This window comes from Hymenobacter terrestris (assembly GCF_013377905.1).
In the GTDB taxonomy this organism is placed as follows: domain Bacteria; phylum Bacteroidota; class Bacteroidia; order Cytophagales; family Hymenobacteraceae; genus Hymenobacter; species Hymenobacter terrestris.
Map to the genome: position 1 here is coordinate 1 of NZ_JABKAV010000028.1, position 43,672 is coordinate 43,672.

Here is a 43,672-nt window from a genome sequence, read left to right on the forward strand (position 1 = left end):
GGAAAAACGCCCCGCCCCTACAACGTGTCGCTAGACAACTTCACAACTTGAGTTAAGAACAAGCTACCAAACAAGAAGAGCGCGCCAATTGGCGCGCTCTTCTTGTTTGGTAGCTTGTTTCAAAAACATCAGCCCGTTGTGCGAAGCTGTTTTCAGACAGCTATAAAGGGGTTAAGCGGATACCTTCACGTCGTAACGGTCGAGCATCATCACCTTATCCCAGGCCTTCACGAAGGCTTTCACGAAGCGCTTCTGGCCATCGCTGCCGGCATATACTTCCGCCACGGCGCGCAGTTGGCTGTTGGCACCGAACACGAGGTCGGAGCGCGTGGCTGTGAAGCGCTGCTTGCCGGTTTTGCGGTCATTGAGCGAAAAGGTCATGCCCTGCTCATCCGTTTTCTGCCACTCGAAATCCATGCTGGTAAGCACCGTGAAGAAGTCGTTGGTGAGCACGCCCACGCGGTCGGTGAAGATGCCATGCGCCGAGTTGTCGTGGTTGGCGTTCATGGCCTTCAGGCCGCCCATCAGCGCCACCCACTCGGGCGAGGTGAGCGAGAGCAGCTGGGCTTTGTCGAGGAACATCACTTCCGGGGCCACGTCCTGCGAAATGGCTTCAAACTCAGGGTCGAGGTAGTTGCGGAAGCCATCGGCCACCGGCTTCAGCCACGTAAACATCTCGATATCGGTGAGTTCCTGCGTGGTGTCGCGGCGGCCCGGCGTGAACGGAACGGCCGTGGTAAAGCCCGCATCGGCGGCGGCTTTCTCAAGCGCGGCGCAACCGCCTAGTACTATCAGGTCGGCCAGCGACACTTTCTTGTTGCCCGTCTGCTCACCGTTGAATTCTTCCATCAGCTTGCGCAGCGCCGCCACTACCGGCACCGTGCGCTGGTTGATAGCCCAGTCTTTCTGTGGTAACAGCGCGAGGCGGCCACCGTTGGCACCGCCGCGCTTGTCGCTGCTACGGTGCGTAACGGCCGATGAAAAGGCGGTGTACACCAAATCAGAAACCGAAATATCGGTTGCCATAATCGACTCCTTGAGGGCCGTGATATCGGCCGCGTCAATTAACTCGTAGTCGGCCAGCGGGATAGGGTCCTGCCAGAGCAGGTCGTTCTCGTTGCGCTTCTCGGGACCGAGGTACCGCTCGCGCGGGCCCATGTCGCGGTGGGTCAGCTTGTACCAGGCCTTGGAAAACGCCTGGGTAAATGCGTCGAAGTCGCCGAGGAATTTCTCGCAGACCTTGCGGTATTCGGGGTCTTCCTTCAAGGCAATGTCGCTGGTCATCATCATCAGCGCATTCATTTTGCCGGGGATGTGCGCGTCGGGCGTTTTGGGGGCGTTCTTGTCTACCGGGGTCCATTGCAGGGCGCCGGCCGGACTCTTGGTCTGCTCCCAATCAAACTTGAAGAGGTTGACGAGGTAGTCGTTATCCCACTGGGTGGGGTTGGGCGTCCAGCTGCCCTCAATACCGTTGGTCATGGTGTTCTCGGCGTTGCCGGAGCCCTTGGGGTTGTGCCAGCCAAAGCCCATGGCCTCCATCGGCGCAATCTCGGGCGGCATCCCGATTTCCGAGGCCGGTACCATGCCGTGGCTCTTGCCGAAAGCGTGGCCGCCGGCAATCAGGGCCACGGTTTCCTCGTTGTTCATGGCCATCCGCGTAAACGTCACGCGGATGTCGCGCGCCGAGCCCATGGGGTCGCCGTTGGCGTAGGGGCCTTCGGGGTTCACATAGATAAGGGCTTGGTGAGAGGCCGCCAGCGGGTTTTCGAGGTCGTAGTCTGGGTCGCCATTCTGGCCGCGCCAGCGCTTATCCCGGCTCACCATGCTGTCGGGCGAGTCGGCGTTCTTAAGGTCTCGTTCTACCTCGGGGCCCCAGTACGTGCTGTTGTCCACTTCCCAGGCATCCTGGCGGCCGCCGGCAAAGCCGTAGGTGGGGAAACCCATGATTTCCAAGGCGCAGTTGCCGGTCAGCACAATCAAATCGGCCCAGGAAAGGGCGCTGCCGTACTTCTGCTTGATGGGCCAGATAAGCCGGCGCGACTTATCGGTGTTGCCGTTGTCCCACCAGCTGTCGACGGGCGCAAAGCGCTGCAGCGCCTCGCCGGCCCCGCCGCGTCCGTCGGCAATGCGGTAGGTACCGGCCGAGTGCCAAGCCATCCGGATCATCTGCGGGCCGTAGTTATTGTAGTCCGAGGGCCACCAAGCCACCGAAGTAGTCAGAAAGGTCTTGATTTCCTGCTTCAGCGCCTCCAGGTCAATCGTGTTAAATGCTTCAGCGTAGTTGAAATCCTCGCCCAGCGGATTGGCCTGCGGGCCGTTCTGGTGCAGCTGCTCTACTTTCAGCCGGTTAGGGTACCAGTCGGACAGCGCGGGCGGCGTGCCTACTGCGCCGCCAATGCTGTCGCCACCGAAGGGGCATTTGCCGGTCATTTCAAACGAGTCGGTGTTGGTTTTGTCGTAGGCTATATGGAGCATAGAGGGGTGTTGTTGGAAGGCCGATTTGGGGCCGGCCGCGGTCGGCGCGGCCTAACTGCTGAGCTGCTATAACTGTTGGAAGCTGCGTAATGTTGTGCTTTACTGAGGCCGGTAGACAGAGACGTGGACCTTGGCAAGGACCAGTTGGCGCTTCGAGGAGAATCGATTTTGTGCGTCGGTGCCCACCGACGGACGGGGGCCAGCGTTACCCCGCCGCGTATCTTTCGGCAGAAAGAAGAATGCCCACAACATCTGGCTCCGAATAACACGTATTGAAGAAGAAGATTTGCTCTTTGTATGCCTACAAAAACGAAACACCTTGGCTGGCTGGTTGTCGGCTTAATGGGGCTGTTGCTGCTGGCCGGGGCGGCCTTTGCTGGCCTGAGTCCGCAGTTCGGCGGCACGCCCACCAAGGCCGAAAAAGCCCGCTACGCCCGCAGCGGCCACTACACGAAGGGCGAGTTTCAGAACCAGATTCCGACGGAGCTAATGACCGGCAGCAGCATGGCCGAGGTGATGTGGGAGTTCGTGTTCAAGAAAACGCTCGGCAAAAACCCGCCCGGCCCGCTGCCCATGCGCCTGCTCGATTCGCTTAGCATAGCGCGCAAAGCGCCCGAAATGCTGCGCGTCACGTGGTTCGGGCACTCGGCCAGCCTGCTTGAAATAGGAGGGCAGAACATTCTCTTCGACCCCATGCTGGGCCAAGATATGGGGCCGCTGAGCTGGGTGACGCCCAAGCGCTACAACCCCCGGGTGCCCATTTTCGCCGCGCAGTTGCCGCCCATCACGGCCGTGCTTATCTCTCACGACCACTACGACCACCTCGACTACGAAACCATTCGGCAGCTGCGCACTAAAACTCGCCTGTTCATAGTACCGCTGGGCATTGCCGCCCACCTGCGCGCCTGGGGCGTCGACACGGCCCGTATCCGCGAGCTGGACTGGAACGACTCGGTCCAGGTGGCGGGCCTAATCATCGTCAGCACCCCGGCCCGGCACTTCTCGGGCCGCGGGCTTACCAATCGCAACTCCACTTCCTGGAGCAGCTGGGTGGTGAAGTCGGCCACCCGCCGCGCCTTTTACAGCGGCGACGGGGGCTACGGCCCGCACTTTGCTGCCATCGGCCGCCGGCACGGCCCCTTCGATGTGGGCCTGATGGAGTGCGGGCAGTACGACCCGCACTGGGCCGACATCCATATGGTGCCCGAGCAGAGCGTGCAGGCCGCCCGCGACGTGCGTGCCGCCGTGATGCTGCCCGTGCATTGGGGCGCTTTCACCGAGGCTAACCACCCTTGGGACGAGCCGGTAAAGCGCGCTACGGCCGAAGCCGCCCGCCTCGGCCAACCCATCACCACGCCCGAGCTAGGCCAGCCCGTTACGTTTGATGGCCGCGCGCTGCCGCAGGCGCGGTGGTGGGAGGCTGTGAAATAGCGAGTAGCTGAACGTCATTCTGAGCAGCGCGAAGAATCTCGCATGTTAGAGTGAATCTGCCGTTGAATCTACTAATACAATGTCAGCACACGAGATTCTTCACGCTGTTCAAAACGACGTCCTTTTTCACTCAGTCACTACCCCAATTCCTTGCGCAGCACCTGTAGCACCAGCGGCGCGGCTTGCAGCGGCACGCCGAAGCGGGTATCGGTGGGGAAGGCTACGGTTTCGGCGGTGCGCTGGTAGCCCAGGCGCTCGTACCAGGCTAGCAGCTCGTGGCGCACCGAAATAACGGTCATGCGTACGGCCGTGCAACCCAGGGCGCGGGCGTGGTTTTCGGCGGCTTGCACCAGCTGCCGGCCGATGCCACCGGCTTGCAGGGTAGGCTCGACGGAAAGCATGCCCAGGTACAACTCGGCGCCCTGCTGCTGCAGAAACACGCTGCCCACCAGCTCATTGTCGGTGGCGCGGTGGGCCAATAGGAACTGCGCGTTGGGCTTTTCGAGCTGGTCGCATAGGTCGGCTTCGTCGGTGCGCTGGCCGGCGAGCAGGGCCGCTTCGGTGGTCCAGCCCTGCGCCGAGGCTTCGCCCCGGTAGGCGCGGTTGACGAGGCGGTTGAGGGCCGGCACATCGGCTGGCGTGGCGGGGGAGAAGCGGAGCATAGGGCGTGAGAGAAAATGCAACGGCTGATGTGGCGGGAGCTTTGTTTAAAGACGAAAGTAAACAGGCCGGCGAAACAAGCGGGCCGGATAAAGCCCACGCCTCCACCACTGACAGTTTTCCACCTCAGCCTGCTCCACCGCGCCTTTCGTAACTTCGCCCCAGCACCCACCCTCCGCTCATGACCTTCGAAACCGTTCCCGCCCCGGAAATCGATTTGACTGCCCCAGCTGCCTCCCAGGCCTCGCCCGAACTGCTGCGCCGCGCCTACCGCCTGCTGCGCACCAGCGACGAGCTGGCCCGCCTCTACGAGGAAAACAAGGCCGTAACGGCTAAATACGTGCACGCCACGGCCCGCGGCCACGAAGCCATCCAGCTGGCCGCCGCCGCCTGCCTCGGCCCCCACGACTACGCCGCGCCCTACTACCGCGACGACTCGATGCTGCTCGGTATCGGCCTGCAACCCTACGAGCTCATGCTCCAGCTTATGGCCAAGCGCGACGACCCGTTTTCGGGTGGCCGTACCTATTACTCGCACCCCTCGCTGCGTCGGGCCGGCTTCCCCACCATTCCCCACCAGAGCTCGGCTACCGGCATGCAGGCCATTCCGGCCACCGGCGTGGCTCAGGGCATCAAGTACCTGGAAAGCCAGAACGTGGGAATGCTACAGGCTGACCCGGGTGACTTCTACGAAAACGGCCAGCCGGCGCCCGGCCTGTATAGCTCGGTGCCGACGAATGAGCACAGTGATAAACCCATGGTAATCTGCTCGATTGGCGACGGAGCCATGACCGAAGGCGAGGTGAGCGAGGCTATGCAGATGGCTGTGCTGCACCAGCTGCCCATCATCTTTTTGGTCCAGGACAACGACTGGGGCATCTCGGCTACCGGCCGCGAGATGCGCACGATGACCGCCTACGAATTTGCCGCCGGCTTCAAAGGCCTGCACCGTCTGCAAACCGACGGAGCCGATTTCCTGGCTAGTCATGCTACTATGCAGGAGGCCGCCGACTATGTGCGGCAGCGCCGCGGCCCGGTGCTCGTGCACGCCAAATGTCCGCTGCTGGGCCACCACACCAGCGGCGTGCGCCGCGAGTGGTACCGCGGCGACGACCTGGCCCAGCACACCCTGAACGACCCGCTGCCCCGTTTCCACGAGCAAATGCTGGCCTTGGGCTTTACCGAAACCGAGCTGCAGCAGCTGGCCGACGAAGCCCGCGCCACCGTGCAGGCCGACTACGAGCGCGCCCTGGCTGCCCCTAATCCCGACCCGGCTACCTTTGCCGACCACGAGTTTGCCCCACCGGCCGTAACCGAGGAAACCGGTGAGCGCGCCCCCGCCGGCGCCGAAAAGGCCCTGATGGTGGATGCCGCCCTGCACGCCGTGGACGATATTCTGCGTGAGTTCCCGGAGGCCCTGTTCTATGGTCAGGATGTGGGTGGCGAGCTGGGCGGCGTGTTCCGCGAGGCGGCGCTGCTGGCCAAAAAGTACGGCGACGCCCGGGTGTTCAACACGCCCATTCAGGAGGCTTATATTATTGGTAGCACGGCCGGCATGAGCGCCGTGGGGGCCAAGCCCATCGTCGAAATCCAGTTTGCCGACTACATCTGGCCCGGCCTAAACCAGCTGGTCGAGGAACTCAGCAAATCTTGTTACCTGAGCAACGGGCAGTTTCCGGTGCAGAGCCTGATACGGGTGCCCATCGGGGCCTACGGTGGGGGCGGACCCTACCATTCGGGCTCCATCGAAAGCACGCTGCTCACTATCCGGGGCATTAAAGTGGTGTACCCGAGCAACGCGGCCGACATGAAGGGCCTGCTACGCGCCGCCTTCCTCGACCCTAACCCCGTGGTGCTGCTCGAACACAAGGGCCTGTACTGGAGCAAGGTACCCGGCACCGAGGAAGCCAAAACCATTGAGCCCGCCGCCGGCTACGTTATTCCGCTCGGCAAGGCCAACGTCTTCCAGGTCGCCGACGCGCAGAAGCTCGAAAATGGCGAAACCTGCGTGGTCATCACCTACGGCATGGGCGTGCACTGGGCCCGCACGGCCAGCCGGCAGTTTCCCGGCCAAGTTGAAATCCTTGATTTGCGCACCCTGAATCCCCTCGATTGGGAGGCCGTGCAGGCGGCCGTGCGCCGCCACGGCAAGGCCCTGGTGCTCACCGAGGAGCCGCTCATGAACTCGTTTGCCGAGAGCCTGGCCGGCCGCATCCAGCGCCACTGCTTCCGCCAGCTCGATGCGCCGGTGTTCACCCTTGGGGCCGCTAATCTGCCCGCCATTGCCCTCAACGTGGAGCTGGAAAAGCAGATGCTGCCCAACCCCGACAAAGTAGCCACCGCGCTGGCCGAGTTGCTGGGATATTAGGCCGGACAGGAGCTGGGTTTGATATGCTGAAGGCCTAAGGCATCCATGTCAGACCCTGAATTCCTAGCCTGATCAATCATCGAAAAGGCCCGTCATCCTGCTACAGGATGACGGGCCTTTTGCTACGCACGAAGCATTTCTATCTATCTGAGCGTCAGACTTAGTGCTTCACCAGCTTCAGCACCTGCGTGGTGTTGTGGCCACCAATGCGAAGCAGATACACGCCTTTTGCCAGTTGCTGGGTGGGCAGCACCTGTTGCTGGCCGCCGTTGGCCGACCATTCGGCCACTTTACGACCTTCGGCGCTCAGTACCTCTACGCTATAAGCGCCGGTGGGCAGGGCCTCCAGGTCGAGAGTAACGTTAGCGCTGGTGGGGTTGGGGAACAGGCGTACTGCCGTCGCGCTGCCCTTACCATCAAAGCGTACCGTCTTCACATCCGAGTGGGCTACCGTACCGTCGAGGTCGAGCTGGAGCAGGCGGTAGTAGCGCAGGCCGGCCTGGGCTCCGGCATTCTTATCGGTGATTTGGTAGTCGAGGCGCTGGGTGCTGGTGCCGCGGGCCGGCAGCGTGGCCACCGGCACAAAGCTGCTGCCATCATCCGAGCGTTCTACCACAAAGCTGGCGCTGTTCACTTCCTGGGCCGTCGTCCAACTCACGAGGGCGTCGCGGCCCACTGCCTGGGCCTTGAAGTCGATTAATGTAACGGGCAGGGGTACCGCTTTAGCGCCGGAGCGGAAGATGGCCTCGGTGCCAGCTCCGCCCACCAGCGGAGCCGTGGAAGGCGAACCACCATAAGCCGGGTCGAACAGATCCACGAGGCCGTTGAAGTTGTCGTCGTGGTAATTCGGGCTGTCCATGTCAAGGAAGTTTGGGGTCTTATCCCCGTCACTGTCCCGCAGGAAAGCCGAATTCAGCACTTGATTGGGACTGCCAATGGCGTAATAGGCGGCCTTGCCGGGGTTAGCCAGCGCAAAGGCTCTTGCCTTGGCTACCAGCTCCTCGCCGGCTGTGCCGTTCTGGTTGTCGTCGAAGCCTTCGGTCCAGTCGGCCGTTTGCTGATGGATGGGCAATGAGCCCTTGCCGGCATTGTCGCCGTCGGAATCAAAATCGAACATATCTGCGACAGCACTTCCGCCCGAATTAACCGGTGTGCCCATAGCCGTACCGCCCGCGTTGGGGTCGTACGCGTCACGAATACCATTGCGATTAGTGTCGGTGTTGAAATTCACCTGCGCCTTACGGGCAGTGAAAGCGGCTGTCGTCTGGGCTTCTATCTCGTCGGTAATTCCGTCGTTATCGGAGTCGATATCGAGGAAGTTGAAGTTGCGACTGGTTTGCGAGCCATTCACCCGCTGGTCGGTGTCGTTATCGGCTAGGGTGTAGCGGCTGGTACTAGACTGCGTGGGGGTCAGCTGCTGGTTGCTGCCATTGCCCGTTACGCTATAATCAACAGAAACTTCGGCCGCGTCGGGTAGCCCGTTGGGGCCCACACCCGCCGAGAGACCTGCCGCATTGCCCGTGCCCGTCGAAGCCGTGGTGCTGTAGCGGCTCAAATTTGGATCGTAGAAGCTTTGGAAGGTATAAGTGCCGACCTGGTTGCCCGTAACAGTTTTGGCGTAGGTACTCGTCGGGTTCACGTTGCCGTTGGCCTCGAAGGCATCGGGCAGGCCGTCGCCGTCCGAGTCGAGGTCGAAATGGTTAGGAATACCATCAAGGTCGGCATCGAAAATATCATTCACTCCATCGTTGTTTGCATCCTGGAAAGCTCCGAGTACTGGGTGCACATAGGCCGCATCGAGGTAGCGAGTGGGCGGGTTAGGTAGCAGGGAAGTCGCCGCTGTTATAAAGCCCGGGTCGATGGCTGAGGCCGCTACCACCGCATTTGTAGAGGTGTTGAGCGGACTGAGTGCTTCCACTACGTCCAGAATACCGTCATTATCGTCGTCAATGTCCACATTGTCTGGCACTCCGTCGCCATCGTTGTCGCAAACGCTGGTGTAGATGAACGAGGTAGCGCCATTGAAGGCGGAGAAACCGTAGGTCCAGGTGTTCACCGTGTATTGGTCGCCATCGTCGTTGGTGGCGCCCCATTTATGGACTCCCTCACTGAGCGCATTGCCGGAGCGCTGGCCCGCCAGTTCCGTCTGTGGGGCCGGGAACCGGGCGGCTGGTAGGTTCGAGTCGTCCCAGTACAGCAGGTCGTACACAGTGCCGTTGGCCGGGCGTACGTTGCGCACCCGGAATCCGTCGGGGTTGCCCTCGGCATCATACACCGGAAAGTTGAACGCTGCGCCGTTGCTGGTAAACTGGAAGTTGATGACCTGGCCAGTCGGGGCTACGTCCTGGTTGTTGCCGTTGCGGCCATTCCAGACCACCGTATTGCTGGTGCCCGCGCCCACGCTCTGGGTCAGCAGCACGTCGGTCGAGTTGAGCTGGTAGCCGGCCGTGCCGTTCAGGTCGATGAGAATGTCGAACTGGCCCGCTTCGGCCGAACTAGTTGTGAAGGCCACCTGCGTTTTGCCGCTGTTGCAAAAGGGCTGGGGCGTTACGCTTACTGTCGGAATGGGCGCACTGGGCCAGATGGTTTCGTCGGGGTTGTTGACGAAGTTCGGATACTGGGCGTAAGCAGTGTTGGTGAGCTGGCTTTTGCGGCGGGTTGGAAAATCGTTGGCCGAGCCGACGGGACTTGATCCGAAGGCATTGGTAACGTAGAAGAATACCAGCGGCCGCATGCCGGCCAGTTCTACCTCCTTCACGTAGTACTGCCCCGGGTTCTGAATGCTTTCTACCAGCGGAAATAGTTTGAACGTGGCCGAAAGACGGTTGAGGAAACTGTTGGTGCCGGTCGATGTACCGGCCGTAAAGGCCCAGAAACGGCTGAACAGGCGGCCCGGCTTTTCCTGCCCATCTGTGCCCACAACGGTAAAATCCCAGAAGTCATACTCGGAGCGCCGCTCGCCCGTGAAGGCCGTGCCGGCGCTGTTCCGCAAATCGTTGAAACCTGCTTGGCTGCCGGCGTCAGTGAATTCGCCCGTCTGAGTAAATTCCACAAAGAAATCCTGCGTGCTACCCGTATTGTTGGTGTAGCTGAGGGCGCGGTAGCCTGTGGGCAATATGATGTTTGGACCCTGCTGGGCTTGTAGTGCCGTGGCAATTACGCCGTCTTGGTTTTCATTGAGCAGGGCTTGGCCGGTACTGGTTTGGTCGCGGGCCAATGTAGTCTGCTTCACAATAGTGCCCTCGCCGGTTCCATACCGAACTGTCAGGACGAGGTCAGCAAACGTACCGCCCGCGTACACCCCCCGATGCACGCCGTAGTACAGTGTTTCGCCCGGTTTCAGGCGCACATACATCCGGTAGTCTTCGGTGAAGAGTAGCGCCGTTGTGCCCCAGGAGCGAGGCTTCAGGAAGCCCAGCGACACGTTCTCACCCCCAATGGCATCATGGGTCAGGAAGCCGGCGCGGGTGTTGGCCGGGTCCGTCAGGGCCACCGTTGGGTTGGAGTTGGGCGTCAGCTGTTTCGAGCCTTCGGCCCGCGTCATACTAGCCGGTAAGCACAGCAGCAAGCCTGCCGCCAAATGGAGTAATGGTTGTTTCATCAGCAAGAAATGGAAAGGAGGCAGGGGGAGGGGTATTCCGGGATGTTGCCTAAATGGGCAGCCTTGGAACGGCGGGCCGAAGCCGGGGCAACGAGCAAGCTGCAGACAGGTCAGGAATGGTATTAAACCTGTGCAACTAAACTCGGCGAGAGTTGGCGTATACTCGCCAAATGTACTGATTCAGTCGACAAAAACTATTATTTGCCGGATATAAGTTGGTTTATGCTCGTTAGTGTACAGAATATTAGCTTGGTCAAATAGAGTGAATTTTACGTATTTTTGTATTTTAAATATATTTGCTCCAGTCTATGCATGAAAAAAGCCCCGCCAAGCGGGGCTTTTATACGATATGGCTATTAGAGGAGCTAGGAAATTAAAAGGGGTAGCCGATGCCCAGGTTGAAGGCGGTCTGGTCTTCACGGAAGCTTAAGTTGCGGATGGCCCACTTATTACCGGGGGCACTGGGGTCGTATACTTTGGTGGCAATGTCGAGGCGCATAATCAGGAAACTCAAATCGAAGCGGAAGCCGAAGCCCGAGCCCACGGCGAACTGCTGATAGAACTTGTTGAAGCGGAACTGGGCCCCCGGGCGCGGGTCAGGGCGCAGAGTCCAGACGTTGCCAAAATCAGTAAATACGGCCCCCTTGATGAAGTTGTAGAGCGGAAAACGGTACTCAATGTTGCCTTCAAGCAGCAGCTCGCCGGGCTGCTCCAGGTTGAAGTCGCGTACCCGCTGGCCATCCACAATCAGGGGTTGGGTCGGATTATTCGGGTCGAACTTATACTGCGTGAATGAGCCCGCGCCCAGCCGGCGTGGCTTCCAGGCCCGCACACTGGAGCTGCCACCCGCAAACAGGTACTTGTCGTACGGTATCAGAAACGAGGTGCTGGTATTCTGGCTGCCGTCGCGGCCAATGGTGGTCAGCTGGGTCTTGCTCAAGGCTGCCACGGCCCCGCCGGCCAGCCGGTACACCAGATACGAGTCGGAGGTGAGCTTGTAATAGCGGCGGTAGTCGGCCGTAAACTTGGTGAAATCGTAGATTTTGAGGTCGCTCTGGCGCAGGTTACGCGTATCGGTAAGCAGCGGTTGCTGCTGAAACAGTCCCCGACCGAGGCCGCCTACTTCGGCAAACAGGCGCAGGTAGCGCGCGTCGCGGGTTTGGTTGAAGTCGTTGGAGTTGTAGAGGGACGTGACGTTGAGGCTGGGAATGAGCAGGTTGTCGAAGCTGCGGAACAGGGGAGAACCCTGCCGGATAAGCAGGTTCTGCAGTATCGAGTCGAACCGGGCGCTGATGTTGGAGGTGCGAATAATGCTCAGGTCGATGGGCGTGAGCACGTACTGGTGGAAGGCCGAGCGCTGCCAGATGTAGTCGAAAGTTGCCTCGGCGTTGGTGCGCGTGTAGTCGGGCCGATCAACGTAAGTATACGAGGCATTGATGCGGGTGCGCGGGTTGAACTCGCCCAGCCGCGGCCCCACCCGCCAGGGCACCAGAAACCGCGGCAGCACCAGGTTCACATTGCCCCCGATCTGGGTCGTCAACTCGGAGCGCAGCTCTTCCTGAGTGTCGCTGCCTTGGGTGCCCGTGATGTCATACTGCCCTTCGAAGCCGGCCCGCACCCCAAATTCCAGGATTTCGGCACCACCAAATACATTACGGATTTTCAGGCGCACATTACCGAACGGCCCCACTTCCTGGGCTACGTAGGTGCCGCCAAACTCCACCGTTTCCTGAAACCGCTTGGCCGGCGCCGCACTAACGGTGGCGTCGAGCAGGCCTTGGGTCGAGTCGGCCGGAGCCTCGGCGCCGCGCACCCGCCGGTAGGTAATGGTAGTAAAGCGGAACATATCCAGGCTGCCAAGCTGGCGCTGGGTACGCTGGGTTTTAAGCAGGCTGTACGGCTCGTTGGGCCGCAGCGTCAGCTTGCGGTCGAGGGCCCGGGGGCTGATGCGGTGGCGGTAGGCCAGGTAGTTAACTGAGTCGCGCACGAGCGTGTCACGGTTCTGGCCGAAGCGTACGATACCCGCGTCGCTGATGAAATCGACGTGCCGCAGCGTGTAGCGCCGATGCTGCCCGCGGGGCGGGGCGTCTACGAGCGTGCGCAGGCGCACGGTGGTGGGCCGGAAGCTGGTGTCGGCCTCGAAGGTGATATACTGCTGCCGGAAATCGTAGTATCCCTGGTTTTTGAGCAGCGTTTCCAGCCGTACCCGCTCGGCCCCAATCACCTCCTCGTCGTACTGGTCGCCCTCGCGCAGCAAGCTTTGGGGCCGGGCCGTCCGCACCCGTTGGGCCACAGCCGAGTCGGCTACCTCATCATCGAGCCGCGAATAATGAAAAGCGGGTCCTTCCTCAATGGTGTAGGTGACCGTTACGCGCTGCGAGTCGGTGGAGTAGGGCGGCTGCAGCGCCAGCAGCCGCAGCGGCGTAAACCGGCGCGTGGGCACAGTGTCGGAAACCGTAATGGAGTTGCGGAAAAAGCCTTTCGACTTCAGATAGACCCCCAGTTGCTGCACCGAGGCGGCCGTGAGCGACGAATCGTACACCACCGGCGGCTCGCCCAGGCGCATAACGGCGTTGCCCTTGTCGAGGGCCAGCTGGTAGCGGCGCTCCTTCTGCTCGCGCCGGCGCAGCAGCTTGCCTACCTGGGCCGAGTCGGTGCCGGCTTCGGTAATCTGGCGGGCGTAGTCGGCCTGGGTATCGGCCAGCTTGCGGGCAATGCGCTCGGGGTTATAAAACGAGCGGCCAAACTGGTAGATGGTTACCTTTGGCAGCGGAAAGCTGCTGTTGGGCTGCTGCTGCACCAGGGCCGCCAGCCGCTCGGGGTCGGCTTTATCGGTCCCCCGGATGTTGACGTCGCTCAGCAGCCGCTGGCCGGGCTTCAGCAGCCGCAGCGGCGAACAGCCCACCAGCCCGCTACCGGCCAGCAGCAGGCCCGCCAAGGCAAGCCGCCGTAGCCGGGGCAGTTCAAATCGTTTCAAATTTCGCCCCAACAGGGCCTCAGAAAGTGCCAATGGTTTCAAAAGCAGTAGCGAAATACGTGCACGCGCTGCACCTGAAGAAGTACCGCACCCGCCACGATGCCTTCCTGGTGGAAGGCGGCAAGAGCGTGCGCGAGCTGCTAAGTTCCGGGATTCTGATCGAACGGCTGATAACGACGCCCGAATTTGCCGATAAAATTGCTGCCGAGCTGCCCACCGGGGTTCCGCTCGACCTGGTTTCGGCCGACGAGCTGACCCGGCTCAGCTCCCTGAGCACCAACAACACGGCCCTGGCCGTGGCCCGCCTGCCCGCCGAAAACGCCCTGCAGCCGGACCCCAACCAGCTACTGCTGGCCCTCGACGACGTACGTGACCCCGGCAACGTGGGCACCCTCATCCGGCTGGCCGACTGGTACGGGCTGGCTGGGGTGGTATGCTCCGAAACCTGCGCCGACCCCTGGGCCCCCAAAACGGTGGTGGCCACTATGGGCTCGTTTACCCGCGTGCCCATCTGGCAGCGCGACCTGCCCGCCTGGCTGGCTACGCTGCCCGCCGGCCTGCCCGTGTACGGTGCCGACCTGCACGGTGACAATGTGCACCGCCTCACGCTGCAGCCCAGCGGCGTGCTCATCATGGGCTCCGAAAGCCACGGCCTCACGCCGCCCGTCGAAGCCTGCCTCACCCAACGCCTGCACATCCCCGGACGCGGCCAAGCCGAGAGCTTAAACGTGGCCGTATCAGCCGCCATTCTGCTGGATAATTTTTTCCGGAATCTTTGATTGGCCGAACCAAAGAGCAAAAAAGCGGCAGTAGAAAGGCTCGTTGAACGACTCTCAAAGGAGGACGTTCAACGAGCCTTTTTACTGTCGCTTTTCGTTTTCTAATTCAGCAGCGTAAACCCGAAGCTGATGGTCTGGGCCTGGGGGCCGCGGTTGCTCTGGAAGAGGTTGTTGAGATTGTACTTGGCGAATAGGTCGATGCCACGGACGCCGATAGTGCCCTGCAGGCCATACTGGAAGTCTTCGAGGTTGTAGCTGCCGCGGTCCTTATCTTTCTTGGTGTTGCCGTCCTCCTCGTACTTGAGCTTGGTGTGCGAGCCCAGGCGGTAGCCTACAAACCCGCCGGCTCCCACGCGGAATGAGTCGCGGCCCTTATCATCGCGGAAGCTGAGCACGGCCATCAGGGGCAGGTTGATGGTGGAAACGGCCAGCTTGCTCTTCTCATAGTTGCGGCCGGCTTCGGTGGGCAGCTCCAGGGTCGTTGCGCCGTTCTGGTTCACGAAGCGGCGGTTGTTATCGAGCATGTAGTTATTGAAGGCCAGCTCGGGGCCGGTGCGCAGGTACAGCGGCGAGCCCTTGGCACCTATTCTAATATCGTAGAGCCAGTTGAAGCTGATGTAGCGCGAGCCCCAGGGGCGCAGGTCGAGGGGGGAGCCGCTCATATCCTGTTGCTTATTGGTCAGCGCGTTCAGGCCCAAGTCGATAGTAAAGCTGGAACTCACGGCGCGGTTGGCCCGCTCCTCGGCTTTGGCCTTGCGCTCAGCCGTCCGGATCGAGTCGGATTTAGCCGACGAGCCCACCCGCACCGACACCCGGTCGTTGCCGTCGGTGCTGTTTTCCTCCACCGTTACGCCAAACACGCGGCCCACGCTTACGTCTACCCGCTCGCCTTTTTTGGCGGGCTGGCCCGGACCCTGATCGTTGTGCATCGTGATGCGGATTTGCTCGGGCACCTGCTTGCCGGGCTGGTCTTTGGCGGGGTAGAACTCCATCGTTACCTGTGCGGAGGAGGAGTTTTTGCTGGCTTTCTCGGCCTGGGCAATGTAGGTGTCGAGCAGCAGCATGAGCGAATCGAGCTTGTAGTTGCGCAGTTCGCGCAGCTGAGCCCGGTCTTTTACATAGAGCGTCATCGTAGCCTGGTTGGGCAGGCGCACCACAATGGTGTCGTCGTTTAGGGCACGGGCCGAGCCGGTGGTCGAAACCAGGGCCAGCAGCATCGTCAGGAGCGGAAGCAGGAGGAAGCGTTTCATAAGAGAGGCGCTAAAAAGGAAGAGAGAGAATTACAGTTGAATGGTTTTGGTGAGCGTGCGGCTGCCCAGGCGGGCCTGCACGGTTACCGTTTCGGGCAGGCCGGCGGCGGTCAGGCTCACTGGCTCGCCCTTCACCACGTTGCGCACCTGCCGGAGCACGGCCAGCACGCCACGGCGGCGGGCGGGTTGCGGCAACTCCGGAGCTTCATAAGCGGGCCGGACATCCACTTCAATCGGGCCGGTGAGGGCTACCGTGGCAGTGGATAGGGCGGCGGGCCGTTTCAGCGCTGGGGCCAACGTAGGTTTGGGCAGATCGGGCGCGGTGGCGGCCAGGGCCGTTACCGGGGCTGGCTCGTTTGCCGGCAGTCCCAAAGCAACCGTCGCCGAACTGGTCGGGGGCCGGCGGTCGGTAGTCGGGCCGGGTTGTACACCCCCGGGCCGGCTTGCCGCAACGCGAACCGTAGTGGCCACTAAGGCGGCCGGCCCGGAGGCCGTAACGGTGGCGGTTGCTTCTGAGGGGCCAGATGGGGTCGCGGCTTCAGCCGTTGCCCGGGCCGCATTATTTATTTCAGCGGCAGCCAGAAGTTCTTGTTCATCAGCCGAATTATTGTTCGAAGCGGCAGCATTAGCCACATCTGTTGCGCGTCCGGCTGGCACGCGGGCGGGTGCAGTGGCCGCCAGCTCGGGCCGGCCGGCCGGGGCTAAGCCGCCAGTCAGCAGCCAGCCGGCAGCGCCCAGCAACACAAGCAGCGCCACCGAAGCCGCCGCCAGCCACATGGCGGGGCGGCGGCGCTTGGCGGGCTGAATTTCGGCCTCGATTTCGGCCCACACGAAGGTGGGTGGCGTGGGGGCGTGGCCCGCCAGCCGCTCGCGAAACAGCTTATCAATATCTTCCGGTTGCATACAGTTCTTTCGGTGAGGAGGTGGTAGTAGGGGCGGCGGGGCGGGCCTCCCTATTGGCCACCGCGAGGCGGCGCTGGAGCATGCCCCGGGCCTTACTGAGCTGCGACTTACTGGTGCCTTCCGAAATACCGAGCAGCTCGCCGATTTCGGGGTGGGAGTATCCCTCTAGGGCGTACAGGTTGAACACGGTGCGGTAACCGGCGGGCAAACCCGCCAGCAGGGCCAGCATATCATCGGCGCTAAGCTGGCTTTCGGCCGTAGCGGCCACGGCCGGCACGTCGTAGGTCAGATCATCGATGGCCATGTGTAGCGGCTCCTTACGGCGCAGCATCCCAAGGGCTTCGTTCACAACAATGCGCCGAATCCAGCCCTCGAACGAGCCCTCGTGCCGATACTGGTCGAGGGCCCGGAACACCTTGGTAAACCCCACAATCAGGGCCTCCTCGGCATCCTCGCGCCTTCGCAGGTAGCGCAGGCATACCGACAGCATCAGGCCCGAAAACTGCTCGTAGAGCTGTTTCTGGGCCCGGCTACTGCCTTGGCGGCAGGCGGCTATTAACTCGGTTTCCGTCACGGGAGCAGCAGCGTAAAGTTCAGGTCAAAAGCAAGTGGTTTGGGGCGTCAGATGCAAGGTAGCACGCAAGGGTTGCCTGGAGGAGAAGGAAATTTTCAGGTCTAGGGGAAAAGGCATAGAATGGCCGTAGCATAGAACGGCTGTAGCGCGAAGCTCCAGCTTCGCGTACCGTTGAACGAAACCGTGTATTACAACATTCAGTAACGACACGCGAAGCAGAAGCTTCGCGCTACAGCTGTTCCAAAAGCAAAAGCCGCTGAACATCGGCACTGGGCCCGTTCAACGGCTTCAACTTTCTTCTCCAGGAAAAATACGGCGTTAGGCTGCGGTTTCCGGCTGGCTCACCGAGGTGACCTCGTCATCCGCCTTCCGCCCAAACCCCCAGTACAGGGCCGGCATGCCTAGCAGGTTGAGCACCGTAGACGTGACCACGCCGCCCAAGATCACCACCGACATGGGGTGCTCGATTTCCGAGCCCGGCTCGTTGCCGGCCAGGATGATGGGCAGTAGCGCCAGCACCGAGGTCAGGGCCGTCATGATGATGGGCGAAATCCGCTCCAGCGACCCGCGAATGATGAGCTCCTTGCCGAAGGGCATGCCCTCCTCGCGCTCCAGGTGCTGGTAGTGGCTCACCAGCATAATACTGTTGCGGGCCGCCACGCCCAGCACCGTAATAAAGCCCACAATGGAGCCCAGCGATAGTACGCCGCCCGTCAGGAACGCCGCCAGCAGACAGCCCGACACGGCGAAAAATAAGCTCAGAATGCCCAGCGTGGCCAGCCGCACGGTGCCGAAATCGGTGTAAAGGACCAGGAAAATGCCCACTAGCGAGAGGCACACCAGCAGGGCCATGCGGTTCTGCGAGGCCTGCCGCTCGGCGTATTCGCCCAGAATTTCGGGGTGGTAGCCGGCCCCGAAAGCCACGCCGTCCACCTGCGTCTGCACGTCGCGGGCGACGGAGCCCAGGTCGCGGCCGAGCACATTCAGCGTCACGTCGATGCGGCGGGAAGAGGCTTCGCGGGTGATTTCGTTGGGCGTGGGCACAATGCGCACGTCGGCCACCTCTTTGAGCGGCACGGCTCCGCCGCCGGGCAGGCCCACCAGCAGCTCGCGCACGGCCCCAAAGTCGGAGCGCACGGCGGGCTGGCCCCACACGGCCACGTCAAAAATCTTCTGCTCCTGATAGATTTCACCCACCTTGCGGCCCTTCACCAGCGTGCTGATGGCCTGCAGCACGGTGCCCGGACTCAGGCCAAACCGGGCCGCCGCCTCGGGCTTAATCTTCACCTGAATCTGGGGCACCAGGGTTTGCTGCTGCACTTTCAAATCCACCACGCCCTCCACGCCTTCCAGCTTGCTGCCCACTTCCTTGGCCTTGGTGTAGAGCTGGTCGAGGTCGGGGCCGAAAATGCGCACCACGATGGTGGCCGAGGTGCCGGTGAGCACTTCTTTTATTCGCTCGCGCAGGTAGGTCAGCAGGTCGCGGTAGAGGCCGGGGTAGCCGTCCACCACGGTCTGGATTTTGGCCACCGTGGCCTCGTAGTCCACCTTGGGGTCCACGGAAATCCAGAGCTCCGTGAAGTTTGGGCCCACCACCTCATCGGCCACTTCGGCCCGGCCGATGTGCGCCCCGAAGTTGCGCACGCCCGGGATGGCGCGCAGCTCCTTGCTGGCCCGGATGGTGATGCGCGACATGGCCTGCAGCGAGGTGCCGGGCTTCTCCACCCAGTGCATCAGAAAGTCGTATTCCTTGAAATTGGGCAGGAATTCCTGGCCGAAAAACGGCACCAGCAGCATCGATACCACCGCCACCGTGGTCAGCGACCAGGCCACGCGCTTGGGGCGGGCCAGCAGGCTAGGCAACAGCCGGGCGTAGTGACGCTTGAGCCAGGCCACCACCGGCGCATCTTTCGCTTCTTTTTCGGCGGCCTTGGGCAGCAGCAGGAGCGCCAGCGCGGGCGTGAGCGTGAGGGCCACAAACAGCGAGGCCAGAATGGCTAGCACGTAAGCAAAGGCCAGCGGCTGGAAAAAAGCCCCCGACAGCCCCGGCAGCAGGAAAATGGGCAGCAGCACCAACGCCACGATAACCGAGCCGTAAATCACGGCCGAGCGCACTTCCATCGAGGCTTCATACACCACCGCAAACGCGGTTTTAGGCGAGCCCGCTGCCTTGTTCAGCCGCAGCCGGCGCATGATGTTTTCTACGTCGATAATAGCGTCGTCCACCACTTCGCCCAGGGCAATGATGAGGCCGGCCAGCACCATGGTATCGATGGTTTTGCCGGAGTAGCGCAACGCCAGCGCCGCCGCAATCAGCGACGTAGGCAGCGCCAGGGCACTAATCAGGGCCGTGCGCCACTCGTAGAGGAAAAACAGCAGCACCAGCACCACCAGCACGCAGCCGATGAGCAGCGACTTGTTCAGGTTGCTCAGCGACATCTCAATAAAGGTCGCGGGCCGGAAGATGGTCGAGTCGATTTCCAGCCCTTTCAGGCCGGGGCGCATGGCCTCCAGGGCCGCTTCCACCTGGCGCGTCACCTCCAGGGTGTTGGCGCCGGGCTGTTTTTCCACGATGAGCAGCAGGCCGGGCACGTCGTTAATCACGGCGTCGCCGATGGGGGCGGGGAATCCCTCCACTACCTGCGCCACTTCGCCCAGCTTCAAACTCACGCCGTTGCGGAAAGTAACGGGCATCTGGGCCAAATCGGCCGCACTCTGGATGGCCGAGCTTTGCGACACGGCCAGGCGCTGGTTGGGTGAGTCGATGAAGCCGCCGCCGGCCAACGTGGTGGCGTCGGCCGCGGCCTTCTCCACTTCGGCCAGCGTGAGGCCCAGCGTGCGCAGCTGCTCGGGGTTCACCAGCACCTGCAGCTGCCGGTCGCGCTGGCCCCAGATGGCCACGTTGGCCACGCCGGGCACGGCCATCAGCCGCGGCCGAATGCTCCAGCGGGCCAGCGTGGTCATTTCCACCTGCGTAAGGCTGTCGGAGGTAATGCCGATTTTCAGCACCCGGCTCGTCGACGAGAGCGGCGAGAGCATCACCGGGGGGCGGGCCACGCCGGGCAGCGTGGGGGCCACCCGCGCCAGCCGCTCCTGCACCGCCTGCCGGGCGTTGTTAATATCGACGCCCTGCGGGAAGTACAGCACCACCGACGACAAGCCCAGCACCGATTTGGAGCGGATTTTCTTCACGTCGGGCGTGCCGTTCAGCGCGTTTTCCAGCGGCACGCTCACCAGCGCTTCCACCTCGGCCGTGCTCAGGCCCGGCGCTTCGGTCTGCACCTCCACATAGGGCGGCGCAAACTCCGGAAATACGTCCAGCGGCGTATTGCGCACCACCTGCAGGCCCGCCACGAGCATCACCCCAAACAGGATGACGACCACCAGCCGCAGCCGCAAAGCTGATTCAATTATCCACTTCATTCGATAGTGTTTAAGGACTTTTTTTTGTTAGCACGTCATGCTCATCAGGCGTCTGCTTAACTGAAGCATCTCGCCCGCAAAACCTCACCCCCGGCCCCTCTCCCGCGGAGAGGGGAGCCTGACAATTTGGAGCCGCGCATAGCCGGTGCCCCCTCTCCGCGGGAGAGGGGGTCAGGGGGTGAGGTTACCCGGGCGAGATGCTTCGCTGCGCTCTGCATGACGTTCTTTTTGTCTTGGGTTTTCAAACCGATACTTTAATGCGCGCCGCCAAATTCAGTTCCGAATAGCTCCGCTGCGCCGTCGGTCACGACTTCGGCGCCGGCTTTTACGCCCCGCGAAATGACGATTTGGTCGCCCACGGCCCGCTGCACCTCCACCCGCTGGCGGGTGTACTGCAGGGGTTTGGTGCGCACGTACACCCACTGCCCCCCCGTGGCATCGTAGAGCAGGGCCGCTGCCGGAATGGTAAGGGCCGGGGTGCTGGCCGAAGTGCCGGTGCCGCTGGCGGCGCTGGTCAGGTTCACGTCCACGGCCACCCGCTCGCCGGGGCGGAAGGCTTCGTCGGCGTTGTCGATTTCGTAGAACACGTCGGCCGTGCCCGTGCCGGCGGTGGCGCCGAGCAGGGGCGCTTCCACGGGCTTGCCCTGGCGCGGGGTCCCGCCGTCGAGTGGGCGCACGGTTACCGCCTGGTCCTTGCCCAGACGCCGCAGGTCGCCCACGAACAGCGGCACGCGCACCCATACCTTGTTGAGCGCGGCCAACTCTACCAGCACCGTGTTGGCCGTCACCAGCGAGCCATCGGTGACGGTGACGCGCTGCACCACTCCGCTGAGGGGTGCCTTGATGGGCAGGGCCTGCCCCACGCCGGCGCTGCCGTTGGCCGCGGCTTGGCGGGCGCGGGCATCGGCCAGATTTTGCTGAGCCAGCGCCACGTCGGCGCGGGCGTCGTCGCGGGCCCGCACGCTGCCGGCGCGGTCGGCCAGCAGGGCCTCGGCCCGGCTCAGGCGGGCCTGGGTCACCTGTAGCTGGGTGCGGGCCTGGGCCGTGCCCTGGCTGAGAGTCAGCAAGTCGCGTTCGGCCGGCAGCGGCACCAGGCTGTACAGCGTCTGGCCCTCGCGCACGCGCTGGCCGGCCGTGATGCTGGCCCCGCCGCGCAGCGTGCCCTGCACGGGTGCCAAAATGGTCACGGCCTGGCCGGGCACGGCCTGAATCTCGCCGCCCACTTCCCGCGTGGCCTGCACGTTGTCGGTTTTGATGGCCACGGTTTTGATGCCCAGGCGCTTTTCCGCGTCGGCGGTGATGGTGACGGTGGTCAGCTCCGATTCCTTGACCGGGTTTTCTACTTCGGAAGCGACGATGGCCTTGGGCTTCTCATCTTTGCCGCAGGCGGCTGCACCAGCGAGCAGGCCGGTCAGCGCCAGGCAGCGGGATGCCGCCAGCAGGGGGGATGCAAACGTGGGGAAATACATAGGAGAAAGAAGACTAGGGATTAGAACCGGCCGCCCACGGCATAGCGCAGCCGGGCTAGGGCGCGGCGCTGGTCGGCGCGGGCGTCGGCGGCGCGCTGCTGGGCGTCGAGCAGTTGGCGGGTGGTTTCGGCCACCTGCACGTAGGGGAAGTCGCCGTTAATGAAGGCGTTGGTGGAGCGGCGCAGCGCGTCGGTGAGGGTGGGCAGGTAGCTGCGCTCCCACAGGGCCACGCTCTGGGTGGCCTGCTCGTACTGGGCGTAGGCTTCGCGCACGTCGAGGTTCACGGCCTGGCGCAGGGCTAGGTACTGCCAGGAGGCCTGCTCCAGTTCGGCTTTCACCCGCGAGATGCGGCCTTGGTTGCGGTTAAAAATGGGCAGGCCGATGGCCGCGCCGGGGGCCAGGCTCACCGGCTTGGGGTCGTTGAGGCGGGCATTGAGCGAGAGTACGAACGAAAACACCCGGCTCCGTTCCCACTTCAGCCGCTTGCCGATGCCCTCGATGCCGATGCGGGCGGCCCACAAATCGGGCCGGGCGGCGTAGGCCGAGTCCAGCAGCGTGCGCAGCGGCGGCACGGCTACCGCCGAGGCGGGTGCGGCCGTGAACTGCAGCGAATCGGCATTCACCGAATCCAGGCCCAGGGTGGCCAGCAGGCGCAGGCGGGCCACCTGGGCGTCGCGGCGGGCGCGATAAAAGTCGTCCACGGCGCGGAGGGAGTCGGCGCTGGGGGCCACGGTTTCCAGCTCGCTGGCCTCGCCCACCCGGTAGCGGGCCCGCATGATGCGCGCCACCTCGGCTCGCATCACAATGCCCTCGCGGGCGATGCGCAGCCGCTCATCGGCCAGGGTGATATCGGTGTAGGAAACCTGGGCGTCGCGGCTCACCAGCAGGCCCCGACTCACCAGGCTTTCGGCCACGCGCTGGGTTTCGAGCTGGGCGGCCCCCACCCGGCCCGGGCGTTGCCAGAGCAGGTCGGAAGCGAAGTTCAAGGCCAGGAACACGGGCGAGGTGCCGTAGGCCGTCACGCCCGTGAGGACGGGGTTGGCCAGCAGGCCCGCATCCTGCAAATCAGCTTGGGCCAGGGCCAGCGTGCTCAGGTCGGCCTGAAAGGCGGGGTTGCGGGTGAGGGCCAGGGTCACGGTTTCATCCTCGCTCAGGCCGTCCTGCAGGTTGGGCAGCGCTGGGGCCGGGGTAGCGGCGGTGCGGGCGGCACCCAGCTCGTAGCCGCTGCGCGCCTTGAGACGGCTGGCTACCTGGTCGCGGTTGTAGATTGACTTGGTGCTCACGCAGCCGGCCAGTAGCAGGGGCAGGACCAGCATCCCAACAACGGCCCGCCGGACGCAGAGTAAAGAAGTAAGCACACTGAAGGAAATTTCCGGCACAACAGGGTAAATAAGGTACAGCAACGGCGCCGACGACACGCATCGCCACATAAGGAAGCGGAAGCCACTCGCGCTACCAGGGCTTTGGAGCCTGGCGAGTGTCAGCACCACAAAGCTCCGGCTCAATTCTGAAGTTATCCTGTAGTCGCGTAGGGGCGGGGCTTGTCCCCGCCCACCATTGCAACGAGCCTCGTGGGGCTTCAGACAACTATTCAATGCATCGTGCGAACGGCGGGGGGGGACAAGCCCCGCCCCTACATCGTTTCTACTTAGCTCAAATAGCTTTTAAAACACTACGCGCAACGTGTGCAGGGCCTGCTCGGCGTCGTGTTCGTACCGTACTTCAAACCCGTAAAACGTGGCGATGCTTTGCACAATGGACAGCCCCAGGCCGGGGGAGTCCGAGGCGGCATTTTGCTTTCGGAACCGCTCAAAAAACTGCTCAGGGTTCTGCGTAAGCACCAGTGCCGGCCCCGTGTTGGTAATGGCCAGTTCGGTGGCACTCAGCTGCACCCGCAACAAGCCGCCTGGCTGGTTGTGCCGAATGGCATTGTGGAGCAGGTTGCTCACCAGCGAATCGGCCAGGGCCGGGTGCAGCGGCAGGGTTCCGGCGGTGGTTAGGCTCACCTCCAGCCGTAGCTGCTTGTCCTCAATAAATCCTTCCAGTTGCCGCAGCTTCTCGCGCAGGAGTTCGGCCAGCGACACCGGCACGGCGGCGGCAAACTGCTGGTTCTCAATTTTACTGAGCAGCGTGAGGCCCTGGTGCAGGCGGGCCAGGCGCTGCACGGCGGCGTAGAGGTCGGCCACGAGCGGGCCAGCCGGCGCGGGCAGGTCGGGCAGCTGCAGCAGCTGCTCCAGCTTGGCCTGCATAATGGCCAGCGGCGTGCGGGTTTCGTGGGCCGCATTTTCGGTGAACTCTTTGAGCATGGCGTAATCGGCCGCCACCCGTTCGCTCAGGTGCGTGAGCGTGTGGTTGAGTTGGGTGAACTCCTCAATGCGGGTAGGCGGCAGCTGCAGCACCTGGTGCTGGCGCACGTCGTAGCCCCGCAGTTGGTGCAGCGTGTGCTCAAAAGGGGCCCACAGGCGACGCGCCAGCCAGCGGTTGAGCAGTACCATACTCAGCAGCAGTGCCCCCAACACCCCCAGCAGCAGCCACATAATCAGGCGGCGCACGTCGGCCGTTTCCAGCAGCGACTTGCTCAAGGACACCCACTGCGTCTGCCCGTTCAGCTGCAGCCGAAACGTGAGCTGGCGGTAGGGTTCCAGCTCGTTTTCCAGCGGTTCCAGCAGCAGCACATCGCGCAGCACCTCGGGTTGGGGCGTGGTGCTTAGCTGCATTCGGCCCTCAAAGGGCGTACCCGGTAGCTGGCCCGTGCGCTGCACCTCCCGCCGCAGGTAGTCGCGCTGCTGAAACAGGCGCTCCTCCACCTCGCCCTGCAACGCCCACAGCACCCCAACGTACAGCAGCCCGCTCCCTAGGCTGAAGAGCAGGCCGGCCAGCAGCACGTAGTAGCGGTTGGTAGCAGCCAGCAGCTTCATTCGGCGCTGAATTTGTAGCCCACCCCGTACACGGAGCGGATGTAGTCGGCGGCACCCTTTTCCTGCAGCTTGCGGCGCAGGTTTTTGAGGTGGGTATAGAGAAAGTCGAAGGAGTCGGCCGCATCGGCCGCGTCGCCCCACACGTGCTCGGCAATGGATTCCTTGGTGAGCACCCGGCCCGGATGCGTGAGCAGGTACAGCAGCAGGTCGTATTCCTTGCGGGTCAGTATCACCGGCTCGCCGTGCACCAGCACCTGGGCCTGGTCGGGCAGCACCGTCAACTCCTGAAACAGCAGCTGACGCTGCCCCTGGAACTGCCGCCGCCGGATGATGGCCTTCAGCCGGGCACTCAGCTCCGAGAGGTGAAACGGCTTAGCCAGGTAGTCATCGGCCCCCAGCTCCAGGCCCAGCACCTTGTCGTCGAGCGCGCCCCGGGCCGAGATGATGAGCACGCCGGCAGCGGAGTTGTCAGCCTTGAGCGTGCGCAGCACATCCAGCCCGTTGCCATCGGGCAGGGTCAGGTCCAGCAGTACGCAGTCGTATTGGTAGAGCTTGATTTTCTCGTGGGCCTGCCCGTAGCTCACTGCCGCTTCCACTACATAGCCGTCCTGGCGCAGGTATTCTACCAGTGAGGAGCGCAGGGCCGGCTCGTCTTCAACAATCAGCAGCTTCACAGGAATGTAAGGTTTGAACAGCCGAAAGGTAGCCGGCAATTCTGAAGACATTCTGCCGCCCCGCTCAGCCGCCGAACCTAGTACTGCCCCACGCTCAGCATGACCAGCGTGCAGGCTTCTTCGGTTTCGATGCCGCGCTGCTGTGCCAGCTTTTCCAGCTCGGGGTTTTCGGTGCCGGGGTTGAAGATGATGCGCTTCGGGTTGAGGTCGAGGATGTAGTCGTACCAGCCGGGCTGATTTTGGGGGCCTACGTAGAGCGTCACCGTGTCTACACCCTCGGCGGCGGGCCGGTCGTTGCGGATATCGAGGCCGGCCACCTGGCCCTTGCGGATGCCCACCGGCACCACTTCGTGGCCGTGCTGCTTGAGTTGGTGGATGGCCCGGTAGGCGTAGCGGGCGGGGTTGTCGGTAGCGCCGAGAACGAGGGTCTTTTTCATAAGAAGTAGGATATTGAATGATGGAGAACGGGCGGAGTTGAAAGCCCAAATTGGTGAGCAATGCGCACAAATGAGCCCAGATATACGTAAAGAGGGCCGTAAAGTAGTACGGGGTGCTGCCTTTCATGCATTCAACAGCCGCCACCCGCCCAACTGTTCCGCGCCCACCTGTGCTCCACGCTAAAGCCCGCCCTACAAGTAGTTGAGCGGGCTTCATGGGGCAGGACTAGGGAGAATTACCGCTGGTGAAGGCCGGCAAACGCCGAATCCAACGGCTCGCGCGGAGCCCGTTGGGCCTAGCCCGCGTTTTTGCGCAGGCACACGCTGTTGGCTACCCCGGCATAAGGCCCGAAATTGGGGGTGCGCTGGTAGCCGCTGCTTTCGTAGAGCCGGATGGCCTCGGGCTGGCTTTGGCCGGTTTCGAGCACGTAGCCCGCGTAGGCCAGCTCGCTCGCCCACTGCTCCAGCTCCGCCAGCACCGCCCGCGCCGCGCCTAAGCCGCGAAACGCGGGCTGCACAAATATGCGCTTGATTTCTACCAAATCGGGCGCGTATTCCTTGAACGCCCCGCAAGCCACCGGCTCGTCGTGCTGGTAGGCCACCACGGCGTGGCGCAGGTGAGCCATGGCGGCACGGTTGAGCTGGGCATAAAAGGCGTGCTCGGCGCCGTCGCGCACGGCCAAGTCCGCATCGAGCAGGCGGACCAGCCGCAAGAAATCGAGGTTGTCGGAGTCAGTACGGAGCAGGCGAAGCATCATAAAAGTGGATTATAGGGATTGTAGGGGCGAACGTCCGCAAGTTGAGGGTATGGCCGTTATGCCCCCACAACGGCCCGCACGGCTTCGGCGCACCGCTCGCCATCCATGGCCGCCGACACGATGCCGCCGGCGTAGCCCGCACCCTCGCCGCAGGGAAACAGGCCGCGCAGGGTGGGGTGCTCCAGCGTGTCCCGGTCGCGGGGGATGCGCACGGGCGAGGAGGTGCGGCTTTCCACGCCCACAATCTGGGCTACGTTGGTGGCGTAGCCGGGGATTTTGCGGCCGAAGTTGGCAAAGCCCTGGCGCAGCCGCTCGGCCAACGCCGCGCCCAGCACCTCATCCATGGGCACCGATACGAGGCCGGGCTGGTAGCTGGTTTCCAGCAACTGGGTTGATGTTCTCTTCTTCAGAAAGTCGCCCAGCAACTGGGCTGGCGCCTTCTGGGAATTGCCGGCCAACTGGCAGGCGCGTTGCTCGATCTGCTGCTGCAGGTGCAGGCCGGCCAGCGGGCCGTGCTGGCGCAGGTCCATGTCGGTCAGCTCCACGGCAGCCACGATGCCCGAGTTGGCGAAGCGCGAGTCGCGGCGGCTAGGGCTCATGCCGTTCACCACTACCTCGCCGGGAGCCGTGGCGGCCGGTACAATAAAGCCGCCCGGACACATGCAGAACGAAAACACGCCCCGCTGCTCGTTATCTACCTGGGTTTGATGCACCAGTGCATACGAAGCGGCCGGCAGTGGGCCGCGGTCGGGGCGGCGGTACTGGGCCTGGTCGATGAGCTGCTGGGGATGCTCGACGCGCACGCCCAGCGCAAACGGCTTGGCCTCGATGAGCACATTGCGGCGGTGCAGTAGCTCGTAGATGTCTCGGGCCGAGTGGCCGGTGGCCAGAATCACGGCGTCGGCCGTGAGCTCCTCGCCGGTGGCCGTTACCACGCCGCGCAGGCGGTTGTCGGTGATGAGCAGGTCATCGACCCGCGTTTCAAACAGCACCTGCCCGCCCGCTTCCCGCACCGAATCGCGCAGGGCGGCTACCACGGCCGGCAGCTTGTTGGTGCCGATGTGGGGGTGGGCATCGACCAGAATATCGGGCGTGGCACCGTGCTGCACCAGCAGGCGCAGGATGCGCTGCACATCGCCGCGCTTGGTGGCCCGGGTGTACAGCTTGCCATCGGAGTAGGTGCCGGCCCCGCCTTCGCCGAAGCAATAGTTGGAATCAGGATTCACAAGGTGCTCCTTGTTGATGGCGGCCAAATCGCGGCGGCGGGTGCGCACATCCTTGCCGCGTTCCACCACGATGGGCCGTATGCCCAGCTCGATGGCCCGCAGCGCCGCGAACAGTCCGGCCGGTCCGGCGCCCACAATCAGCACCGTGCGCTGGGCCTGGCTCACGTTGGGGTAGCTGAACCAGGGCCCGAACAGCTCGGCGGGCGGGCGCTGGCGGTAAATGTCGGCCCGCAGGCGCACCAGCGGCTGGCGGCCCCGGGCATCAACCGAGCGTTTGCGCAGGTGCACGAAATCGGCCTGGCCGGGGCGCAGGCCGGCGGCGGCCAGCAGGGCTTCGTAGCGGGCCAGCTCGTCGTAGGCCTGTTCGGGGGGGAGCAGCAGCTCAATTTCCTGAGCGGCGGAAGGAAGGGTAGCGGGCATAAGGCGGGGGAAAGGGAGTTATCCTTTTACGCCCGCAAAGATACGCGCCGCGGCCGGCCTACGCTACCGGCTCCGGTTGTAATTCAGGCGGCAGAATGACTACCGGGCGCTTGTCCTCATCAATGGCCACGAAGGTGAACAGGCCCGACACGGCGCGGTGGCGGTCTTCGGAGTACATCTGCTCCACAAATAATTCCACCCGCACCTTGAGGCTGGTGCGGCCCACATGCTCGACCCGGCCAATGAGCTCGACCAGCGTGCCGCCGGGGATGGGGTGGGTGAAATCGACTTTATCGGAGGAAACCGTGACCATTTTCAGGCGCGAAAAACGGGTGGCCGTGATAAAGGCTACTTCGTCCATCATATGCAGTGTGGTGCCGCCGAACAGGGTGTCGTAATGGTTGGTGGTGTTGGGGAAAACCGCTTTGAAGATGCGAGTTTCGGCGCGGCTGATTTTTTCGGCAAGCGTGAGCATAAGCAGGAAGGGGAAGAAAGGGTGGTGGAAAAAATCCTGCCCGGCCCGTTTTTCGGTGGGCCCCTGCTCCCCGGTTTTCCCTGCCGAATACTGCGCGCCCGGCCACGCCGGAGCCGGCTGCCCGGCAGCCGGTTATGGAATGGACCACCGGCCCGCCGCAGTATGCAACAAGGCCCCCAGGTCGCGGGGTGGCCTTATCATCATAAGCGGCGGGCAGGTTTCCTGACTCGGGCCTGCCTCCCCGCCCATCTCACCCGCCGAAGCAGGCAATGGGCAACGTGGGGGAGGCAGCGGCAGCGCCGAAGCAGCCGGCCCTCACAGTAGCGCGTCTGTCCGGGAGTTGCACCCGGTTCCCTTTTAAGGCCCCGCCCGAAAGCGCAGGCCACCAGCCACTCATCTGACCTGAAAAACAGACCGAGAACGGGGCGAAGGTAGGCGGAAATCTGCTGGCCAATACCGGCCGGCACTTGTGCCCAAGCAACATATCATTAAACTTAGGGTATACTTATTGCTGCAAGCAAACCCGCCGGCCAGTGATGCCGGCACCCCGCGCTTTATTCTGCTACCTCCTATGCCCGCCATCTGTACGCCTCCCGGGCGAATTTTTCTGGCTCCTTTGCTGCTCCCGCTGCTGGGACTCGCTCTTGGTCTTACTTCCTGCTCGGAACCCGACTCGACGGCCGCGGCCGATAAAGCGGCCCGACCCAGTCCCGCCGCCACCGTATCGGCCACTGTGGCTAGCGGGGCCACGTTCAGTATTCGCTACAGCCGTCCCTCGGCCCACGAGCGCAAAGTAATGGGTGGGCTGGTGCCCTACGGCCAGGTATGGCGCACGGGCGCCAACGAGGCTACCACTTTCACTGTCGATAAGCCCGTGCGGGTGCAGGGCCGCCCATTGCCGGCTGGTAAGTATGCCCTGTTCACCATTCCGCAGGAAAAGGAATGGACTATCGTTTTCAACAACCAGCCCAACCAGTGGGGGGCCTACGAGTACAACGCCAGTCGCGACACGCTACGCGTACCCGCCCCGGTTTCGGTCCTGAACAGCCGCCTCGAACAGTTCACCATCACGGCCGATAAAACTGGTGAGGTGAGTCTGGGCTGGGAAAATACTCGCGCCACGTTCAAAGTGGAGTAACAGCTAGAGAAGCTAAAACTAACGATGTTTAGGAATTTAAAACAACGTCATGCTGAGCTTGCCGAAGCATCTCTACCGCTTCGTTGAACGACTGTAGCGAAGCGGTAGAGATACTTCGACAAGCTCGGCATGACGTTCTTTTCTACCCTAAAACCTACTTCTGCATCAATCACTACTCGCCGCCCAGTACGCTTTCCACCCAGCCCTTGCCCCAGTCGGCTAGTTCGGTTTGGGTCCAGAGCTGGGGGTAGAAGATGCGGCGCTGGAACTTGGGAGGCAGGTACTGCTGCCAGTTGGTGCCGCCGGTAGCCGCAATGGCGTCGGGGTTACGCTCCAGGTAGCGTACGGCCGATTTGTAGTGCATCAGGGGCCAGTTCACGTTCACGTTCACATCGAGCTGGCGCAGCTGGTGTAGCAGGCGCGGATGCTGCTGGCCCTCGGGGCCGGTGGGCAGGCGCTGCACTACGGCCCAGAGGTTGCGCTGGGCATACTGGCGGGCAAAGTCGTTGAGCTGAGCCGTGTATTTCTTCTCAAATTCGGTGAGCGTAAGCGCCTTTGCCCCGGTTTCGACTACTGTCGCGCCCGATTTCCAGTAGATGCAGCCCAGCAGCTCGTCGTGGGCGGCGGCCTCGCCCAGCAGGCGGCGGCGCTCCTCGGGCACGAGGTTGCTCAGGGCGGTGCTGGCCAACTCAATCATGCGGTACTGTACGCTCTGGAAGCCTGAGGCCGGCATAAGGGCCAGCCGGAACTCCAGAAACTGCTGCTTGTCCATGCCGTCCACCATCACGTCGAACGAGTCGATCAGGTTCTCGAAGTAGCGGTTGACGCGGCCCACGCGCAGCACCACTTCCTTCACGGTGGGCGCCTGCAGGTCGCCGAGCTGCTCGTATTCGCAGAGGCAGAGCTTGAAATACAGCTCCGTAATCTGGTGGTACATGATGAAAATCCGCTCATCGGGAATTTCGGTGCGTGGGCGCTGCAAACTCAGCAGGGTTTCGAGCTGAATGTAGTCCCAGTAGCCGAGGTAGCGGGTGTGGTAGTACCCTTCGAGGTAGGCGGCCAGATCCTGGTCGTCAGCATCGAAGCGCTGCTTAAGGCGCTGCAGCTGCTCCAGCACGGCGGGCGAGAAGTCGGTGGGAGTGGGGGCGGGTTTTTCCATAGGCAGGAGCAAAGGTAGGAATTCGGGGCAGGCAGGAGGAAGGGGTGTCATTGCTTCTTCCCCCTCACTTCCCCCAAAATCCTACCTTTACCCCATGGCAGAGAAATCGAGCATTTTTGATATGATTGGGCCGGTGATGATCGGGCCCAGCTCCTCGCATACGGCCGGCGTGGTGCGCATTGCGCGGGCCGCCATCCGCATACTGGGCAGCAGCCCCACGCACGCCGTCATCACGTTCTACAACTCGTTTGCCCGCACCTACGAGGGCCACGGCTCCGACCGCGCCATTGTGGCCGGGCTGCTGGGCATGAACACCGACGATGTGCGCATCCGCGAGGCCTTCGACCACGCCAAAGAGGCCGGTCTCAGCTACACGTTCCAGGGCGTGGGCAATGCCTCCACCATGCACCCCAACACCATAAGGCTGCAGCTGCGCGACGAGCGCACCGGCGGCGCGGTGGAGGTAGTGGGCCAGAGCCGGGGCGGGGGCGTTATCCGCATTGTGGAGGTCGATGGCTTTCCGGCCGACTTCTCGGGCTCGTTGCACACGCTCATTATTGATGCCGACGACGAGGTGGGCTCCATTGCCTTCATTGCCTCGGTCATCTCGCGCGACGACTGCAACATTGCCACCATGTCGGTTTCGCGGCGGGGCAGGCACGAAACGGCCCGCCAGTTCATCGAAATCGACTCCGACCTGCGCCCTATCACGCTCGACTACCTGCGCCAGCTGCGCTGGGTACACCGCCTGATCGACATCCCGGCGCTGGATTAAATTAGGAGTTATTAGCTGACTACTAACGGCTCAAAATGGGGTGTTGGTTGATTGGTTGAAGCAATATAGCGGGTAATCAATACCTTTGGTCCAACGGCTTCGGGCTGCGGCCACGGGGGCCGGGCGGGGTTTTTCGCTTTCGTCTTTTAGCTACTTTTATCCATATGAAGCGCTTTTACTGCCTGCTGCTGAGTGCCGCCGCTATGGCCCCGCTGGCGGCCCTGGCCCAAACCACGCCCCCCGCGCAGCCGCCCGCCGGTGCGCTGGCAGCTACCGCACCCACAGGCCCCTGGAGCCTGCCGGCCGCCGTGGAGTATGCCCTGACCCATAACCTGAACGTGCGCCAGAGCCAGCTGCAGGCCCAGAACATTGATGTGGCCCTGCTGCAGAGCCGCGCCGCAATGCTGCCCTCGGCCAACCTCAACGGCAGCCAGGCCTGGAACTACGGTACAACCATCAACCCGCTGACTAACGTTTTCCAGAGCCAGACCACGCGCAACAATAACTTCTCGGCCGTATCGCAGATAACGCTCTTCTCGGGCTTCCAGCTGCGCAACGCCGTCCGCCGCAACACGCTCGATTACCAGGCCGCCCTCAGCGACGTGGAGCAGGCCCGCAACGACTTGTCGCTCAACGTAGCTTCGGCCTATCTGCAGATGCTGCTGGCCCAGGAACTGGTGCGCACCAATGAGGTGCGTGCGGCCAGTACCCAGCTGCAGGTGGAGCAGAGCCAGAAGCTGCTGAAAGCCGGTGCGGTGGCCGAAAGCAACGTGCTCGACAGCCGCGCCCAGCTTTCCACCGACCAGCTTAACGTCATCACGGCCCAGAACCAGCTGGCCATTGCCAAAATTCAGCTGGCCCAGCTGCTCAATCTGGATGAGGCCGCCAGCCAGGCGCTCACCATTGAAACGCCCGAGCTGGCCGACCCCACCGAGGGCGCACTAGCCGATGTGGCTCCGGCCGAGGTGTTTGGCACCGCCCAAACCCGCCAGCCCGAAATAAAGGCCGCCGACCTGCGCGTGCAAAGCAGCATGCGCAGCCTCGACCTGGCCCGTGGGGCTTACTACCCGCGCCTGACCTTTGGCGCCAGCATCTTTACCGGCTACTCCTCGCTCTACACGCTGCCCACCACCAGCGTCGATTCGGCCCAGGCGTTTTTTCCCATCTTTCAGCTCGACCCCAACACCGGCCGGCCGTCGACTACGGTGGCCCCGTTCGTTGCCGTAACCCCCTTCCAGCCAGTATTTCGGCGCAGCTCCGAAAACGTATCGTACTTCACCCAGCTCGATAACAACTTGGGTAAGTCGCTGCAGTTTAACCTGCAGATTCCGATTCTTAACGGCCTGCAGACCCGCACCAGCGTGCAGCGGGCCAAAATAAACCAGCAGCTGGCCGAGGTGCGCGCCGAGCAGGCCCGGCTGGTGCTGCGCCAGACCATTGAGCAGGCTTTCGCCGATGCGCTGGCTGCCCAGCGCCAGTTTCTGGCTTCCAGCCGGCAGGTAGAAGCCCTCACGCTGGCCTACCGCAACGCCGAAATCCGCTTCAACAATGGCCTGCTCAACGGCACCGAGTTCAACATTGCCAAAAACAACCTCACGGCCGCCGAGTCGAGCATGATTCAGGCCAAGTACAGCTTTGTATTCCGCCGCAAAGTCCTCGATTTCTACCAGGGCCGGCCAATTGCACTATAGGCGGCCCGTTGTAGGGGCTAGCCGCTGCCATGATGCGCTGCTGGCTGTTACCCCACGCTTTCCTGCCGCTGCGCCCGGCCTGCCCGGCGCTCAACCCACATTCCAAGCACCTACTCCCTAATACCTCAAAATGAAAAATAACCGTACCCTGTATATCCTGCTGGCCTTGCTGGTGGTGGCGCTTGTCGGTTTCTTCGTGGCTAAAAAGCAGGGCTGGATTGGCCAGCCGGCGGGTACCGAGGTGCTGGCCGCCTCAGCCGCGCCCACGACCATTGTGGAGAAGGTGAGTGCCTCGGGCAAGGTGCAGCCCGAAACGGAAGTGAACATTTCGCCCGATGTATCGGGCGAAATCACGGAGCTGTACGTGGCCGAGGGCGACTCGGTGAAGAAAGGGCAGTTGCTGCTGCGCATCCGGCCCGACAACTACCAGGCCGTGGTAAGCCAGCAGAGTGCCGTAGTAAGTACCCAGCAGGCCAACGTGGCCCAAACCCAGGCACGGCTGCAGCAGCTGATTGCCAGCGCCCGCCAAACCGAGCTGACCTACCGCCGCAACGCCTCGCTTTACAAGCAGAAGGTGATTTCGCAGGCTGATTACGAAGCCAGCAAAGCTGCCTACGATGCCTCGCAGGAGGAAATTCAGTCGTCGCGGGCTGGTATTCGGGCGGCCCAGAGCACGGTGCGCAGCGCCCAGGCCGGCCTGGAAGACGCCCGCCGCAACCTCGACAAAACCACCATCTACTCGCCCGTAAGCGGCACCGTCAGCAAGCTCAGTATCAAGAAGGGTGAGCGGGTAGTGGGCACCAGTCAGATGGCCGGTACCGAAATCATGCGCATTGCCAACCTGCGCGAAATGGAAGTGCGGGTGAGCGTGAATGAGAACGACATCATCAACGTAACCCTCGGCGACTCGGCCGATGTGGAAGTGGACAGCTACGCCAGCCAGGACCAGCGGTTCAGGGGCGTGGTAACCAGCATTGCCAACACGGCCAAAGACGCGCTGACGGCCGAGGCCGTAACCGAGTTTGAGGTGAAAATCCGGTTGCTGCCCGCCTCTTACCAGAACCTGATCGATGCCAAGCCCGGCCGCCGGGTAGTGCCGTTTCGGCCCGGCATGACGGCCTCGGTCGACATCATCACCAACCGCAAAAGCAACGTGCTGAGCGTACCGCTGGCCGCCGTAACCACCCGTACCGATAGTACCCAGACGGCCGGGGCTCCCGCTGCCAAAGACGGTGCCGCCAAAGCGGGTGCAAAAACCGCCGCAGTGCTCACCGGCCTGCAGGCTGCTCCCCAGGAAGTGGTGTTCCTGATTCGCAACGGCAAAGCCGTGATGACGCCCGTAAAAACCGGCATCAGCGACTTCCAGAATATTGAAATCCTGAGCGGCATTCAGGCCGGCGACCAGGTAGTGAGCGGGCCGTTTCGGGCCGTGTCTAAAACCCTGAAAGAGGGCGATATGGTTGTTGTTAAGGACGCTAAAACCCTCAACAAGGAAGCCCTGAAGGAGGAGGCATCGGCGGAGTAAGATTTCGGCTGAAAGCTAAAGGCCTGTCATTCTGAGCCTGTCGCGCAGCAAGCGGCATTCTCGGGATGACAGGTTTTTATTTGCCAACTTACCGCCTCGTCAGCTCCCTCCGGCACCTTTTACCTAGCATTTACTCAACCTTGGAAAAAATAGCCATGCTTGGCGGCGGCTCCTGGGCCACCGCCCTCACCAAAATTCTGTCGGAAAACGGCAGCTGCGTGCATTGGTGGATGCGCGGCAAAGACGACGTGCAGCACCTGCTACGCACCCGCCACAACCCGCGCTACCTCTCGTCGGTGGCCCTCGACCTAGACCGCGTGCTGCCCACCACCGACCTGAAGGAGGCCGTAGCGGCCGCCGACTGGCTGGTGCTGGCCGTGCCCGCCGCCTTTGTGCAGAGCGCCCTTGACAAGCTCGACCGCGACGCGCTGAAAGGCAAGCGCATCATTTCGGCTATTAAAGGCATGATTCCGGGCAAAAACGTGCTCGTGACCGACTACGTGGCCGAGCGCTTCCGGCTGCCCCACACCCGGCTGGGCGTAGTGGCCGGCCCCTGCCACGCAGAGGAAGTGGCCCTCGAAAAGCAGAGCTACCTCACCATTGGCTCGCCCGATGCCGAGCTGGCCGAGGACTTCTGCCGCCTGCTGCGCAACCGCTATGTGAAGGCCAACCCCGCCGCCGACCTCGACGGCATCGAGTACTGCGCCGTCATGAAAAACATCATTGCCCTCACCGGTGGTATCGCCCACGGCTTGGGCTACGGCGACAACTTTCAGGCCGTGCTGGTGAGCAACGCCGTGCAGGAAATGCGCCGCTTCGCTCACGCCCTCAACCCCGAACCCCGCGACCTGTCGGGCTCGGCCTACCTGGGCGACTTGCTGGTGACGGCCTACTCGCAGTTCTCGCGCAACCGTACCTTCGGCAGCATGGTAGGCCGGGGCTACTCGGTGAAATCGGCCCAGATGGAAATGAACATGATTGCCGAGGGCTACTATGCCGTCAAGAGCATCCATGAAATCAACCGCAAGCTGCAGGTGTCCATGCCCATTACCACGGCGGCCTACAACATTCTCTACGAGAAGATTTCGCCGGCCACTGAGATTGATTTGCTGAAGGAAAAGCTTAAGTAGCAGGCCCCCTATGGTGCGGCGTGTACTCCAGCGCCGCGCGCCTCGTACTGCGGGCTACTGGGGCCACACTATATGTGCCGATTATTTCCTTTTTTGCGCGGTATTCCGCTACGACTAAACCACCAATACCACCACACCATGGGAGCCTGGGGCTACTATAACTTCGACAACGATACGGCCGCCGACTTTGCCGAAGATTTCAAGGCTGAACCTTCGGCCGGCGTACTAGAGCAGGCCCTGGCCGCCGTGCAGGAGGCCGATGGCGAGTACCTCGACGCCGATGTGGCCAACGAGGGGCTGGCAGCAGCCGAAATCGTGGCGGCTATTCTGGGAAAACCTGCCCGCAACTTCCCCAACGACCTGCTGGGCGTCATCCCGGGCCTCAACCTAAGCCATGTGGAGCCCCTGCGTAAGCCCGCCCAGCAGGCCGTCCGGACTATTATCGGACCCGATTCGGAACTGCGGGAACTGTGGGAGGACAGCGACGAGTTTGAGAACTGGGAGGGTTTGCAGCGGCAGCTGCTCAAGCGCCTCGATAAGCCGGGCGCCTAGCGTGGCGGGCGCGGCCGGCTGGCTGGGACTGGCGCTGCTGGCGGCGCTGTGCCTGGCCGGCTACAACTTCTTTATTAAGCTGGCGGCGGGCCACATTGCGGCCGCCGCCGGGGCCGTGGTGCTGCAGCTGGTAGCCGCCGCGCTGGGGGGCGTCTGGCTGCTGAGCCTGCATCTGAAAGGCACCCCGCTGCCCGTTACGAGCCGGGGCCTGGGGCTGGCCGCGCTGGCGGGACTGGGCGTGGGACTGGCTGAAATCCTGACTTTCGTTGTGTTCGAGCGGGGCGTACCGGCCTCAGTGGGCACGCCCATCATCGTGGGCGGCTCGGTGCTGCTGACGGCCCTGTTGGGCGTGCTGGTGGCCCGCGAAACGCTGGCGTGGCCCCAGGCGCTGGGGCTGCTGGCTATTGTGGGCGGCGTAGTGCTGCTGGCCCGGGGCGCTTAGCCGAGTGGTTCGGTGGGGCCCAGGTAGCTGGTGGCTGTGCCCATTGGCAGCAGCGGGGCGCGGCAGTTTTTTGCGCTGGGGAGTCAGTACGATTGGTAACGGATAGCCTCCGAGTGGCTAGCTGGCGGGTAGGTTCCGCTGAAAGTGCAGCTGCAGAATCTGGTCGAGCTTCTCCTTAGTGAGCGGCTTGCTCACCAGCCCGGCAATGTTGAGCTCCTCCAGGCGGCTCAGGTCGCGCGCATCCATGGTAGTGGTGAGCATGATGATGACTGTGGCCCGGCTTTGAGCCAGCGGGAGCTGCCGGAAGGCCTCCAGAAAGGCAATTCCCCCCATCCCGGGCATCTTCACGTCGAGCAAAATCAGGGCGGGCTCGTGTAGGTCGGACATGCCGGCAACCAACTCCAGGGCCTGGGCACCGTCCTCTGCCGTGAGCAGGCGGTCGGTGACTTCGAGCTGCTTGAAGAGCAGCTCGTTCAAGAAATTATTGGTCGAATCATCGTCGACCAGCAGTACACTGGCAAGTTTTTCCATAGAAGTAGGTAGCCGGATCAGGCGGGTAAGGATACGGTAAAGGTGGAGCCGACGCCGGGCTGGCTGTCGACCGTAATAGTGCCGCCGGCGTTTTCCACCAGGCGCTTCACCATAAACAGGCCCACGCCCGAACCCTCGACGTGCACGTGTAGGCGGCGGAACATGCCGAACAGCTCGGCCTGCTGAGCGGGGTTCAGGCCCAGGCCGTTGTCTTGCACGGCCAGCACCAGTTGGGTGGGGGTGCATTGGGCCCGCAGCTGCACCTGGGCCGCTCGGTCGGGCGCGCGGTATTTCACGGCGTTGCTCAGCAGGTTATACACTACCGAGCGCAGGGTTTTGGGTGCCACGCGCACGGCCTGGCAGTCTTCCACCGCTATGCTGAGGGCCACAGGGGCCGCTTCGATAAGCGGGGCCAGGTCGAGGTGCACGCCCGCAATAAGGTCGGCCAGGTCAATGGTTTCGGGGGCTTCGGCCTGTTGCAGCTGCGAAATGTCGGTCAGGTGGCCGATAGTCTGCTGGAATCGTATCACCGAATCCTCCATCATCCCGAATAGGCGCGGCACCAGCGGGGCCTGCAGGGCCTCGGGGGGCAGTTGCTGGCGCAAGGCCAGCAGCAGGCCTTCGATGTTGGAAATTGGGGCCTTGAGGTCGTGCGAGGCCGTGTACACGAAGGTATCCAAGTCGGTGTTGGTCCGAATCAGGCGGGCGTTAGTATCGTGCAGTTCGGCATTGGTGAGTTGCATTTCCTGGTTGAGCTGCTGCACCTGCTGGCGGGCCAGCACCTGCTCCGTTACTTCGATGGCCACACACACCACCCGCGGTAAAGCCGTAACGCTTTTCAAGGGCTGGTACACGAAGTTGAAATAGCCAAATTCAGCTCCGTGCCGGGCTAATTTCACCGGCTGTTCCTGCGCTACAAATGCGGTGCCGCTACGGCGCACTTCATCGAGTAGTTCGCGCAGGCCTTGGTTAGCCAGCTCCGGCAGGGCCTCAAAAAACGGGCGATTCAGGAGCTGCGCGGGGGAGTGGCCGAGCATATCGCCCATCAGCGGATTCACCAGTTCCAAGCAGTAATCGGGCCCCTGAAACACGCAGATAGCCACAGGGGTCTGCTCAAACATCTGCTGCAGATCGGTTTCGCGGGCCTCGCGGGCCTGCCGGGCCAGCACCTGCTCGGTTACTTCGTGGATGAAGACGGCCACTCCGGCAATACGGTCGTGCTCGCGGTAGGCCTGGTACGTGAACGTGATGTAGCGGGTAGGACCGCCCGGTGCGGCCGTGCGCAGCGGCTGCTCCAAGCCCTGATAGGTTTCGCCGGTGGCGTACACCCGGTCGAGGCGGCCGATAACGTCGGGCGAAGCCATGCCGGGGTACACCTCCACCACGGGTTGCCCGAGGATGTGCTGGGCTGGATACAGCTCGGCAAAGGCAGCGTTGTAGTACTCGATGCGGTGGCCGGGCTCGCGCAGCAGGGCCACGGCCACCGGGGCGCGCTCAAAAAGGGAAAGCAACTCCTGGCGCTCCTCGGCGCTGCGCTGGGCCCTGGCTAGCAGGGCGGCCTGCAGAATTTCGGCGTCGCGGCGGCCGACTACCTGCTCCGTCACGTCGTAGGCGAAGGCCGATACGCCCACAATGCGGCCCCCCTCGAGGTAAGCCTGGTAGGTAAACGTAACGTAGCGCGGGCTGCCGGGTTGGAGGTTGGCCAGGGGCATGTCGAGCACGACCTGCGGCTCCCCGGTTTCAAACACGCGGTCGAGCAGCTCAACCAAGCCCGCCATTTTGATGCGCGGATATACTTCGGCCAGCAGGTGACCCTGCATATCGTTTCCCGTCCATCCATCGGGCGGGAACAGTTCCTCAAAGGCCGGGTTGAAGTAGTCGATGCGGTGGTCGGGCTCGCGCAGCAGCACAATGGCCACCGGCGTCTGGGCAAATATCTGGTAGAGTTCCTGGCGCTGCTGGGCCCGGCGCTGCACGGCGGCCAGCGCGGCGGCCTGCAACGTGTCGGCCTGGCGGCGGGTCCGGACCTGTTCGGTTACATCAACAATAAAGACCAGAATACCCTGCACCTGGCCCTGGCGGTCGGTGAGCGGCTGGTACGAGAGGTCGATGTAGCGCTGAGTAGCGGGGCCGGCCGGCTGCTCCAGCAGAATGGAGATTTCCTGGCCTTTAAAGGGTTCACCGGTGGCGTACACGCGGTCGAGCAGGGGCAGGAAACCCTGTTCCGCTAATTCGGGCAGCACGTCGGCCACCGACTGGCCCAGGGTCGCTCGGTTGCCGGAGAGGGCGTAGTACTGGTCGTTGAAAAAGGCAAAGCGGTGCTCCGGCCCCATTAGGGTGGCCACCGAGGCGGGCACCTGGTGCAGAATCTGGCGCAGCACATCTTGCTGCTCCTGGGTTTCGCGCAGGGCGGCGTGGGCTTCGGCCGTGCGCTCGCGTACGCGCACTTCGAGCGCCTCATTGAGTTGCTGCACCTGCTGGCGGGCCCGCACCTGCTCGGTAACTTCGGTGGCCACTACCATGGCCCCGTAAATGCGGCCATCGTCCTCGTGCATAGCCACGTACACGAAATCCCAGTACACGGTGTCGCGGCGGCCGTTTCGCTCGTGCACGGCGGGCATGGCGCGGGCTACGTGCGGCTCGCCGGTCGCCATCACGCCATCGAGCAGCTCCTCGAAACCCATACCGGCCACCTCGGGCAGGGCCTCAAACAGGCCCTTACCAATAATCTCTTCTTGGGTGCGACCCCAGAGCCGGCACACAGTGGGGTTAGCCAGCTCGATAATGTAGTGCGGCCCGCGGTAAACGGCAATGGCCACCGGGGCCTGCTTAAATACCCGTTCCAGCTCGCCCTGCTGGCGTTCGGCCATCGCCCGGGCGGCCCGCTCGCGGGCCTGACTTGTCCGCAGCGCCTCTTCCACGCGGCTCCGCGACTGGTCGTTGCCATCGGCGAAGCTGACGACCAGTATCCCTTCGCAGCGCTGGGCCTGCAGCACGTAGTAACCGTCTAGGCCATCGTGCTGGTAAAGGTTTTCGTGTTGAACCAGCCGGCCCGACTGGAAGGCGTCGCGGTAAAAGCTGAAAACGCCCATTTCCAGCGCCGTCGGAAACAAAGTCAGGAACGAGTCTGTGGGACGCTCCGGCAGATTGAGTAGTTGCTGGGCGGCCGGGTTGAGGCGCTCCCAAGCGAAATCGACCAGTTCCTGCCCATCGGCCGCATAGAGCGGGCGCAGCAGCATGGTGCCGTTCAGGGAGGTCGTCAGTAAAATCTCTACCAACCCGGCCGGGTTCAGGTCGGAGAAAGAGGACGCGGGAGCAGACATAAAGGAGGGCAACGAGAAAATACAACGACTGAGCGCGGCGGCCAATCGGCGCGGTACGGCACTTAGCCGTGGCGCAAAAGTAAACTAAAGGACTTGCGCTGTCACTTGCGGCCCAGTAAGTAAGGGCTTAGCGGCTCCCCAGGGCCATGGGTAGAGTGGTGAGCCTGAAGCACGAGCGTAGTACGGTATCAGCCGCAGAAAGGGGGCAAACCGCACCTTTGCCTGCAAAAGTTTCTCCCCGTGATAAGCTGCGTAGGCCAGGTCGCGGCGTCGGTTGCCAGCATGGGGTAGGGTGCGGGGCTAAGCCCCGTACCCTACCCGTTCTGCGTAACGTGGATTGCGTGGGTTAAAATCAGCGAATTCGGGCGCATAATGCGGCGGGCCTAACTGGTGGCTGACTTTGGGTTGGGCTCCGGCTCTGAAGCCAGGGGCAGCTCAATATTGATGGCCGTGCCTTGGCGCGGGGCCGAGGTAATCTCCAGCGTTCCGCCCAGCAGCTCGACGCGGTTGCGGATACCGGCCAGTCCGATGCCGCCGCTGGTGGGCACTGGGCCGGGCACGAAGCCCACGCCGTCGTCGCGGATGCAGATGTGCAGCTGGCCGGGCTGGCGGGCCACCAGCAGCGTTACCTCGCGGGCCTGAGCGTGCTTCATCACGTTGCTTAGCAGCTCCTGCGCAATGCGGTAGGCCGCCATCTGTACCGGCGGGGGCAGGGGCTGGGCCAGGTCGTCGAGGCCCTCCAGCAAGAGGGTAAGGTGCAGCTGGCTTACGGGCACGCGGTCGGCCAGCTCGCGCAGGGCGGTGGGTAGGCCGAAGTCTTCCAGAATGCGCGGGGTTAGCTCGAACGAGATGGTACGGGTGGCCCGGATGGCTTCCTGCAGCAGCTGCTGGCCGGCGCGCAGGGCTTTCGAATCGGGCAGCTGGGTGAGGTGCAGGCGGGTGGCGTAGAGCAGCTGGCCCACGCCGTTGTGCAGGGCCTCGGCAATGCGGCGACGTTCCTCTTCCTGGGTGGTAAGAATGGCCGAAAGTACCAGCTGCTGCTGGCGCAGCTGCAGGCGGGTGGTTTCGGCCAGCAACTGCTCACGCTGGGTTACGTCGAGGGCAAAAACAATGGCCTCGTTGCGCTCCGTATCGAAAAAGCCGTAGCTCTGAAACGATACTGTTTCGCCGTTCAGCTCGGCTGAGGCCACAAAATTAACCGACTCGCCGGCCAATAGCTTCCGGGTTTGTTGGGCAATAGAAGGAAAGGTTTCGAATACCGACCGTCCCACCAGCTCGTTATCGGCCAGCTGCAGGCGGCGCAGGCCCGCACCCACCAGCTCGCGGTAGCGGCCGTCGGGCCCCAACCGGCCTAGCTGCACCGGAAAGTGGCTGAGCAGGTGGTCGAGCAGCTGGGTTTTATAGCTAAGCTCCTGCTCGGCGCGGCGGCGCGGTGTCCGGTCGCGCACCAACCCCAGCAGGCGCCCGCCCGGATTGGCCGGGGTGGGGGGCTGCACATGGCCCGTCAGGCTCACGTAGTGGTCGGGCTGCTGGGCATCCCCTACGCGCAGCTCTACTTCGAGGCCGTCGGTGCCGGCCGCCGTTTCGGCCAGTTGCCGGAACCGGGGGCGGTCGGCTGGATGGAGCCGGGCAATTATGGTGTTGATGGGCTGGGCGGCGGTAGCATAAGGCAGACCCCAAATGGCCTGGGCGCGGGTATCGGCCTGCCATGTATTGGTGGCAAAATCCCAGCTTACCACGCCCATGGCGGCCGCGTCGAGCGCCTGGCGCAGGCGCTGCTCGCTTTCGGCCAGCGCCCGGGTGGTGCGCTGCTGCTCGGTCACGTCAAGCAGGGCCAGGCGTACCAGCGGCTGCTCGTGGGGGCCATGGGCCAGGCTGGCCTCGAGGCGCAGCTCCAGCGGCTGACCATCGGGGCGCTGGAGCGTCAGCAGGATACTGTTGCGGGCCGTACCGGTAGCGTCGGTGGCCAGTACCCGGTCGAGGAAATCGACGAACTGGCCGCGCTGCCGGGGCTCGACGAACAAGGCCAGCCGGCGGCCCTGCAGCTGCTGGCGCACCAGGCCCAACAGCTGGGCGGTGCGCAGGTTTAGCTGGCGCAGTGTGCCGGCCGCATCGAGTGTGCAGTAGCCAACGGGCGCAAATTCGTACAGGTCGAGGTACTGGGCACGGCTGGCTTCGGCCTCGGTTTGGGCAATGAGCAGCTCCTCGTACTGCATTTCCAGCTCAATCTGATGCACCTGCAGCTCCTGCACCAGCCGCTGCATCTCGGCCGTCGTTTCGGCTGGCGGGCTCTGCGTAACCAGCCGGCGCCGCTCAGCCCGGGCCCGCAGCTGGCGCAGCGCATTGCCCGCCGCCGAGGAAGCTGGCCGCAGCGCGTCGTAGTCGGGGCTGGAATCCAGGGGGGAAAGCGGAAGGTCGGCAGACATGGGCAGGTGTAGCTTGTCGGGGAGGGCGCTGTAGGGGCGGGGGGGGGCGTGTCCCTCCCCCCCGTCGCCCCCCCCCCCGCTTGACCCAGACCGTAAAAAAAAACCAACCAACGAGTCGGGCATACCCAACTCCACGCCACGAAAGCCCCCCCCCACCCCCAC

Annotated in this window: 30 protein-coding genes and 1 riboswitch; of the genes, 10 read left to right on the forward strand and 20 right to left on the reverse strand. The window is 63.1% G+C overall.

Annotated features, from left to right (window positions below):
• Positions 1-171 precede the first annotated feature (171 nt).
• On the reverse strand, positions 172-2,475 hold the full coding sequence (katG, locus tag HW556_RS10810) for a catalase/peroxidase HPI (RefSeq protein WP_176900038.1): 2,304 nt from the start codon (positions 2,473-2,475) through the stop codon (positions 172-174).
• Between the two features lie 297 nt (positions 2,476-2,772).
• Here katG and HW556_RS10815 point away from each other — a divergent pair, with 297 nt between their 5' ends.
• On the forward strand, positions 2,773-3,906 hold the full coding sequence (locus HW556_RS10815; protein ID WP_176900039.1) for an MBL fold metallo-hydrolase: 1,134 nt from the start codon (positions 2,773-2,775) through the stop codon (positions 3,904-3,906).
• Between the two features lie 137 nt (positions 3,907-4,043).
• Here HW556_RS10815 and HW556_RS10820 read toward each other — a convergent pair whose 3' ends face one another.
• The gene (locus HW556_RS10820) at positions 4,044-4,568 is read right to left on the reverse strand and encodes a GNAT family N-acetyltransferase (protein ID WP_176900040.1); all 525 of its coding nucleotides are present in this window, start codon (positions 4,566-4,568) and stop codon (positions 4,044-4,046) included.
• A gap of 179 nt (positions 4,569-4,747) precedes the next feature.
• Here HW556_RS10820 and HW556_RS10825 point away from each other — a divergent pair, with 179 nt between their 5' ends.
• Entirely contained in the window at positions 4,748-6,934 is a 2,187-nt protein-coding gene (locus tag HW556_RS10825) for an alpha-ketoacid dehydrogenase subunit alpha/beta (protein WP_176900041.1), read from the forward strand.
• A gap of 160 nt (positions 6,935-7,094) precedes the next feature.
• Here the strand turns inward: HW556_RS10825 and HW556_RS10830 are convergent, their stop codons facing one another.
• Positions 7,095-10,478: a T9SS type A sorting domain-containing protein gene (locus tag HW556_RS10830; RefSeq protein WP_176900042.1), complete on the reverse strand. Its 3,384-nt coding sequence runs from the start codon at positions 10,476-10,478 to the stop codon at positions 7,095-7,097.
• 430 nt (positions 10,479-10,908) lie between these two features.
• A complete protein-coding gene (gene tamL / locus HW556_RS10835; protein ID WP_176900043.1) occupies positions 10,909-13,512 on the reverse strand; it encodes a translocation and assembly module lipoprotein TamL in 2,604 nt (867 codons plus the stop codon).
• A 32-nt stretch (positions 13,513-13,544) separates the two neighbouring features.
• On the opposite strand from tamL, the gene HW556_RS10840 reads away from it, so the two are divergent.
• Complete coding sequence (locus tag HW556_RS10840; RefSeq protein WP_176900044.1) at positions 13,545-14,291, forward strand: TrmH family RNA methyltransferase; 747 nt, start codon at positions 13,545-13,547, stop codon at positions 14,289-14,291.
• A 101-nt stretch (positions 14,292-14,392) separates the two neighbouring features.
• Here the strand turns inward: HW556_RS10840 and HW556_RS10845 are convergent, their stop codons facing one another.
• From HW556_RS10845 to HW556_RS10900, 12 genes are all read right to left on the reverse strand, one after another.
• Positions 14,393-15,541: an outer membrane beta-barrel protein gene (locus HW556_RS10845; protein ID WP_176900045.1), complete on the reverse strand. Its 1,149-nt coding sequence runs from the start codon at positions 15,539-15,541 to the stop codon at positions 14,393-14,395.
• Positions 15,542-15,571: 30 nt separating this feature from the next.
• Positions 15,572-16,444 carry a hypothetical protein gene (locus HW556_RS10850; protein ID WP_176900046.1) on the reverse strand — a complete coding sequence of 291 codons (873 nt, stop codon included), beginning with the start codon at positions 16,442-16,444 and terminating at the stop codon, positions 15,572-15,574.
• Positions 16,425-17,018 (reverse strand): RNA polymerase sigma factor, encoded by a 594-nt coding sequence (locus HW556_RS10855; RefSeq protein WP_176900047.1) that lies wholly within the window; start codon positions 17,016-17,018, stop codon positions 16,425-16,427. The genes HW556_RS10850 and HW556_RS10855 overlap by 20 nt, the downstream gene beginning before the upstream one ends.
• Before the next feature lie 318 nt (positions 17,019-17,336).
• Entirely contained in the window at positions 17,337-20,441 is a 3,105-nt protein-coding gene (locus HW556_RS10860) for an efflux RND transporter permease subunit (RefSeq protein ID WP_176900048.1), read from the reverse strand.
• 254 nt (positions 20,442-20,695) lie between these two features.
• Positions 20,696-21,910: an efflux RND transporter periplasmic adaptor subunit gene (locus tag HW556_RS10865; RefSeq protein ID WP_176900049.1), complete on the reverse strand. Its 1,215-nt coding sequence runs from the start codon at positions 21,908-21,910 to the stop codon at positions 20,696-20,698.
• 20 nt (positions 21,911-21,930) lie between these two features.
• Positions 21,931-23,268 (reverse strand): TolC family protein, encoded by a 1,338-nt coding sequence (locus tag HW556_RS10870; RefSeq protein WP_176900050.1) that lies wholly within the window; start codon positions 23,266-23,268, stop codon positions 21,931-21,933.
• 306 nt (positions 23,269-23,574) lie between these two features.
• Positions 23,575-24,828, reverse strand: a complete 1,254-nt coding sequence (locus HW556_RS10875; RefSeq protein WP_176900051.1) for a sensor histidine kinase — start codon at positions 24,826-24,828, stop codon at positions 23,575-23,577.
• The gene (locus HW556_RS10880) at positions 24,825-25,502 is read right to left on the reverse strand and encodes a response regulator transcription factor (protein ID WP_176900052.1); all 678 of its coding nucleotides are present in this window, start codon (positions 25,500-25,502) and stop codon (positions 24,825-24,827) included. The genes HW556_RS10875 and HW556_RS10880 overlap by 4 nt, the downstream gene beginning before the upstream one ends.
• A 77-nt stretch (positions 25,503-25,579) precedes the next feature.
• Positions 25,580-25,939, reverse strand: coding sequence for a CoA-binding protein (locus HW556_RS10885; RefSeq protein ID WP_176900053.1), 360 nt, complete (start codon positions 25,937-25,939; stop codon positions 25,580-25,582).
• Between the two features lie 296 nt (positions 25,940-26,235).
• Positions 26,236-26,697 (reverse strand): GNAT family N-acetyltransferase, encoded by a 462-nt coding sequence (locus HW556_RS10890; protein WP_317170515.1) that lies wholly within the window; start codon positions 26,695-26,697, stop codon positions 26,236-26,238.
• A 56-nt stretch (positions 26,698-26,753) separates the two neighbouring features.
• The gene (locus HW556_RS10895) at positions 26,754-28,343 is read right to left on the reverse strand and encodes an NAD(P)/FAD-dependent oxidoreductase (protein ID WP_176900054.1); all 1,590 of its coding nucleotides are present in this window, start codon (positions 28,341-28,343) and stop codon (positions 26,754-26,756) included.
• A gap of 58 nt (positions 28,344-28,401) precedes the next feature.
• Positions 28,402-28,818 carry an acyl-CoA thioesterase gene (locus tag HW556_RS10900; RefSeq protein ID WP_116941413.1) on the reverse strand — a complete coding sequence of 139 codons (417 nt, stop codon included), beginning with the start codon at positions 28,816-28,818 and terminating at the stop codon, positions 28,402-28,404.
• A gap of 195 nt (positions 28,819-29,013) precedes the next feature.
• Positions 29,014-29,223: riboswitch (cobalamin riboswitch) on the reverse strand.
• A 166-nt stretch (positions 29,224-29,389) separates the two neighbouring features.
• Between HW556_RS10900 and HW556_RS10905 the strand changes: the two genes are divergently transcribed.
• Positions 29,390-29,956 (forward strand): DUF2911 domain-containing protein, encoded by a 567-nt coding sequence (locus tag HW556_RS10905; RefSeq protein WP_176900055.1) that lies wholly within the window; start codon positions 29,390-29,392, stop codon positions 29,954-29,956.
• A gap of 172 nt (positions 29,957-30,128) precedes the next feature.
• On the opposite strand, the gene HW556_RS10910 is transcribed toward HW556_RS10905, so the two are convergent.
• Complete coding sequence (locus HW556_RS10910; RefSeq protein ID WP_176900056.1) at positions 30,129-31,115, reverse strand: tryptophan 2,3-dioxygenase family protein; 987 nt, start codon at positions 31,113-31,115, stop codon at positions 30,129-30,131.
• A 94-nt stretch (positions 31,116-31,209) separates the two neighbouring features.
• Here HW556_RS10910 and sdaAB point away from each other — a divergent pair, with 94 nt between their 5' ends.
• The 6 genes from sdaAB to HW556_RS10940 all read left to right on the forward strand — a co-directional run bounded on the left by sdaAB (position 31,210) and on the right by HW556_RS10940 (position 37,230).
• Positions 31,210-31,890, forward strand: coding sequence for an L-serine ammonia-lyase, iron-sulfur-dependent subunit beta (gene sdaAB, locus HW556_RS10915; protein WP_176900057.1), 681 nt, complete (start codon positions 31,210-31,212; stop codon positions 31,888-31,890).
• Between the two features lie 164 nt (positions 31,891-32,054).
• On the forward strand, positions 32,055-33,581 hold the full coding sequence (locus tag HW556_RS10920; protein WP_176900058.1) for a TolC family protein: 1,527 nt from the start codon (positions 32,055-32,057) through the stop codon (positions 33,579-33,581).
• Positions 33,582-33,711: 130 nt separating this feature from the next.
• Complete coding sequence (locus HW556_RS10925; protein WP_176900059.1) at positions 33,712-35,106, forward strand: efflux RND transporter periplasmic adaptor subunit; 1,395 nt, start codon at positions 33,712-33,714, stop codon at positions 35,104-35,106.
• Positions 35,107-35,246: 140 nt separating this feature from the next.
• Positions 35,247-36,236 (forward strand): NAD(P)H-dependent glycerol-3-phosphate dehydrogenase, encoded by a 990-nt coding sequence (locus HW556_RS10930; RefSeq protein WP_246289617.1) that lies wholly within the window; start codon positions 35,247-35,249, stop codon positions 36,234-36,236.
• A 72-nt stretch (positions 36,237-36,308) separates the two neighbouring features.
• A complete protein-coding gene (locus HW556_RS10935; protein ID WP_176900060.1) occupies positions 36,309-36,788 on the forward strand; it encodes a DUF4259 domain-containing protein in 480 nt (159 codons plus the stop codon).
• A 1-nt stretch (position 36,789) separates the two neighbouring features.
• Positions 36,790-37,230 (forward strand): EamA family transporter, encoded by a 441-nt coding sequence (locus tag HW556_RS10940; RefSeq protein ID WP_176900061.1) that lies wholly within the window; start codon positions 36,790-36,792, stop codon positions 37,228-37,230.
• A gap of 117 nt (positions 37,231-37,347) precedes the next feature.
• Here HW556_RS10940 and HW556_RS10945 read toward each other — a convergent pair whose 3' ends face one another.
• From HW556_RS10945 to HW556_RS10955, 3 genes are all read right to left on the reverse strand, one after another.
• Positions 37,348-37,761, reverse strand: coding sequence for a response regulator (locus tag HW556_RS10945; RefSeq protein ID WP_176900062.1), 414 nt, complete (start codon positions 37,759-37,761; stop codon positions 37,348-37,350).
• Between the two features lie 17 nt (positions 37,762-37,778).
• Positions 37,779-41,084, reverse strand: coding sequence for a PAS domain-containing sensor histidine kinase (locus HW556_RS10950; protein ID WP_176900063.1), 3,306 nt, complete (start codon positions 41,082-41,084; stop codon positions 37,779-37,781).
• A 383-nt stretch (positions 41,085-41,467) separates the two neighbouring features.
• Positions 41,468-43,510, reverse strand: coding sequence for an ATP-binding protein (locus tag HW556_RS10955; protein ID WP_176900064.1), 2,043 nt, complete (start codon positions 43,508-43,510; stop codon positions 41,468-41,470).
• Positions 43,511-43,672: the final 162 nt, after the last annotated feature.

Coding starts and splice junctions, on each gene's coding strand:
- HW556_RS10860 (WP_176900048.1), bottom strand. CDS start 20,441: ATGAAGTGGATAATTGAATCAGCTTTGCGGCTGCGGCTGGTGGTCGTC.
- HW556_RS10840 (WP_176900044.1), top strand. CDS start 13,545: ATGGTTTCAAAAGCAGTAGCGAAATACGTGCACGCGCTGCACCTGAAG.
- HW556_RS10825 (WP_176900041.1), top strand. CDS start 4,748: ATGACCTTCGAAACCGTTCCCGCCCCGGAAATCGATTTGACTGCCCCA.
- HW556_RS10920 (WP_176900058.1), top strand. CDS start 32,055: ATGAAGCGCTTTTACTGCCTGCTGCTGAGTGCCGCCGCTATGGCCCCG.
- HW556_RS10875 (WP_176900051.1), bottom strand. CDS start 24,828: ATGAAGCTGCTGGCTGCTACCAACCGCTACTACGTGCTGCTGGCCGGC.
- HW556_RS10950 (WP_176900063.1), bottom strand. CDS start 41,084: ATGTCTGCTCCCGCGTCCTCTTTCTCCGACCTGAACCCGGCCGGGTTG.
- HW556_RS10955 (WP_176900064.1), bottom strand. CDS start 43,510: ATGTCTGCCGACCTTCCGCTTTCCCCCCTGGATTCCAGCCCCGACTAC.
- HW556_RS10815 (WP_176900039.1), top strand. CDS start 2,773: ATGCCTACAAAAACGAAACACCTTGGCTGGCTGGTTGTCGGCTTAATG.
- HW556_RS10905 (WP_176900055.1), top strand. CDS start 29,390: ATGCCCGCCATCTGTACGCCTCCCGGGCGAATTTTTCTGGCTCCTTTG.
- HW556_RS10910 (WP_176900056.1), bottom strand. CDS start 31,115: ATGGAAAAACCCGCCCCCACTCCCACCGACTTCTCGCCCGCCGTGCTG.
- HW556_RS10895 (WP_176900054.1), bottom strand. CDS start 28,343: ATGCCCGCTACCCTTCCTTCCGCCGCTCAGGAAATTGAGCTGCTGCTC.
- HW556_RS10900 (WP_116941413.1), bottom strand. CDS start 28,818: ATGCTCACGCTTGCCGAAAAAATCAGCCGCGCCGAAACTCGCATCTTC.
- HW556_RS10945 (WP_176900062.1), bottom strand. CDS start 37,761: ATGGAAAAACTTGCCAGTGTACTGCTGGTCGACGATGATTCGACCAAT.
- HW556_RS10850 (WP_176900046.1), bottom strand. CDS start 16,444: ATGCAACCGGAAGATATTGATAAGCTGTTTCGCGAGCGGCTGGCGGGC.
- HW556_RS10935 (WP_176900060.1), top strand. CDS start 36,309: ATGTGCCGATTATTTCCTTTTTTGCGCGGTATTCCGCTACGACTAAAC.
- HW556_RS10845 (WP_176900045.1), bottom strand. CDS start 15,541: ATGAAACGCTTCCTCCTGCTTCCGCTCCTGACGATGCTGCTGGCCCTG.
- sdaAB (WP_176900057.1), top strand. CDS start 31,210: ATGGCAGAGAAATCGAGCATTTTTGATATGATTGGGCCGGTGATGATC.
- HW556_RS10865 (WP_176900049.1), bottom strand. CDS start 21,910: ATGTATTTCCCCACGTTTGCATCCCCCCTGCTGGCGGCATCCCGCTGC.
- katG (WP_176900038.1), bottom strand. CDS start 2,475: ATGCTCCATATAGCCTACGACAAAACCAACACCGACTCGTTTGAAATG.
- HW556_RS10830 (WP_176900042.1), bottom strand. CDS start 10,478: ATGACGCGGGCCGAAGGCTCGAAACAGCTGACGCCCAACTCCAACCCA.
- HW556_RS10925 (WP_176900059.1), top strand. CDS start 33,712: ATGAAAAATAACCGTACCCTGTATATCCTGCTGGCCTTGCTGGTGGTG.
- HW556_RS10820 (WP_176900040.1), bottom strand. CDS start 4,568: ATGCTCCGCTTCTCCCCCGCCACGCCAGCCGATGTGCCGGCCCTCAAC.
- HW556_RS10885 (WP_176900053.1), bottom strand. CDS start 25,939: ATGAAAAAGACCCTCGTTCTCGGCGCTACCGACAACCCCGCCCGCTAC.
- HW556_RS10890 (WP_317170515.1), bottom strand. CDS start 26,697: ATGATGCTTCGCCTGCTCCGTACTGACTCCGACAACCTCGATTTCTTG.